Annotated in this window: 54 protein-coding genes (1 of these 54 running past the window's edge); 44 read left to right on the top strand and 10 right to left on the bottom strand. The window is 52.3% G+C overall.

What is annotated here, in order from left to right; all coding sequences use genetic code 11:
• Both OR1_RS05375 and secA read left to right on the top strand, forming a co-directional pair.
• A protein-coding gene (locus tag OR1_RS05375) for a cytochrome c (RefSeq protein ID WP_052440272.1) crosses the window boundary here: on the top strand, window positions 1-232 show its final stretch. The gene continues 680 nt to the left of window position 1, outside the view; only the last 232 of its 912 coding nucleotides appear in the window; its start codon lies beyond the left edge, outside the window; the stop codon is at window positions 230-232.
• Window positions 233-363: 131 nt separating this feature from the next.
• Window positions 364-3069 carry a preprotein translocase subunit SecA gene (gene secA / locus OR1_RS05370; protein WP_041970518.1) on the top strand — a complete coding sequence of 902 codons (2706 nt, stop codon included), beginning with the start codon at window positions 364-366 and terminating at the stop codon, window positions 3067-3069.
• 166 nt (window positions 3070-3235) lie between these two features.
• Here secA and OR1_RS22720 read toward each other — a convergent pair whose 3' ends face one another.
• The gene (locus OR1_RS22720; RefSeq protein ID WP_237754230.1) at window positions 3236-3979 is read right to left on the bottom strand and encodes an HD domain-containing protein; all 744 of its coding nucleotides are present in this window, start codon (window positions 3977-3979) and stop codon (window positions 3236-3238) included.
• Complete coding sequence (locus OR1_RS22715) at window positions 3951-4928, bottom strand: YpsA SLOG family protein (RefSeq protein ID WP_237754229.1); 978 nt, start codon at window positions 4926-4928, stop codon at window positions 3951-3953. The genes OR1_RS22720 and OR1_RS22715 overlap by 29 nt, the downstream gene beginning before the upstream one ends.
• A gap of 98 nt (window positions 4929-5026) precedes the next feature.
• Here OR1_RS22715 and argJ point away from each other — a divergent pair, with 98 nt between their 5' ends.
• From argJ to OR1_RS05330, 7 genes are all read left to right on the top strand, one after another.
• Window positions 5027-6208 (top strand): bifunctional glutamate N-acetyltransferase/amino-acid acetyltransferase ArgJ, encoded by a 1182-nt coding sequence (gene argJ / locus OR1_RS05355; protein ID WP_041970517.1) that lies wholly within the window; start codon window positions 5027-5029, stop codon window positions 6206-6208.
• Window positions 6209-6228: 20 nt separating this feature from the next.
• Window positions 6229-6633, top strand: coding sequence for a DUF2914 domain-containing protein (locus tag OR1_RS05350; RefSeq protein WP_041970516.1), 405 nt, complete (start codon window positions 6229-6231; stop codon window positions 6631-6633).
• Between the two features lie 101 nt (window positions 6634-6734).
• Entirely contained in the window at window positions 6735-7589 is an 855-nt protein-coding gene (locus tag OR1_RS23020; protein ID WP_272946191.1) for a serine hydrolase, read from the top strand.
• Window positions 7573-7911: a serine hydrolase gene (locus OR1_RS23015; protein ID WP_272946190.1), complete on the top strand. Its 339-nt coding sequence runs from the start codon at window positions 7573-7575 to the stop codon at window positions 7909-7911. The genes OR1_RS23020 and OR1_RS23015 overlap by 17 nt, the downstream gene beginning before the upstream one ends.
• A 150-nt stretch (window positions 7912-8061) precedes the next feature.
• The gene (locus OR1_RS23010; protein WP_041970515.1) at window positions 8062-9255 is read left to right on the top strand and encodes a PleD family two-component system response regulator; all 1194 of its coding nucleotides are present in this window, start codon (window positions 8062-8064) and stop codon (window positions 9253-9255) included.
• A gap of 110 nt (window positions 9256-9365) precedes the next feature.
• Entirely contained in the window at window positions 9366-12032 is a 2667-nt protein-coding gene (locus OR1_RS05335; protein ID WP_041970513.1) for a valine--tRNA ligase, read from the top strand.
• A gap of 24 nt (window positions 12033-12056) precedes the next feature.
• Window positions 12057-12362: a hypothetical protein gene (locus OR1_RS05330; RefSeq protein ID WP_041970512.1), complete on the top strand. Its 306-nt coding sequence runs from the start codon at window positions 12057-12059 to the stop codon at window positions 12360-12362.
• A 104-nt stretch (window positions 12363-12466) separates the two neighbouring features.
• Here OR1_RS05330 and OR1_RS05325 read toward each other — a convergent pair whose 3' ends face one another.
• The 3 genes from OR1_RS05325 to OR1_RS05315 all read right to left on the bottom strand — a co-directional run bounded on the left by OR1_RS05325 (window position 12467) and on the right by OR1_RS05315 (window position 16753).
• Window positions 12467-12973, bottom strand: coding sequence for a chemotaxis protein CheW (locus OR1_RS05325; RefSeq protein WP_041970511.1), 507 nt, complete (start codon window positions 12971-12973; stop codon window positions 12467-12469).
• Window positions 12974-13219: 246 nt separating this feature from the next.
• A complete protein-coding gene (locus OR1_RS05320) occupies window positions 13220-15655 on the bottom strand; it encodes a cache domain-containing protein (RefSeq protein ID WP_052440271.1) in 2436 nt (811 codons plus the stop codon).
• 786 nt (window positions 15656-16441) lie between these two features.
• Entirely contained in the window at window positions 16442-16753 is a 312-nt protein-coding gene (locus tag OR1_RS05315) for a hypothetical protein (protein WP_041970509.1), read from the bottom strand.
• 689 nt (window positions 16754-17442) lie between these two features.
• Here OR1_RS05315 and OR1_RS05310 point away from each other — a divergent pair.
• The 18 genes from OR1_RS05310 (at window position 17443) to OR1_RS05220 (ending at window position 35347) form a co-directional block, all read left to right on the top strand.
• Window positions 17443-17940 carry a hypothetical protein gene (locus OR1_RS05310; RefSeq protein ID WP_041970508.1) on the top strand — a complete coding sequence of 166 codons (498 nt, stop codon included), beginning with the start codon at window positions 17443-17445 and terminating at the stop codon, window positions 17938-17940.
• A gap of 410 nt (window positions 17941-18350) precedes the next feature.
• On the top strand, window positions 18351-19016 hold the full coding sequence (locus OR1_RS05305) for a PEP-CTERM sorting domain-containing protein (protein WP_041970506.1): 666 nt from the start codon (window positions 18351-18353) through the stop codon (window positions 19014-19016).
• Window positions 19017-19381: 365 nt separating this feature from the next.
• The gene (locus OR1_RS05300) at window positions 19382-19687 is read left to right on the top strand and encodes a hypothetical protein (protein ID WP_041970505.1); all 306 of its coding nucleotides are present in this window, start codon (window positions 19382-19384) and stop codon (window positions 19685-19687) included.
• 313 nt (window positions 19688-20000) lie between these two features.
• Window positions 20001-20429, top strand: coding sequence for a Fur family transcriptional regulator (locus tag OR1_RS05295; RefSeq protein ID WP_041970504.1), 429 nt, complete (start codon window positions 20001-20003; stop codon window positions 20427-20429).
• A 72-nt stretch (window positions 20430-20501) separates the two neighbouring features.
• Window positions 20502-22484 carry a ferrous iron transport protein B gene (feoB, locus tag OR1_RS05290; RefSeq protein ID WP_082002834.1) on the top strand — a complete coding sequence of 661 codons (1983 nt, stop codon included), beginning with the start codon at window positions 20502-20504 and terminating at the stop codon, window positions 22482-22484.
• A 175-nt stretch (window positions 22485-22659) separates the two neighbouring features.
• Window positions 22660-23304 (top strand): metal-dependent transcriptional regulator, encoded by a 645-nt coding sequence (locus OR1_RS05280; protein ID WP_041970501.1) that lies wholly within the window; start codon window positions 22660-22662, stop codon window positions 23302-23304.
• Window positions 23305-23474: 170 nt separating this feature from the next.
• Complete coding sequence (locus OR1_RS05275; protein WP_041970500.1) at window positions 23475-24152, top strand: heavy metal response regulator transcription factor; 678 nt, start codon at window positions 23475-23477, stop codon at window positions 24150-24152.
• Window positions 24130-25584 (top strand): heavy metal sensor histidine kinase, encoded by a 1455-nt coding sequence (locus OR1_RS05270; RefSeq protein WP_041970499.1) that lies wholly within the window; start codon window positions 24130-24132, stop codon window positions 25582-25584. Before OR1_RS05275 ends, OR1_RS05270 begins: the two co-directional genes overlap by 23 nt.
• A gap of 57 nt (window positions 25585-25641) precedes the next feature.
• Window positions 25642-26118 (top strand): cytochrome P460 family protein, encoded by a 477-nt coding sequence (locus OR1_RS05265; protein WP_041970497.1) that lies wholly within the window; start codon window positions 25642-25644, stop codon window positions 26116-26118.
• Window positions 26119-26423: 305 nt separating this feature from the next.
• Window positions 26424-27287, top strand: a complete 864-nt coding sequence (locus OR1_RS05260) for a protein-glutamate O-methyltransferase CheR (RefSeq protein WP_041970496.1) — start codon at window positions 26424-26426, stop codon at window positions 27285-27287.
• Between the two features lie 9 nt (window positions 27288-27296).
• Complete coding sequence (locus OR1_RS05255; protein ID WP_041970494.1) at window positions 27297-28034, top strand: response regulator; 738 nt, start codon at window positions 27297-27299, stop codon at window positions 28032-28034.
• A gap of 42 nt (window positions 28035-28076) precedes the next feature.
• Entirely contained in the window at window positions 28077-29144 is a 1068-nt protein-coding gene (locus tag OR1_RS05250) for a chemotaxis response regulator protein-glutamate methylesterase (RefSeq protein ID WP_041970493.1), read from the top strand.
• Between the two features lie 32 nt (window positions 29145-29176).
• Entirely contained in the window at window positions 29177-30421 is a 1245-nt protein-coding gene (locus OR1_RS05245; RefSeq protein WP_041970491.1) for an EAL and HDOD domain-containing protein, read from the top strand.
• A 130-nt stretch (window positions 30422-30551) separates the two neighbouring features.
• Window positions 30552-31307 carry a 3-deoxy-manno-octulosonate cytidylyltransferase gene (gene kdsB / locus OR1_RS05240; protein ID WP_041970489.1) on the top strand — a complete coding sequence of 252 codons (756 nt, stop codon included), beginning with the start codon at window positions 30552-30554 and terminating at the stop codon, window positions 31305-31307.
• A 38-nt stretch (window positions 31308-31345) separates the two neighbouring features.
• Entirely contained in the window at window positions 31346-32950 is a 1605-nt protein-coding gene (locus OR1_RS05235) for a CTP synthase (RefSeq protein ID WP_041970488.1), read from the top strand.
• A 70-nt stretch (window positions 32951-33020) separates the two neighbouring features.
• A complete protein-coding gene (gene kdsA / locus OR1_RS05230; RefSeq protein ID WP_041970486.1) occupies window positions 33021-33845 on the top strand; it encodes a 3-deoxy-8-phosphooctulonate synthase in 825 nt (274 codons plus the stop codon).
• A complete protein-coding gene (locus OR1_RS05225; RefSeq protein WP_041970485.1) occupies window positions 33842-34807 on the top strand; it encodes an SIS domain-containing protein in 966 nt (321 codons plus the stop codon). Before kdsA ends, OR1_RS05225 begins: the two co-directional genes overlap by 4 nt.
• 18 nt (window positions 34808-34825) lie before the next feature.
• Window positions 34826-35347, top strand: coding sequence for an HAD family hydrolase (locus OR1_RS05220; protein ID WP_272946189.1), 522 nt, complete (start codon window positions 34826-34828; stop codon window positions 35345-35347).
• Here OR1_RS05220 and OR1_RS05215 read toward each other — a convergent pair.
• Together OR1_RS05215 and OR1_RS05210 are read right to left on the bottom strand one after the other, a co-directional pair.
• The gene (locus OR1_RS05215) at window positions 35338-35754 is read right to left on the bottom strand and encodes a response regulator (RefSeq protein ID WP_041970484.1); all 417 of its coding nucleotides are present in this window, start codon (window positions 35752-35754) and stop codon (window positions 35338-35340) included. The two genes, OR1_RS05220 and OR1_RS05215, sit on opposite strands and share 10 nt — an antisense overlap.
• A gap of 110 nt (window positions 35755-35864) precedes the next feature.
• Window positions 35865-36764 (bottom strand): SDR family oxidoreductase, encoded by a 900-nt coding sequence (locus OR1_RS05210; RefSeq protein ID WP_041970482.1) that lies wholly within the window; start codon window positions 36762-36764, stop codon window positions 35865-35867.
• A gap of 222 nt (window positions 36765-36986) precedes the next feature.
• Between OR1_RS05210 and lptC the strand changes: the two genes are divergently transcribed.
• The 13 genes from lptC (at window position 36987) to metK (ending at window position 47698) form a co-directional block, all read left to right on the top strand.
• Window positions 36987-37568, top strand: a complete 582-nt coding sequence (gene lptC, locus OR1_RS05205) for an LPS export ABC transporter periplasmic protein LptC (RefSeq protein WP_052440270.1) — start codon at window positions 36987-36989, stop codon at window positions 37566-37568.
• Window positions 37565-38080, top strand: a complete 516-nt coding sequence (lptA, locus tag OR1_RS05200) for a lipopolysaccharide transport periplasmic protein LptA (protein ID WP_237754228.1) — start codon at window positions 37565-37567, stop codon at window positions 38078-38080. The genes lptC and lptA overlap by 4 nt, the downstream gene beginning before the upstream one ends.
• Window positions 38061-38801: an LPS export ABC transporter ATP-binding protein gene (lptB, locus tag OR1_RS05195; protein WP_041970481.1), complete on the top strand. Its 741-nt coding sequence runs from the start codon at window positions 38061-38063 to the stop codon at window positions 38799-38801. Before lptA ends, lptB begins: the two co-directional genes overlap by 20 nt.
• Window positions 38802-38812: 11 nt before the next feature.
• Window positions 38813-40330 (top strand): RNA polymerase factor sigma-54, encoded by a 1518-nt coding sequence (rpoN, locus tag OR1_RS05190; protein WP_041970480.1) that lies wholly within the window; start codon window positions 38813-38815, stop codon window positions 40328-40330.
• Window positions 40331-40419: 89 nt separating this feature from the next.
• The gene (gene hpf / locus OR1_RS05185; protein WP_041970479.1) at window positions 40420-40959 is read left to right on the top strand and encodes a ribosome hibernation-promoting factor, HPF/YfiA family; all 540 of its coding nucleotides are present in this window, start codon (window positions 40420-40422) and stop codon (window positions 40957-40959) included.
• A gap of 34 nt (window positions 40960-40993) precedes the next feature.
• Window positions 40994-41455, top strand: coding sequence for a PTS sugar transporter subunit IIA (locus OR1_RS05180; protein ID WP_041970478.1), 462 nt, complete (start codon window positions 40994-40996; stop codon window positions 41453-41455).
• On the top strand, window positions 41452-42411 hold the full coding sequence (gene hprK, locus OR1_RS05175) for an HPr(Ser) kinase/phosphatase (protein WP_041970476.1): 960 nt from the start codon (window positions 41452-41454) through the stop codon (window positions 42409-42411). Before OR1_RS05180 ends, hprK begins: the two co-directional genes overlap by 4 nt.
• 1 nt (window position 42412) lies before the next feature.
• Window positions 42413-43273, top strand: a complete 861-nt coding sequence (gene rapZ, locus OR1_RS05170; RefSeq protein WP_041970475.1) for an RNase adapter RapZ — start codon at window positions 42413-42415, stop codon at window positions 43271-43273.
• A 4-nt stretch (window positions 43274-43277) separates the two neighbouring features.
• Complete coding sequence (locus OR1_RS05165) at window positions 43278-43670, top strand: PTS sugar transporter subunit IIA (protein ID WP_041970474.1); 393 nt, start codon at window positions 43278-43280, stop codon at window positions 43668-43670.
• A 169-nt stretch (window positions 43671-43839) separates the two neighbouring features.
• Window positions 43840-44106: an HPr family phosphocarrier protein gene (locus tag OR1_RS05160; RefSeq protein WP_041970473.1), complete on the top strand. Its 267-nt coding sequence runs from the start codon at window positions 43840-43842 to the stop codon at window positions 44104-44106.
• Window positions 44087-45850 carry a phosphoenolpyruvate--protein phosphotransferase gene (ptsP, locus tag OR1_RS05155; protein WP_041970471.1) on the top strand — a complete coding sequence of 588 codons (1764 nt, stop codon included), beginning with the start codon at window positions 44087-44089 and terminating at the stop codon, window positions 45848-45850. Before OR1_RS05160 ends, ptsP begins: the two co-directional genes overlap by 20 nt.
• 28 nt (window positions 45851-45878) lie before the next feature.
• Window positions 45879-46385: a PolC-type DNA polymerase III gene (locus OR1_RS05150; protein ID WP_041970470.1), complete on the top strand. Its 507-nt coding sequence runs from the start codon at window positions 45879-45881 to the stop codon at window positions 46383-46385.
• A 140-nt stretch (window positions 46386-46525) separates the two neighbouring features.
• Window positions 46526-47698, top strand: a complete 1173-nt coding sequence (gene metK / locus OR1_RS05145) for a methionine adenosyltransferase (protein WP_041970468.1) — start codon at window positions 46526-46528, stop codon at window positions 47696-47698.
• Window positions 47699-47780: 82 nt separating this feature from the next.
• On the opposite strand, the gene OR1_RS05140 is transcribed toward metK, so the two are convergent.
• Together OR1_RS05140 and OR1_RS05135 are read right to left on the bottom strand one after the other, a co-directional pair.
• Complete coding sequence (locus OR1_RS05140) at window positions 47781-48482, bottom strand: response regulator transcription factor (RefSeq protein ID WP_041970467.1); 702 nt, start codon at window positions 48480-48482, stop codon at window positions 47781-47783.
• 15 nt (window positions 48483-48497) lie between these two features.
• The gene (locus tag OR1_RS05135) at window positions 48498-49436 is read right to left on the bottom strand and encodes a sensor histidine kinase KdpD (protein ID WP_041970466.1); all 939 of its coding nucleotides are present in this window, start codon (window positions 49434-49436) and stop codon (window positions 48498-48500) included.
• Window positions 49437-49560: 124 nt separating this feature from the next.
• On the opposite strand from OR1_RS05135, the gene OR1_RS05130 reads away from it, so the two are divergent.
• The 3 genes from OR1_RS05130 to ahcY all read left to right on the top strand — a co-directional run bounded on the left by OR1_RS05130 (window position 49561) and on the right by ahcY (window position 54306).
• Window positions 49561-50649: a nitronate monooxygenase family protein gene (locus tag OR1_RS05130; RefSeq protein WP_152609815.1), complete on the top strand. Its 1089-nt coding sequence runs from the start codon at window positions 49561-49563 to the stop codon at window positions 50647-50649.
• A 147-nt stretch (window positions 50650-50796) separates the two neighbouring features.
• Entirely contained in the window at window positions 50797-52764 is a 1968-nt protein-coding gene (locus OR1_RS05125; protein WP_052440269.1) for a methyl-accepting chemotaxis protein, read from the top strand.
• Window positions 52765-52911: 147 nt separating this feature from the next.
• The gene (gene ahcY, locus OR1_RS05120; protein ID WP_041970464.1) at window positions 52912-54306 is read left to right on the top strand and encodes an adenosylhomocysteinase; all 1395 of its coding nucleotides are present in this window, start codon (window positions 52912-52914) and stop codon (window positions 54304-54306) included.
• 106 nt (window positions 54307-54412) lie between these two features.
• On the opposite strand, the gene OR1_RS05115 is transcribed toward ahcY, so the two are convergent.
• The gene (locus tag OR1_RS05115; RefSeq protein WP_041970463.1) at window positions 54413-55018 is read right to left on the bottom strand and encodes a hypoxanthine-guanine phosphoribosyltransferase; all 606 of its coding nucleotides are present in this window, start codon (window positions 55016-55018) and stop codon (window positions 54413-54415) included.
• Between the two features lie 324 nt (window positions 55019-55342).
• Between OR1_RS05115 and OR1_RS05110 the strand changes: the two genes are divergently transcribed.
• Window positions 55343-57671, top strand: a 2329-nt coding sequence (locus OR1_RS05110) for an MBG domain-containing protein (protein WP_041970461.1), incomplete at its 3' end; no start/stop codon positions are given.

Raw genomic sequence — 57671 nt, 5'->3', positions numbered from 1 at the left:
CGTCACCTGCGGTGCGTGCCATAAGAAGATTTTTGAAAAGTGGCAGAAGACCCCGAGCAAGCATGCCAAGGTCAACTGCGCCCAGTGCCACCACACCAAGCACAAGTACATTCCCAAGTGCACCGAGTGTCATGCCGCACCGCACAACAAGGCGTTCCTGTCACGGTTCCCGAAATGCCTCGATTGCCACCTCGACGTTCATGACCTGCCGGCGAGCGGCAAGAAGAAGTAGCGGCTGAAGGAAAAGTCGGCAACAGGAAAAGGCCTCCGGATCGGGGGCCTTTTCTTATTTTATTGAGCTGAAATTCCCTTTGTGGTACTTATACCTGTTTCCAAATTTGCAAAATCAGGGAGAGCCTGTCGATGTTCGGTGCAATTATAAAGAAGTTGGTCGGGAGCAAGAACGATCGAGAACTGAAGCGGATGTGGCCTGTTGTCGAGAAGATCAATGCCTTGGAGTCGCAGCTTGCAAGCCTCTCCGACGATCAGCTGCAAAACAAGACTGTCGAGTTCAGGGAGCGCCTTGGTCGTGGTGAGTCGCTGGATTCGATTCTTCCCGAGGCCTTTGCCGTCTGCCGCGAGGCCGGCAAGCGGGTGCTCGGGATGCGCCACTTTGACGTCCAGCTGATCGGCGGCATGGTTCTGAACCAGGGCCGGATCGCCGAGATGAAGACCGGCGAGGGTAAAACCCTGGTGGCCACGCTTCCGGCATACCTGAACGGCCTGACCGGCCGCGGGGTGCATGTAGTCACGGTCAACGATTACCTGGCAAAGCGCGACGCGGAATGGATGGGACGGATCTACCGCTTCCTCGGTCTCACCGTCGGCATCATCGTCCATGGCCTCGATGACGAAGAACGCCGTGAATCGTACGCAGCCGACATTACCTACGGCACCAACAATGAGTTCGGCTTCGACTATCTGCGCGACAACATGAAGTTCGACCTGGATGATTACGTGCAGCGCCCCTTCAATTATGCGATCGTCGACGAGGTCGACTCCATCCTGATCGACGAGGCGCGAACCCCGCTGATCATCTCCGGTCCGACCGAGGAGTCGACCGATAAGTACTACATCATCGACCAGATCATCCCGAAGCTCGTCAAGGGAGAGGTCAAGGAGGTCGAGGCCAACACCCTTTCCGGCAAGAGAAAGACATATACCGGCGATTTTACAGTGGACGAGAAAGCGAAATCGGCATCCCTTACGGAAGAAGGGGTGCTGAAGGTCGAGAAGCTGCTGAAGATCGATAACCTGTACGATCCACGCAACATCGAAATCCTGCACCATGTCAACCAGTCGCTCCGCGCCCATGCCCTTTTCAAGCTGGACGTGGATTACGTGGTGAAGGACGGCGAAGTCATGATCGTCGACGAGTTCACCGGACGGCTGATGCCGGGCCGTCGTTGGTCCGACGGCCTTCACCAGGCGATCGAGGCCAAGGAGGGGGTCAAGATCGAGAACGAAAACCAGACCCTGGCCACTATCACCTTTCAGAACTATTTCCGTATGTACGAGAAACTCTCCGGCATGACCGGCACAGCCGATACCGAGGCCGAGGAGTTCCACAAGATCTACAACCTCGACGTTACGGTTATTCCGACCAACCGGCCCCTGCTTCGTCCCGACTTCCCGGATGTGGTCTACAAGACCGAGCGCGAGAAGTTCTCTGCCGTTATCGAGGAGATCAAGGAGCTGCATGCCAAGGGGCAGCCGGTCCTGGTCGGCACCATCTCCATCGAGAAGTCCGAGGTTCTTGCCGAACTCCTGAAACGGCAGGGTATCCCCCATAATGTGCTCAACGCCAAACAGCATGAGCGCGAGGCCGAGATCGTGGCCCAGGCGGGCCGCAAGGGGATGGTGACGATCGCCACCAACATGGCCGGCCGCGGTACTGACATCGTGCTCGGCGGCAACCCAGATGGACTGGCAAAGAACTGGCGGCGTGAAAACCCGGATGCAACCGATGAGCAGTACGAGCAGATGCTGCAAAAAGCCAGAGAGGTCTGCAAGGCTGAGCATGACGAGGTTGTCTCTCTCGGCGGTCTCCATATCCTCGGCACGGAGAGGCATGAATCGCGCCGGATCGATAATCAGCTCCGGGGGCGTTCCGGACGCCAGGGTGACCCTGGTTCGTCACGATTCTATCTCTCGCTTGAGGACGACCTGCTCAGGATTTTCGGTTCCGACCGGGTGGCAAAGATCATGGATCTGCTGAAGATCGAAGAAGGTGAAGCGATCACCCACGGCATGATTTCGAAGGCGATAGAAAACGCCCAGAAAAAGGTCGAAGCGCACAACTTCGAGATCCGGAAGCATCTCATAGACTATGACGACGTCATGAACAAGCAGCGCGAGGTGATCTACACCCAGCGCAAGGAGATCCTGGCCGGCGAGGATATCCGCAATATCTTCCTGGAGATGCTGGACGAGAGTATCGGCGACATCGTTACCGAATTCGCCATCGATAAGGTACCGGGCCAGGAGTGGGACTGGGAGAGCATTGTCGAAACGCTGTACAAGACTTTCGGACTTGAGCTGGACCTGCAGGAAGATACCATCCGGCGGCTCACGCCGGACAACTTCCGCAAGCTGCTGAAGGAAGAGGTCATGGTGATCTTCGACAAAAAGCTGGGGCATTTTGGCGAAGAGAACATGGATTACCTGATCAAGTGGATCATGCTTTCAACCATTGACCAGCAATGGAAAGACCACCTCCTGAACATCGACCACCTGAAGGAGGGGATCGGGCTCCGCGGCTACGGTCAGAAGGACCCGAAGAACGAGTACAAGAAAGAGGCGTTCAACCTCTTCATGGCCATGATCGTGCGGATTCGGGCCGAGGTGGTGGAGAAGATATTCTGGGTGCAGCTGGCCAAGGAAGAGGACCTGGAGGAAGAGGTCGAGCGGCTGGAGGAAGAGCATAAGAAACGACGAAAGATCCAGTACAACATGGGCGGGGAAGAGGCTGCCCATCAGAACCCGGCCAAGAGCGACAAGGCCGCCGGCAGGAACGAGCAGTGTCCGTGCGGGAGTGGTAAGAAGTACAAACGCTGCTGCGGCAAGTAGGTTCGCGATGATAAACGCCCATCTGCGGTGTTGCCTCGTCGCTCCTCACTGCGGCGTACTGATGTATGCCTCGCTCGTCACTTCTCGGCGCCTAGCATCTGGGCATTTCTGATCGCGAACAAATAGTGTTAACAAGGCCTCCGGTGAATGCTACTGGAGGCTTTTTTCATCCCCTTTTCCGGAGGGCCTCGATCCGCTTCTGCAGGATGAACGCGCCCCGGTTTTCCGGTGCCATCATCTCCAGCTGCAGTGGCGGTATGCCAAGTTCTTCAGTGGACATTCGTGCCGCTTTGAGTGCTGTTTCCCATCCCGGCATTGCTGCTGGCCGCGGCCTGTCCGCCGCGGAGACCAGCGCCAGGATCTCCGAAATCCCCCCTTTTATCGCCTGTTCCGCCATCCTGATCCGGGTGCTGTCCCGCAACTCCTCCCATTTGTTGGCGTTGTTGTGCAGCCGGTTGGTCCAGGCAAGGGCTTTCTTCCATGACCCCGGCAGTTTCAGCCGGTCGCAGAAGAGGGCAGCCATGTCGAACCCTGCTTCGTCGTGGCCGTGGTGCTTGGGGTATAATGCCGGGGCGGTGGCAAGCTTGCCGAGATCGTGGAAAAAGGCGCAGAAACGCGCGATGGGGTCGTCGGTTCTGCAGGCGACCCGTTCGAGGACCTGGCAGGAGTGGCTGAACAGGTCTCCCTCGGGGTGATGCTCAAGCGGTCCTGCCGGTATCTTCGGCATGTTGAACAGCTCCGGCAGGTAACATGCCCCGATTCCAGCTTCCAGCATCATGCTGAAGAACCGGACCGGGTTGTATCCTGCGAGCGCTTTCTCCATCTCGCGAGTGAACCGTTCGATCGGAATCAACGCCAGGCGTTCCTCCCAACCCGCCCCGTCAATCAGCAGCCTGGTCTCGCGTGACATGTTCCAGCCATCCGTTGCAAAACGAAATGCCCGGAAGATCCGGATCGGATCGACAACGAACGCCTCTGACGAGCAGGCTTTCAGCCGGCGGTGCAGAAGTTCTTTTTTTACCTTGAATCGGGTCGATCAGCTCCCCCTCAAGGGTCATGGCAATGGCATTACAGGTAAAATCACGGGATGCCAGGTCAATGGCGAGGGCTTCCCTGTCCGCAATAACCGTCACCTCGATCTTGCCGAACTCCTGATCGTAACGGAACATGATCGGTGCCGTGGTTTTGCCTGCAACCGGGCGAAAGCCGCTGAGCTGCAGGTCCTCTTCGGAAACAGCAGCAACAAGGTCAATGTCATGACTGTTTCTGCCGGTCAGGATGTCGCGGACTATCCCGCCGACCAGAAAGACCTGATTGTGGAGACGGGACGGAAAAACAGTGCCTATGAATGCCGTTGTCCTGGCCAGGGTCTCTTTGCCTGAGCGATGGGCGATTATCGCCAACAGGCGCTCCAGGAATGCCACGGATTTGCCGTAGATCCCGGGCCGCTTGCTCTCTCTCGGCCCGGCAATGTTTAGGATTGCTACCCTGTGTGCGCTGAGCCAGTCTGCGGTATCCGCAGCTGAATGACTTTTCCGGTCGAGCTGCACGATCTGGCACGGCTTGTTTCGCTTTGCGGCATATTCTGCCGTCAACCTGGTTCCCCCGTCCAGTTCCCCGAGGTTCAGGATGAGGGTAGCATCCGCTTCCCGCACGTTCATGCGGGTACGGACCGCATAGTCGGGAGAAGAGGTCTCCGTAAGGGGATAGCATTCCGGTATGGTGCCGTCTTCCGCTCTTCTACCGCGGGGACAATGCCCTCCGGCAGGGATACCGTGACGCATGGCTACATCCAGCCCGGCCCGGTCAACGCCGGTCTGGCCGCCGGAGATTAATTTTGCAATGGTTGACTGCGACATATCCAGGATATTATCAGAGGAGTGGCCATAAGGAAACCTTGGCGAAACCTCTTATTCTGTGCTAATAAAGTTTTTGAGCAGATCTTGTACAGGAGAGCGTGATGATCAAAGGATTCAGATTCTCCGCCGTTGAGGCGGCCATCAAGAAGCCGGGCCGGAAGGACCTGGCCATGATATTGTCAGAGGTGCCGGCGGCATGCGCGGCAACCTTCACCAGCAACAAGGTCAAGGCCGCGCCGGTGCTGCTTGGCCAGGAGCGTGTTGCCGGCGGCATTCTCCGGGCGGTTGTCGTGAACAGCGGCAATGCCAATGCCTGCACCGGCAACCCCGGCATGGCGGCGGCCAGGGAAACGGCTGCCTTTGTGGCTAAGGAGCTTGGTGTTGACGAGGCGCTGATTGTTCCTTCTTCAACCGGCGTCATCGGGGTCCAGTTGCCGATGGAGCGTATTAAAACCGCGATCCCAGGTCTGATAAAAGGTTTGGATGGCGGTACGCTTGACGATGTCGCAAAAGCGATCATGACCACGGACACCTTTGCTAAGATGTCCGTGAGGCAGGGTGTTGCCGACGGCAAACCGTATACTGTCGCCGGCGTGGCCAAGGGAGCCGGCATGATCAGGCCCGACATGGCCACTATGCTCTCTTTCATTGTTACCGATGCTGCAGTGGATGCCGATTTTCTCCGTCAGTCGTTCCGCGCCGCCGTTAATGCCTCTTTCAACTGCATCACGGTGGACAACGACATGTCCACAAACGACACTGCGCTTGTGATGGCAAACGGCATGGCCGGGAATGCGCCGATCTCCTCTGCTTCGCCTGATGCCGGGCAGTTTGCCGAACTTCTTTCCGGGGTGGCACTCGATCTGGCAAAGGCCATAGTAAGGGACGGCGAGGGTGCCACCAAGTTTGTGACCATCAATGTCTCCGGTGCGGTCAGTGATGCCGATGCGCGCCTGGCTGCGATGGCGGTAGCCAATTCACCGCTGGTAAAGACCGCATTCTTCGGTCAGGACGCCAACTGGGGCAGAATTCTGGCGGCGGTCGGCTATTCGGGCGCGGCAGTGGACCAAACGCAGGTTTCATTACGCTTCGATGATGTCCTGATGGTGTCGGGAGGGGTGTTTGTCGGTGGCGATGCGGAAAAAAAGGGGTCAGAGGTGTTGAAAAAGCCGGAATTCAAGGTTAATATTGACCTGGCGCTCGGAACAGGCCGGTCAACTGTTTACACCAGTGACTTTTCATATGATTATGTTAAGATAAACGCTGATTATCGGACTTGACTCTAACCAACCGAGTTAGCATGAAAAAAATTACTATACTGACATTCGTACTGATGATAGGCCTGACTCTGCTTTTTAGTTCGAGTCCTGAAGCGGCTTCCCTGAAGATAACCGAGATGGCGGTGACCACCAAGGTCGTACGGGGCAATCCGATTGATTCGGTTCACAGGATTTCGTCCTCATCGGTACGGGAACTTTACTGCTTCACCCGCCTGGTTTCCGATGAAGAAGGGGAAACCACCGTAAAGCATATCTGGTATCGAGGCAACGAGAAGATGGGGGAGTCGGAACTCCCGGTAAAAGGCAAAAAATGGCGCACTTACAGCAGCAGGGTCGTGGGAAAGGGCATGGCCGGCGACTGGAGAGTCGATGCCTTGGACAGTGAGGGAAAGCTGCTCAGGTCTGTTAAATTCAGGATGAATTGACAAGGGGGAACTACCCCCGTTTTTTTATGGCTGAATTATCCCGGCGCAGCTTTCTCAATGCGCCTTGCTCGCGGCTGATCGATTTTAAAGAATCTTATTATATGAAAAAATACTGTGCCATTCTCATACTGCTTATCATTCTGGTACCCGGAGCATGCTGCGGGAATGCCCTGACCATTCAGCCTTTTCGGTCAGAGCAGGTTGACCGGTTGATGGAAGAGGCGATCTCCGGCGGGCTGATCGCCGGCGGGGTGGTTCTGGTGGGAACTGCGAAAGGGATTGTTTTCGAAAAGCCTTACGGTCGTGTCGCTGCAGACCCCTTGTCTCGTCCGATCACCCTCGATACGGTTTTTGACATCGCCTCGCTTACCAAGGTGGTTGCCACGGCCCCTGCTATTCTCAAACTTGCCGAAGAAAGACGAATTTCTCTGGTTGATCCGGTAAAAAAATGGCTGCCGGAGTTTTCACAGCGAGACGACCTGTTGATCTGGCATCTCCTGACGCACACTTCCGGGCTCGACGATTTTACCCTGTCAGCCGCCAACCCGATGCCGAGCGCTTTGGCCGGTGCTGCGGCCCAAAAGCCCAAAGGGGTTGTGGGTAACAGATTCCGCTATGCCGATATCAACTTCATTCTTCTCGGGGAGATCGTCAGCCGGGCCGGTGCTTTGCCGCTTGACCAGTTTGCCGCTGCGAATATATTTGCTCCCAGCGATATGCGCGATACCTGTTTCAATCCCGGCAAGGAACGTGCGGAACGTTGTGCGCCGACCGCTGTCGGTGAACATGCCGTGCTTCCCGGAGAGGTTCAGGACTCTCTCGCCCGGCAGCTTGGCGGAGTTGCCGGTCATGCCGGCGTATTTTCCACTGCCGGCGACCTCGGCCGCTTTTGCATGATGATTCTGAATCGCGGCGAAGGCAGGGGGGGTAACGGTCCTTTTGCCCCGAACCATTGAACAGATGACGGCTCCGTATTATGCCCGGGGAGGTGGCGTGGTCCGCGGTCTGGGCTGGGATATTGCTTCTGCCTATTCGGCACCGCGCGGTAACGGTTTCTCGGAACTCTCCTTCGGCCATACCGGATACTCCGGCTCTTCTCTCTGGCTTGACCCAAACGCTGACGTATTTGTCGTTCTGCTGACGTCACGGCTTGATTACCGACATACCAAGGGGTTTAGCCGATTGAGAAGCAACCTTTCGACGATTGTCGCCGCGCAATTCTCTCCGCAACGTCCTCTTGCCGATCTTCTTCAGGCAGTGGCTACGGAGCGTTTATAGCAGGTAATCAACTTGACACCCTGTGCCTTGTGTGTTAGCTTTTCTCCGATTATTGCCAGTATTTACGTGCTTTAGGTTCTTTTCGGAGATGCGTTTGCAAGGATCTCACCGCAGCTGTGATGCTGCATTGTATTAACACCGGAGGGATGGATGGGCACAAAATTACTCCTCGCTGATGACAGTATTACCATACAAAAAGTGGTAGGGATCATCTTTGCCAATGAGGATTATGAGCTTACCGTGGTGGACAATGGCGTGCAGGCCCTGGAGAAGGCCCGTGAGATCATGCCTTCGGTCATGCTGGTAGATGCCCTGATGCCCGGCAGAAACGGCTATGAGGTCTGCCAGGAAGTGCGCAATGATCCAACTCTCAATACAATACCTCTATTGTTGATGACCGGCGCTTTCGAGCCGTTTGACGAGAACAAGGCCCGTCAATGCGGAGCAGACGACTTTATCTCAAAGCCTTTCGAATCACAGCAGTTAGTGGAAAAAGTGAAGATGTTGCTGGAGATCGGCAGGCAGCGCGCAGTGGCAACTCCTTCGCCTGTTGCGGCGGAACCGGTTGTTCCGGAAACGGAACAGGCTTTTGCACCGCCATTGGCAGGACCGTGGGACGAGCCGGTTCAGGATTTCGAGAGTTCATTTGAACCGATCCCGGAGATGTTCGATCTCAACCTCTCTCCCGAGCCAGCTCAGTTTGAGGAAGCAACGGTTCCCGATGAGGAGGTTCCTTCAGAACTCGCTGTCGAAATAGTCGAGGCTGCGCCGGGAGATGATCCCTGGGGTGTTTTTGACCTTGTCGACTTGGAAGCTACTGCCGCATCTCCTGTTGAGACCTTGGAACTGCCGGCAGAAGAGGTCGAGGAACCGCCAATCACTGATCCTTTTGCTGGTGAACAAGTTGCCGAAGAAGCTTCGGAGCCCGCGGTATTTCAACCTGAAGCAGAAGATGCATTTGAAGCCAAATGGGAGCCTCTGGAAGAAGAGGTATTCACCTATCAGCATGAAGAGCCGACCCCTCCGGGAGAAACTTTTGCCGTTGGCATGGGCGGGCCTCTGGCTGATCTTGCCAATATTCCTGAGCAGTTTACAGACGAAATCGTGTTTGGGACAACGGCACAGCAGGACGAGCCGGCTCCGCAGGTCATCACTTCAGAAGTTGCTCCGGAACCGGCAGTTACTCCGGCAGCGGCGCCGATCGACGAGGATCAGTTGCGGGCTATGTTAAGCCAGATCTCCCGGGAAACGATAGAAAAAATCGTGTGGGAGATTGTGCCTGACCTGGCAGAAAATCTGATCCGGGAAGAGATCAGGAAGATTAAGCAAGGGTTCGGCTCATAGACTCAAGGGCAGGGGTGGTGGCTCAGCGCCCCTGTTAACCGAAAATTTTGCTTGAACACGGGGATGCAAATCCCCTTTTTTATTATCGTGCAGCTTTACGAGGTAACGGTATGACAGAAAAAGAACTGGCGAAGATTTACGAACCCCAGGCAGTTGAGGCGAATTGGTACCGGCATTGGGAGAGGAGCGGATATTTTGCCGCTGCCGAGACTTCCGGGAAGAGGCCGTACAGCATCGTCATCCCTCCGCCCAACGTGACCGGCGCATTGCACATGGGGCATGCGTTGAATAATACACTGCAGGATATCCTCTGCCGCTGGAAGCGGATGCAGGGGTATAACGTCCTCTGGATGCCGGGTACAGACCACGCCGGGATAGCCACGCAGAACGTCGTGGAAAGGCAGCTTGCCGCCGAGGGGAAAGACCGCCACGATCTCGGGCGCGAAGAGTTCATCGAGAGGGTCTGGAAGTGGAAGGCCGAGTCGGGCGGCCAGATCATCGGCCAGCTGAAGAGGCTGGGGGCGTCATGCGACTGGGAACGCGAGCGGTTCACCATGGACGAGGGGTTGTCCAAGGCGGTACGCACCGTTTTTGTCCGCCTTTATGAAGACGGCCTGATCTATCGGGACAACCGGCTGATCAACTGGTGCCCCAGGTGTCATACCGCGCTTTCCGACATCGAGGTCGAGCATGAGGAGAAAAAGGGGCATCTCTGGCATATCCGGTACCCGGTTGCCGGGGAAACGGGGAAATATGTGGTCGTGGCTACAACCCGCCCGGAGACCATGCTCGGTGATACTGCCGTGGCCGTGCATCCCGATGACGAGCGATACCGTACGCTGATCGGGAAAAAGGTCGTACTGCCGCTGGTAAACCGGGAGATCCCGGTGATTGCGGACGACTATGTGGATCTGGAGTTCGGCACCGGAGTGGTCAAGATCACGCCGGCCCATGATTTCAACGATTTCGAAGTTGGGCTTCGCCACGGCCTGGACAAGATAAACATCTTCGATGAATCGGGGATTATCAACTCCGCCGGCAGGCAGTACGAGGGTATGGATCGGTTCGAGGCCCGCAAGCGGATCGTTGCCGAGCTGGAAGAGTCCGGTCTCCTGGAAAAGGTTGATGACCATGCCATGGCTGTTGGCGGCTGTTACCGGTGTAAAACAGTGGTAGAGCCTTATCTGTCCCTGCAGTGGTATGTAAAGGTCGGTCCGCTGGCCGAGCGTGCACACCAGGCGGTAAAGGACGGGAAGACCCGCATTGTGCCGAAGCAGTGGGAAAACACCTATTACGAATGGATGGAAAACATCCGCGACTGGTGCATCTCCCGGCAGATCTGGTGGGGGCATCGGATCCCGGCATGGTTCTGCGACCACTGCGGTGAAGTGACTGTGGCCATGGATGACCCTGCAAAGTGCTGCAAGTGCGGCAGCGATGAGATCCGCCAGGAGACGGATGTGCTCGACACCTGGTTTTCTTCCGCACTCTGGCCGTTTTCCACCATGGGATGGCCGGAAAAGACGCCGCTGCTCTCCACCTTTTACCCGACTTCCTGCTTGGTCACCGGATTCGACATCCTCTTCTTCTGGGTTGCCAGGATGATGATGATGGGGCTGCATTTCATGGACGAGGTGCCGTTCGGCGATGTCTATATCCATGCACTCGTGCGGGATGCCCAGGGGCAGAAGATGAGCAAATCCAAGGGGAATGTCATTGATCCCCTTACCATCATCGACCAGTACGGCACTGACGCCTTCCGGTTCACTCTGGCGGCCTTTGCCGCTCAGGGCCGCGATATCAAGCTGGCCGAGGAACGCATCGCCGGTTACCGCAATTTCTGCAACAAGGTCTGGAACGCGGCCCGCTTTACCCTGATGAATCTGAACGGCTTTGCCCCGGATTCCGTGGCTGTTGAAAGCCTGCACCTTTCTGAAGCGGACCAGTGGATTCTCCACCGGCTCAACGAGACGGCCAGGGACACCGGCGCTGCCCTGGCAGAGTATCGTTTCAACGAGGCAGCCATGGGGCTGTACCAGTTCACTTGGAGCGAATTCTGCGACTGGTATCTGGAGCTTTCCAAGCAGGACCTTTACGGTGAAGACTTGGAGAGAAAGGCTGTGGTTCAGTATGTGCTTTGGAGCACTCTGGAGCAGTTGCTCAGGCTGCTCCATCCGTTCATGCCCTTCATTACCGAGGAGATCTGGCAGGCGCTCCCCGGTGACAAGAGCGTTCCCAGCATCATGCTGGCCTCGTACCCGGAATATTCACCTAAGATAGATTTTTCGGCTGCTGCTGCAAATATGGAAAAGGTTATGGCCGTTATCGGCGGGATCAGGAATATCCGCGGCGAGATGGAGGTCCCACCATCCAGGGAGATTAGCGTCATTCTCTCCTGCAGCTCCGATGAATCCGTGCAGCTCATGAAGCATAACGAAGGGGCCATTGTCTCTCTTGGCCGTATTGCCGACCTGGCGATCGGCATCGATATTGAAAAACCTGAGGATGCTTCCATCCAGGTGGCCGGCGATGTCCGAATTTTCGTGCCGCTCAAGGGTTTGGTGAATGTGGAAGAAGAGGAAAAACGGCTTTTGAAGGAAATTGCCAAAGTGAGCAAAGATATCGAGGTCATTTCCGGGAAGCTTGAAAACCCGAGTTTCGTGGATCGCGCCCCTGCGGATATCGTAACCAAGGAACGCGAAAAACTGGCAGAAGTGACCGCTAAAAAAGAGGTACTGGCCGAGAGCCTGGAGAAGATCAGGCGGCTTGGGACGTAGCGTGTCGCTTTCGGTGACAACTTGATGGGAAAATATATTCTCCAGATATTCCTGGCCAATGCCACACTGGTTATTGTCGATGCCACACTCGGCTATTTCATGGCTCCGTTGCTGGTCAGAAAAATCTCGGTTGAGCAGCCGGGTTCGGATGTCTGGACAACAAACTCCATCCGTAAGCTGCTTTCAGCTGTCGTGGCATTGTACATGTTTTTCGACTGCCTGGCGTATTTCGGCGACAACAGTATGCTTTTGCTGATCGTCACCATTGTAGTAATCCTGGATATCATGCTACAGGTATTTGTCCGGTGGAAGCTGGGCCGGCTGACGTGAACCGATAGCTGCAAAATCCGGCCAAGACGTTCAATTGCTCAAAAATACAAGAGGCCGCACCTTTCCAGGTGCGGCCTCTTCATCTTTGTTTTGATCAGAATGCTTCAGGCTGCCTGCGGCAAGGTTTCCATATCTTCCTGCCGGAACATCTTGTCAAGATCAAGCAGCACGATCAGCTTTTCGTTTACCCGGCCGATACCCATCAGGCATTCGCTGTCATACCCTTTTATTACTTCCGGAGTTGAGGTGATATGGTCCGGAGAAATCTTCATGACTTGCGACACTTTGTCAACAATCAGTCCTACAAGAGTTTTGCCGAATGAGACCACCACAATCCGGCGCTCCTGTTCATTAAGCGCGGTGCCTCCCGAAAAGTGCATCTTCTTGCGGAAGTCAATTACCGGAATCACCTTGTTACGGAGGTTGATAATCCCCTCGACATATTCCGGCGCATTGGGCATATGGGTGATTTTCACCATCCTTATGATCTCCTGAACCTTGAGGATATCGACGCAGAACTCCTCGTCCCCAACGGTAAAACTTACCATTTGCAGTGTGGTCAGACCCAATTTTTGCTCTGCCGGATTTTGTACTGTTCCCGTGATTTCCATTTATCTTTCTCCTTTCAATTGCAAGGTGAATGTTCCTTTTGTCACAGGTATGCATAACAAATCTCATGCCATCTCGTAGATATCGCGATCACAGTGATATCAGATGGTTGAGTGTTTAAGCTGCAGGTTTGTAGCGGTTGGTGATGTCAGAAATGGGACATCTGTGCAAGAATTGACTAGGGCTGGGATATCAATTGGAGGAGGGACCGGGCTTCTGCATCAGGCCTAACCCCGGCATCATCGGGTTTAGGACGCTATGTCATGATTGTCACGCAAGTAAGACGGGATATGATGGAGGAGGGCGATCATTTCCTCGTCAATCGCCGAAGCCAAATCGGAAGCCGCGGCACGGTCATGGGAACTAAGCGCCTGTTCGAGCTTTTTGGCGATTTCACTCAGGCGTTGCGCTCCGATATTTGCTGCACATCCTTTTAATGTATGCGCCTGCAACGAGGCGAGGGTTTGGTTCCCATCCAGAAGAGCCTTATGAAGAATAGCCAATTGATGCGGCCCATCAAGCAGAAATGCATCGAGTATGATTCTCAGAATTCTTCTGTCGTTTTCAAAACGAGCCAGAACCTCTTGGTAGTCGATCGGGTTCCCTGGGTCTGATTCGTTAACATTAGCAGAGCCGACGCTTGTTACCAGGGAGTGCCTGTTTAGCACCGCAGCCAGATCTGCCCTGCGGATTGGTTTGATAATGAAGTCGTTCATGCCGGCAGTAAGGCAATTGACACTGTATTCCTTATAGGCATGGGCAGTCATTGCGATAATTGGAATGTTGGCCAGACCTGCTCCTAACTCCCCATTTCTGATAATTCTGGTAGTCTCAATTCCGTCGAGTTCAGGCATTTCAATATCCATCAGGATCAGATCATACATCGCATTCCGCAATGACGAGAGCACTTCCTTCCCATTGGGGGCAACAACCACTGTGTGTCCCATCTTCTCCAGCATGAGAGTCGCCACTTTTTGGTTGACGGCGTTGTCCTCAGCCAAAAGAATCCGCAAAGAGCCGGTCTCTTGAGCCCGTGGTGCGGCAATAGCTGTATTATGACTATGCAAATCAGTTTGTTCGTTGGTGGCTATTTGACCTTGATAGCGATCTGAGCTGACCCGACTCGGGGATACGTCCAATTCCTGCGAAGGATCCACACCCAACCGGGCAATTACGTTGAAGGTGCTTCCGCCACCTGGGTTGTTTTCAGCCCAGATACTGCCATCCATCATGGTGACGAGACTCCGGCAGATTGATAGCCCGAGTCCGGTACCGCCAAAGCGGCGGGTTGTCGAATCCTCAGCCTGGGTAAATGAATTGAAAATTGTGCTCAGTTTGTCTTTGGGGATACCGATTCCGGTATCAGATACCCTGATATGGAGCCCAATTAAACCTGCATTGTTTCCGGTTTCCTTCCGCGTTTCCTTTGCGATCCCCACTACCACTTCCCCTTGGGTGGTGAATTTGACAGCGTTACTGATCAGATTGCAGAGTACCTGCCTGAGACGTGTTGGGTCGCCAACCAAGATCTTCGGGACATCGGGTTCTATCTGGACGATCAACTCGATTCCTTTGTTATGAGCCAGGACCGTCAACGTATCGGCACTCTCAGAAACTATTGAGTGCAGATTAAAGCGGGTCTTTTCCAGTTCAATCTTGCCCGCCTCGATCTTCGAGATATCCAGAATATCGTTGATCAGAGCCAACAGTCCCTCGGATGAGTTGACAACCGTTTCCAGGTAGCCTCGGACATCGGTGGGAAGCGGGGTCTGGAGTGCCAGCTCTGTCATGCCTATGATGGCGTTCATCGGGGTCCGGATTTCGTGGCTCATATTGGCAAGGAACCGGCTTTTGCAGCTATTGGCCGACTCTGCTGCTTCCTTGGCCTGTTTGAGTTCGGCAACCATCTGGGTTATGACGTGGAGCAACTGGTGAGTTTCGTCGCTGCATCCCTTCAATGCGATATCAGAGTCGCCTTTTGCCGCATCGGCTGCATGGATCAGCGCCTGTTTGAGTGGTCGGTTGATCCTCCTGGCCGCGTATACCGAGAAGATCAGAATAGCCGCGAAAAGGATGGTTGCCCCGAACAGAATATTGTGTCTAAGTGTGCTCATTTCCTGGGCGACATCGTCGACGTAAACCCCGCTGCCTACAACCCATTGCCATGGCTCATAAAGGGAAATGTAAGATATCTTTGCAACCGGCTCGTTACTCCCGGGCCTTGGCCAGAAATATCCGTAGAAACTTCGGCCTTCGCTTCTCACCAGCCGGTTCATATCCATAAAGATCCGATTACCGGCAGAATCTTTAAAGTTGCTCAGGTCTTTATGCTCCAAAAGGGGCGCCATGGGATGCAATACCATGGTATTGTCGAGATTGTGGACCCAAACATAGTCGTTGTTGCCGTAGCGAATTGCGCGAATATTGGCTATTGCCTGCTGCTGGGCCGAGGCGTCGTCGAGTTTTCCCTCCTGGACCATTTCCGCGTAATATACGACTGTTGAGGTTGCTGTTTCGACGATATGTTGCAGCGCCTTTTTCCGTTCTGAAAGGAGCTTGCCTTCGATGAGAGGGAGCAGATAGATGAACAGCGTAAAGGTAACCACGCCTACACTCAACGCGGAAATACCGACAATCTTGAAGAAAACCCCCCAATTCCTCAGCAGCATGAATCTATCGATCACGATATGTCCCCACTTTTTCGATGAGTCGCCGATCTTTTATTCTGCGGCAGCGCGACGGCCCGAAGCTTTGCGTTCTTTTGGGGCTGGGCTCAATTATTTATTCGGATTAATGTTGATCAATCTTAAGGAAGAAGGGCGACTTTTCCGGCTATGTAAGTTTTTCTGAGAATTTGTTTTGATTATCCTGTAAATTCCAGAAGTGGATGCAAATGGATTTCTTAAGATTTGAAGTGATTGTGAAATTTATTAGAATCTATATATTCTAGTAGTGGACGCGAATGATTTGCAGGATTCAAGAGTCGATGCGAATAATTAACTCTAAACCGGACCTGGCAATTTCTAATGATCAATTAAGTACTGTAAGTTGACCTAATGCGTTAATCCACGGGATGCCTCCTTAGCGCGAGCACTTGCTATAAAAAACATGTCCAAAAAACAACAAAAGATGGACACGTTTCAAGAATAGGTCCATGCTGTGGACATATTCTTTTGAATTTCTGACGAGGAGGCGTAAGCTTCCCCTGAAATAGTCTGGCTTTAAAGCTCCAGAGATTCGAAGATAGCTCTATTCTTGATCTGTCTTTCCTTAGGAAAGCTTACGAACAAACCACCCCACTACTTTCTGGCAGCCGCATCCACCATGCCACCGTCAGTCTCAGGCAGGGCCGCGCTAACTAGCACAGGCACCCATCATTTCCATCCGCGTCATATCCATAAACAATGTATGTAAATGTCTTACCCCTAGCTAATCTAAATCAATTTAACAGTGATGTTTAAAAATATTCATCACTCCTCCGATTCCCCATCATTATTCAAATCCCACATTTCACGGTAAGCGTGAGCATAATAAGCGGCGGCCACTGGATTGATGTCATAATAATTGCGACACAACCTGCGGTAGTGCTCTAAGGCCGGAGCATATCCACAAAAATCCAGTAACCCATCAAGAATATGCTCTATGTGGGACACGTCCCGGCATTTGGAATTAAGAATTTGCTCGACAATCTGACCGTATTCCTTTGCTGCCCGCTGATTCAGCCTGAGCAGACTCTGTGCTAGATCATTTATAGATCCCGATGGCTGGCCTGAGTTGTTCATGTCTTGCTTCCACTCCACTAGTCAAGTAACTTCTTAGTAAATGTGACTTATCTTGGGCGGGTCAACCTTGGGGCGCCGATGGTGGGTCAGACTTGGAGTCTGATTCACAATATCGAAGATAGATCTATTGAGTTCCTGATGATTGCAAGAAAGTAACCCGCAATTTGATTAAATTTTGACACCTATGCCAGTTTCCACGGCCCTTGTGGAAAACTACGCATTACCTGTGGAAACAGCCCAAGAATGTAACGAATACAATAGGACTTTAACTCATTGCCCAGAGAATAGGCTGCACTTGTAACTACCCGTTATTGCGTGTCAATACTTAATCAGAACTGTATACAATTGCGTCAAAAAACTAACAGAATGCAACGACTGTAACATATTGAAAGAAGTGGATAACTAAAAAGTTAATCGAGATATTACCCAAAAGGCAGGTAATCCGATCTGACTTTATTATTTCAAGGAGGAAACCCGTAAGCTTCCCCAAAGACAGACAAGTTTTGACTACAGTGCTCATCTAGCTCTATTTCCAACCTGTCCCAATCGGGGAAGCTTTCGCAAACACCAATTGAAGGGACGACGCTTGTTTACGGAACATAACAATGCGGGTCGTAAGGGTTAACAAATTTTTCTTGTTGGCAATTGTTGAGACAAGAAGAGTAATATAAAAGAATAGTGAGACAGGCATGGAAGGGGAAAACCATGAATTATATCAAACCGGTAATAAATGCGGCTTGCAAACTGGCTCAATCGAAGCGATTAGACAGTCAATCCAAGACCTCCAAGATTACCTTGAAGCGGGCGATCGACCAGACAAGGTTTATTCTGGAGAATTCAGAAAGCAGCAGGACCGAAAAGCCCTTGAGTGGGCGACGCAAAACGATAAGCAAGTAATCCCTGAAACGGATTTTTTAGCACTTTGGCGACATAGTGGCAAAATCCGCGGTGGAGAAAACCTAGTCTACTTCATGCAGGATGCTGATGGTCTGACCTGGGCCATCAAGATGAATGAATTAACCTACCATCACGGCGACATGGCAGCATTAGCCGAACGCCTAATCAAATCTTCTGAATACTTTCCAGATACAACTCTCGAAATAATCGGCATGGTTGCAACGCCCCGTGGCGTAAAACCTCTTCTTCGACAGGAATTTGTTGTCACCAATCCGCGACAGAGTCCTTAAAGATGCATACGGCGCAGCACAGCCAAATATCAGCCCCAAACAGATTGAAGAGATTGAGGTTCCATATTTCTCTTTAAATGAGCAGCAACAAATCGTTGCCGAAATCGAAAAACAATTCTCCCGTTTGGATGAGGCTGTGGCCTCGCTCAAGCGGATATGGATATGTTGTCAGACAATAATGTAAAAAATTCCGACACTACACATATTCACAACTCGCAAGATAAACCCATTTCTTTAAAAATGTTATAATGTTAAATAAAATAATCCGTTATAATATCGTCGGAATACTTTACAATTCCGCTTCAAGGTAGACATTGACAGCAAAAAATGTGAGTAATTAAAGGCTGATAGCTCTTTGGAATGATATTTGCTATTTAAGTAAGAATTTTTTTTAAATAAAGGAGGTCGCTATGAAGCGGATATTATTGGGGGCAATATTACTTTTTTCTATGAACGTTTCTAGCGCCTTTGCCTTGCCTATGACACAAACATTTGCTCAACTGTCGGTTGAGCCATTCAACTTCGTTGAGGGCTTCATACTCAGCGGACAGCGGTTCTCGGCAGCATCGCCATCAGACGGCATCAACTACAGCGGAATCGGCAATTTCACTAACCCCAACTGGCATGGTGACATGCCGAACAATAGCTATGTTCGTGCCTGGGGGCCGAGTGAAAATTTCCTCTTCTGGGATGCAGTCCTTGATGGCAGTACCTACAACGGCCTTCCCATGAGCACGACAATTCTGTGGTTTTTCTATAACACCCCGACCCTTGCAGCACCACCACAGGGACAGCTTAATCTGCTGACGTTCCAGACCAACTACAACCCGTATGCACCAGAAGGATTGAAATGGACTATGGCCTCAAGCATTTATCAGAACAACTTCGGGCCGATTCCCAACATGTATTCAGATGAAATGGCTGGGTTGTCGTCAGATATTCTGGCGCCTTTACGTGGGGAATGGACCGTACCTGTCGATCCGTCGGCACCTGTGCCCGAACCGAGCACGGTTGTCTTGTTGGCTGCCGGGATCGGGCTGGTGGCTGTTATGCGGCGGCAGCGTCTTTTCTCTTAGAATTAATCGTTATTCCATAACTTCGGATATCATGAGAGCTGGCACTATGCCAGCTCTTTTTATTTCTGCGATTAGAGAAATTAAACGATAAATAGACTTTACTTTTACGGTATGTCAACCAAGCTGTTCTTTCTGGCAAAGCCGAAAGAACATATATCGCACACTATGATTTCAAGCACGCTTAGCCATATTACTTCGAGCGAAGCGAGCGGAGGGGTATATTTGGTATTCTGGTGTGGATAACTCGGGGGAATCTTATATTTTCAGTATAGCATACGACTTTATATTGTTAATGAGAACGAAATGTCCTAAGCTTCGTTAGTTTTTTTTATTATTTTTTCCAACACAAAAAGGAGGAAGGGACTATGAATAAATTAGCATCAGCATATCTATTTATATTTCTAATGGTATGTACCTCAAGCTCTTCGATTGCAGCAGCAAAAGGTGACACTCCTCCCATCGACGCCATTAATGCACACGTCTCCAAATATGCGTCAGGGCTACGAAGAGATATTAAGGTAGTCGGTCTTCACAAACAAAGAGAAGGAGCTTATTTGGTTATAACTAACTGGAGTGCAGGTGATTGGGGCGGGCCGTATGAGATATTAAAATTGGAATCTGGACAATGGGTTATTAAAACAGGTGATAAATTTGAATTTGTGAGCAAATAACCAAATTCCCCCTGAGAAAATCTAGCGAAAGAATGCCGGGGAAACCTACCTTTTAACGAGAAATAGGGGTAATTCTGTCCACAGGATTACCCCTATTTTTTCGAATAGTTGACCTTACCCCCTTTAGCCAGCCATTCTCATCCTCTTCTGAAATTTCTAATCGTCTTCTGAAACCACCACCCTCCTGCAAACTATTCGCAATGGCTTCTGGATATTCGCATCCACTTCTGGAATTTACAATTTACACGAAAAATAATTTGACATCACAGTGAATGAAATGTATTGTGAAAATCACTTTCAAAAAGGTGGCGATGTGAAACACGCAAAGAAAAACAAGTTTCGCTTGTTTATTGCCCAGAAAGGCCTGAAATCGACTCGCCAGCGGGATATTATTCTCGACTGTTTTCTCTCTTCAAGCAGGCATATCAGTATTGAAGAGCTGTATCTGAAGCTTCGCAGCAAAAATCCCAACATCGGTTATGCAACCGTTTACCGGACCCTGAAGCTTTTTGCCGAATCCGGGATTGCTCGCGAGATCCAGTTCGGCGACGGTCAGACCAGGTATGAACATGCCAATGAAGGGGAGCATCACGATCATCTGGTATGCACCCGCTGCGGCACGATCATTGAGTTCGAGAATCAGGATATCGAGCAGTTGCAGCAGGAGGTTGCCGGCGCACATGGTTTCCAGATCGAGAACCACAAGCTGGAGCTTTACGGGATTTGCGCCAAATGCAGGTGATGATTTGCTTTGTCTTATAAATGAAAGTGATTTTCAAAAGCAAAATGTTTGAGAGGAATTGCCCTGATGTCAATGTTGTCCGGTAACAATGAATCCGAAGAAGTCTCAGGAGTCAAATCATCGCGCAAGAGAGTTGCGCTTGTGGGGAATCCGAATGTCGGCAAGAGTGCCCTGTTCAATGCCCTTACCGGAGCCTATGTTACAGTATCAAATTACCCCGGGACTTCAGTGGAGGTTTCACGGGGCTCGGCGCAGATAAACGGCGCCAATTTCGAGATCATAGATACCCCCGGTATGTACGCCCTGCTGCCGATCACCGAAGAGGAGCGGGTGGCACGGGAGATCCTGCTTACGGAGCGACCCGATGTGGTGTTGCATGTCGTGGATGGCCGCAATCTGGAGCGGATGCTGCCTATGACCCTACAGCTTATCGATGCGGGATTGCCTGTGGTGTTGGTTGTGAACATAATGGATGAGGCCGAACGGCTTGGCCTGTCGATTGATTTTCATCTCCTTTCGCAAAAGCTCGGGGTGCGGGCAATCAGCGCCGCAACCGCAAGAAAGCGTGGTTTGGACGAGATCCGGAATGCGATATCCGCTGGCGGTGAGACCGGGCGCTCGGCAATAACATACAGTCAAACGCTGGAGCGGGATATGGAGCGGGTTGCGGGGATGCTTCACGGCGATTACCCCCTGTCGAAGCGATCACTGGCTTTGCTGATGCTGCAAAGGGACGATGAAGTCGCCGCTTTGGTGAGGCTAAAGGAGGGGGATGCCTATCCGGCCATCGAAGAGGTGGTCAGGGAGATCTCTTTTGCCCGTCGTGAAACCTTCAACCTGGATCTTTCCCTTGAGTGGAAAGGAATGGTGAAAGGGATTATTCACGGCGTGTTGCAACTGCCGGATAAGCGCAGGGTCACCAATGGTGAAAGGCTGTCTATGCTGGCCGTCAGACCCATAACCGGCATACCGCTGCTTCTGGTAGTTCTGTACTTCGGGCTTTACAAGTTTGTCGGTGATTTTGGTGCCGGCACGCTGGTTGATCTTCTGGAAGGGAAACTGTTCGAAGGGCTGTTCAACCCCTGGATCATTGGCGTGGTTAAGGGGCTGGTCCCATGGTGGCCGATACAGGAGCTTCTGGTGGGCGAATATGGCATTATCACCCTTGGGCTCCGGTATGCCGTTGGCATAATTTTGCCGATTGTAGCCACCTTCTTCCTGTTTTTCTCACTGCTTGAGGACAGTGGCTATTTCCCCCGCCTGGCCCTTCTGGTTGACCGAATCTTCAAGAAAATCGGGCTTACCGGCCGGGCAGTAATACCGATGGTGCTCGGTTTCGGGTGCGACACTATGGCAACGATGGTTACCCGGACTCTGGAAACAGTCAGGGAGCGGGTGATTGCCACCCTGCTGCTGGCATTGGCTATCCCGTGCTCGGCACAACTAGGGGTAATTTTGTCCATTCTGTCGAAAAACCCGGCAACCCTTCTGGTCTGGAGCGGCTGTCTGATCCTCATTTTTCTGCTGATCGGCTTCCTCGCGGCCAGGCTCATGCCTGGTGAAACCCCGATGTTCTATATGGAACTCCCGCCAATGAGGATGCCGCAGCTCTCTAACATCCTCACCAAGACCTATACTCGTATGCAGTGGTATTTTTTGGAGATTTTACCACTGTTCGTGCTGGCTTCGATCCTGCTCTGGCTCGGCAAAATCACGAATTTCTTTGCCAAGTTGGTTGACTGGCTCACTCCGCTCATGAACCAGCTCGGTTTGCCTAAGGAAGTTACGGTAGCGTTCATTTTCGGGTTCTTTCGCAGGGATTACGGCGCAGCCGGCCTTTACGACCTGCAGACCAAGGGTATACTTGATGCGAGGCAGCTTACCGTGGCGGCAGTAACACTGACGCTGTTCATCCCCTGCGTGGCGCAGTTCCTGATCATGAAGAAGGAACGCGGCTGGGCCGTTTCTCTGGGGATCGGGGCTTTTGTGACCTTCATGGCCTTTGGCTCCGGGTATCTCTTGAATCAGTTCCTTGTGGCAACGAGACTGTTATGATCCGCTGCGGATACTGCGGACATGAATTCGAGGAGTCGGAAGATATCCGGGGGTGCGGTAAATGCGGCAAACCGGGCGGATGCCGCATGGTGAGATGCCCTCGTTGTTACTACGAAAATCCTGAAGAACCCAAAATCATAAAAAAGATAAAAGGTATAATTACAGGAGCAAAGAAATGAAATTAACGGAAAAATCTGAAGAAATACTGGAATCAATGTGGATAGCCATCGAAGAGGAGGGGAAGGGGTTTGCGGAGCTGGAGTTACTGAAAGTAGCCGTTGATGATCCCGCAGTCAGGGAACTAACTTCCCTGGCACTTGTCGAGCTTAAAGAGGGGCGACTTTATTTTCGTCCTGAGGGGAAGGAAGAGGGGCGTACAACCATAAGGCGCCATCGACTGGCTGAACGATTGATGATGGACGTTCTCAATATTCGTGGTGAAAATGCGGAAGACAAGGCGTGCCAGTTCGAGCACCTGCTGAACGAAGGGGTAGACACCAAGATCTGCACCATGCTTAATCACCCCACGACCTGTCCTCATGGCAAGATGATACCGGCAGGCGACTGCTGCGAAGCAGCGCGTAACAGCGGCGATCTCGGCGTGGTACCTCTTACGGAGCTGAAATCGGGCGAGGAGGGTGAAATCGCCTATCTTCAGAGCGGTGACGACAAGAAGATGCAGAAGCTTATGGCTCTGGGGGTTTTGCCGGGAAACAGGATTACCCTGTTACAGACCTTCCCTTCATATATTTTCCGGGTAGGGTTCTCTGAATTTGCCATTGACACCGCCATGGCTCGGGAGATAATAGTGAGAAAATAAATTTGAGACATCTTGTGCCCCATTTAACTGAGTCACCGGCCGGGGGGATTTTCTAGAAAGAAATAACTGAATAGCGACGATGTGTTACTTTGGAGTGATCTTACCAATCACTCAATCGTATGGTATATTGGGAATCAAGCTGTTACAGAAACGGACGCCGGGAGACCTCCATGAAAGTTCTTGTTGTCGAAGACGAGTTCAAAACTGCTGATTTTATTAAAAAAGGATTGTTGGAAAATGGGTTTCGCGTCGACGTGGCCCACTATGGCACAGATGCTTTAAAGCTTGCTACTTCATCCGATTATGACATCATTATCCTTGATGTCATGCTTCCGGGGATGGATGGCAGAGAAGTCATAAAAATACTCCGGGAAAAGAACAACCTGACGCCAGTTATATTCCTCACGGCGCTTGACGGTCTGGACGACCGGTTGCAAGGGCTCAAATTGGGGGCCGACGATTATATCGTCAAGCCGTTCGCTTTTGCCGAGCTCTTGGCAAGAATCCATACCGTGATACGGCGTGGTCAACCAAGAGCCACGGAACTCAAATATTCCCTGGATGATCTGGAACTGGATCTTGCGGCCCACCGGGTGACTCGTCAAGGGACCCGGATCGACCTGACGCCGAAAGAATTCACTCTGTTGTCACTTCTCCTGAAGAATAAGGGGGAGGCCTTGTCCAGAACCAGGATAGCGGAGCGAATCTGGAATCTCGATGATTTCCACGAAACCAATGTGGTTGATGTGCATATGCGCCGTTTACGGGCAAAAATAGATGACCCCTTTGAAAAAAAGCTGATACATACCGTGAGAGGGGTCGGATATGTCTTGGAAGATCGTGGCTGATCCGGAGAACAATCCCTCTGCAGGAAAATCAAAATTTTCGATTGCCAACCAGCTAATAGCTCATTTTCTATTATCTGCGTTCATAATCCTTATTATCTGCATGTCGATGCTTTACTGGGGCTTAACTCAGAGTCTCAGGGGGCACACGATTGCATATATGAGGGACGAAATCGCCTTGATCGTTTTGTTGCTTAACACCGGAGATTTTGAGGGGCTCTCCAGGAAAATTGTCAGTTCAGGAGAAAAAGAATATGCCAAACTATATGTCCGGTTGTTGGATGGCAACAATGTACCGGTCATTGAAACCCCTTCGATGGGGCATCTGATTCCAGCTACGGCATTCCATCCCCCGGTTGCTTACGATTTGCCTAAATTACATGATTACGAGACGATAAAGGTCAAGGGGAAAACCTTTATTGTCGAGACCTTTGCGGTGAATCTGAAGAACGGGGAGACCAGGCACGTACAGTTTGCCCTTGATATCTCAAATCTTGAGCATATTCGGAGAGATTATGCCTTAAAGATCCTCGCGGCGCTTATGCTGGGAGTCTCTCTGGCCGGTCTGACCGGCAGGTACATTACTGTTCGAGGGTTGCGCCCGCTCGCTGCCATAGCCGACAAAACGAGGCAGATTACTGCGAACAAGCTCGGCGAACGTTTTTCTGCGCAGCTATGGCCGCTTGAATTATCGACACTTGCCAATTCTCTTGATCTGATGCTGGACAGGCTGCAGGAGTCGTTCGAGCGAATGCGGAGTTATGCGGCTAATCTTGCTCATGAAATTCGCACCCCGCTTGGCATTCTCAGGGGTGAGGCCGAGATTGCCCTCAGTAGGAAGCGGAGCAGCGAGGAGTATGAGAGAGTTATCGAGTCAAGCCTTGAAGAGTACCAACGGTTGACGAAAATTGTCGAAAGCCTGCTTTTCCTGGCAATGGCCGATTCCAGAGAGGTTGAGCTGAAATTCGAGGAGATCAGGGTAAAGGATGAAATCCACAATCTTCAGGATTATTATTCCGAATATGCCCAGGGCAAGGCTTTCATGGTGTTGTGTGACCCAGGATTGATAGTCTGGGCTGACGCAACCCTTCTTAGAAGAGCTATCAGTAATTTGATCTCAAATGCGATCAAATACGCTCCTAGTGGGGCTGTAATTACCTTGGAAGCTACAAATAGAGGGCAGTCTGTCGACATCTCGGTGTTGGATCAGGGGTATGGTATTGAAAAGGAGCACCTTGGTCGGCTTTTTGACCGGTTTTACCGGGTATTAGGCGGTGGAACTGCCAATATCAAGGGATCTGGGCTTGGGCTCTCGATTGTCAGATCAATTATGATATTGCATGGCGGGACTGTTTCAATAGAAAGCGAAGTCGGTCAGGGCACCAAGGTTACCCTTTCTTTTCCGGTACCCCTCCGGCAAGGGGTCGTGGCTTAGCGCCATGCCCCTAGTTTTTATTCGTCTGATAAAAAATGTGTTGGAGGATTATTTTATATGCGTATCTTGATCGTTGGTGCTGTGGTGTTTGTTCTGGTTGCTGCTTCGTATAACCGGGCTTCGGCAGCGGGGATTGCCCTGCCGAAGGGGTATGAAAAATGGGATAAGAGCAGAGAAAAGATTGTATCCGACAAGAGTTCCCTGTTTTACGGCATCCATCATCTCTATGTGGACAAAAAGGCGATGTCGGCTTACCGGAGTGGTGGGAAGTATCCGGAGGGGAGTCAGTTTGTCGTAGATTTCTACAATATTAAGGTCGAGGGTGGCAAACAGGTCAAGGGTAAGAAGAACATGGTGGTGCTGATGAAAAAGGACAAGAGTCAGAAGGCTACCGGCGGATGGCTCTTTGCCGGGTTCACGCCTGACGGCAAGTTGAATAAATCCCTTGATCCGGTCAAAAACTGTTTTGAATGCCATGCTAAAGATGCCGCAGCAGCTGATTATGTTATTTCAAAGTATTCGGATTTTCGATAGGATCATCCTCGGATATACTGTGAGTGAGTCGGCCTGACTTATTCGCAATAATTGTAATTTTCAGTAGTTTCAGCATATTGATAGTTTTCCCCTTTGCCGGGCGTCACGACAACGTGGCGCTTTTTTTATGTCGTGGGAGAACTTTTCTGAAGGATCTTTCATATCTGTCGATAAGAAAAATTGACGTTGAACAATGCTGACCCCAAGTATGAAGCATGGCACTAAACTCGGAAATATTAGGATTAGCTGGCATCTTGCTGCGATTGAATAGATTCCTGTATTATCGATAAGGGAAGGAAAAAGATATGATTGTTGATCCCTGTCTTTCGGATCGAGCCTCGGGGTTAACCAGCTCTGACTTCAGCAGGCTAAGCCAATTTATATATAAACAATGCGGTATAAAAATGCCCATTGCCAAAAAGACGATGCTGGAAGCGAGGCTTCAGAAACGACTCCGGATTCTTCAGATTACATCCTTTACCGAGTATTGCGATTACCTTTTCAGTAAAGCGGGTATGGAAGAAGAACTGATAAAGATGATTGATCTGGTTACTACCAACAAGACCGATTTTTTCCGGGAACCGGATCATTTCGATTATCTGGTACGGCAGGCGGTGCCAGAATTGGAAAGCAGGCAACAACTAGGTGTATCAAGACGTCTACTTGTATGGAGTGCCGGGTGTTCCACCGGAGAGGAGCCATACACCCTTTCGATGGTGTTGAGCGATTATGCGGAAGCTCACGCAGGATTCTCGTATAATATCCTCGCAACCGACATATCGACAAGGGTTTTGGACAAGGCCCGGACTGCTGTTTATGAAGAGGAAAGAATTGAACCTGTACCACTTTCCATGAAGAAGAAGTATCTGCTTAGAAGCAAGGACCGTGAAAATCCCATGGTTCGTATCACTCCCGAGTTGAGGGAAAAAGTGCATTTCAAAAGACTTAATTTCATGGATAATGATTTTGGCATAAGGGAACACGTTCAGATTATTTTTTGTCGCAATGTGATCATCTATTTTGACCGTAATACCCAAGAGTGCCTGATTAATAAGTTTTGCCGGGTGCTGGCCCCTGGCGGGTATCTCTTCATGGGGCATTCCGAGACACTGAACGGGCTCAACGTGCCTTTGACGCCCGTGTTTCCGACTGTTTACCGCAAGTTGTGAGGTCAATTAATGCGGCTCCTTGTTTATGGTTTTGGTGAAAACCTGCCAACTCTGTTAGAAAAATATTTTGGCGGTTCCGTCGAATTCTATCTGAGTCCTGACGGTTTGACGGAAGCGCTGGCTGCGTTGGAACGCTTCAGCTTTGATGGTATAGTTATCGATAACGATAATCCGGATATCGATGGGATAGATTTGGTCGCTCTGGTGCGGAATGTCAGGTTTGCCGGTACTGGTAGTAATGTCCCGGTAATTGTAGCCACCTCGGATCAGGATGAATCTGCTCTGCACGAATATCGCCAGTCCGGGGTGGACAAATTTGTTACTGCGCCTTTTGATGAAACGGCAATGACGGATATTCTAAATTATTTTCGATCCGGAAATGGGGCAGAGGCAGCTACTGTCAACAACCACCATGTTGACCCGGAAGCAGTGAAGGCAAGATTGGAATGTGATGACGACTTCCTGGTCGATCTGTGGGAAACGTTCCTGGAAGAGGCACCGCTTCTTCGTGAAGGTCTTGCCATGGCAATTGCCGTAGCGGATCAGTCCGGTGCGGAGCGCCGAGCCCATTCAATCAAAGGTATTGCCGGTAACGTCGGGGCTGATGGTCTTCGAGCTATTTCGTTCGAGATTGAAAAGTCTGCCAGAGAGGGGGATATGAAACGGGTTGCCGAGTTATTCCCGGAGTTGGAACTGTCACTGGATTATGTGATTGAAGAGATCATGGCATTGATTGCGTCCCGATGATCTTGAATTTGAACTGAAAGCATCTGCCGGAGGTGGCTGTTGATGAAGAAATTGATCAAGGTCCTGGTTGTTGATGATTCTGCGGTTGTCCGTCAGACCCTTACCGATATTTTGAACTCTGATCCGCAGATTCAGGTAATGGCAACCGCGTCCGACCCGTTTGTTGCCGCTGATCGCATTAAGGATGCTGTCCCTGATGTAATAACTCTCGACGTTGAGATGCCAAGGATGGACGGCATTACCTTTTTGCAAAAAATAATGAGTCAGCATCCGATACCGGTGGTGATGTGCTCAAGCCTCACGGAACAGGGTTCTGAGACCGCTCTCAAGGCCTTGGAGTATGGAGCGGTGGAGATCATAACCAAACCGCGGCTGGGAACCAAACAGTTTCTCGAAGAGTCGAGAATCAGAATCTGCGATGCCGTAAAGGCTGCTGCCGAGGCACGGCTTGGGAGAATCTCCACCAGGGCTCACGAGATTCAACCAAAACTTACTGCAGATGTTATCATCGAAAAGCCTACTTCCAGGGCCATGATCAAAACAACTGAAAAGGTTGTGGTAGTTGGGGCATCAACAGGTGGGACAGAGGCGCTCAAGGTTTTTCTGGAAGCCCTTCCTGCTGACGCTCCGGGAATAGTGATCGTTCAGCACATGCCGGAAGGGTTTACCCGTGCCTTTTCTCAGCGCCTGAACGGGATTTGCCGCATTACCGTTAAAGAAGCCGAAGACAATGATACCGTAGTCCGCGGTTGTGCCCTGATCGCTCCCGGTAACCGGCATATGTTGCTGAAAAGCAGTGGGGCACGGTATTATGTCGAGATCAAGGATGGCCCTCTGGTGTCGAGGCACAGGCCATCGGTAGATGTCCTGTTCCGCTCTGCGGCGCGCTATGCCGGGAAGAATGCCGTTGGCGTAATTATGACCGGCATGGGGGATGATGGTGCCAAGGGGATGCTGGAGATGAAGGAGGCTGGAGCCGTAAATATTGCCCAGGATGAAGCAACCTCTGTAGTGTTCGGCATGCCGAACGAGGCGATAAAGCTGGGGGGGGTCGATCATGTCAAACCCCTTGAGATGATTGCTCGCGAAGTGCTGAAACTTACAACGTGATTTCAGTTTGATACTAAATTCAGGGCTGGCGCATGGCAGAGGAAAAATTCTTTCTTGGGCGGCAACCGATATTGAATCGGGACCAACAGATCGTGGCCTTCGAACTGTTGTTCCGTTCAGCCGATAAACAATATGCGGATTTTACCGACCAGACTCAGGCAAGTGCCAGTGTCATCCTCAATGCCATGACCGATTTCGGGATTGACAATGTAGTGGGACGCCATCAGGCGTTTTTCAACGTCAATACCAACGTTTTGATGAGCGATACCCTGGAACTTCTGCCGAAAGACCATGTTGTTATCGAACTTCTCGAAAATATCGAAATTACCGATCAGGTCATAGAGCGGTGCGGGGAACTCAAAGAAAAGGGGTTTATCCTGGCAGCTGACGACCATACCTATTCTCCCGCATACGAGCCGCTCTACAAGATGATTGACGTGATCAAATTCGATATCCTGCTAACTCCTGTTGAGAGTTTGCCGGAGATTATCAAGCAGCTGGACCGCTGGCGGTTCAGGTTCCTTGCCGAAAAGGTGGAGACACGCGAGCAATATGACGCTTGTCATGCCCTGGGTTTCGAGCTCTTCCAGGGGTATTACTTTTCCCGGCCGATTGTACTGAAACAGAAAAGGATCGATACGGCCAGGGCGACCCTTTTGAAACTGCTCAACCAGCTTCAATTGGACTCAGATCTTGCCGAGATCGAGAACTCTTTCCGCCAGAATCCAAATCTCATATATGGTTTACTCAGGCTGGTCAATTCGGTTGCCTTTGGGCTTAGGGAAAAAGTCAGATCACTGAAGCATGCGATCATGGTGCTTGGCCGCCAGCAACTCCGGCGCTGGGTTGTGCTGGCGCTCTATGCCGGCCAGGGAGCAGGGGCCGGAACTACTGCCAGCCCTCTCCTGGAGCTGGCTTCGGTTCGCGGCCGATTGATGGAACTGCTCGCCATGCAGGTGCCAAATGTTTCCATCCAGGACAAGGAGTGGGGGGAGCGGGCATTCATGACCGGTGTCCTCTCTCTGGTTGATGTCCTGCTTTCTACAACTGTGGATGATGTTGTGGCTTCGTTGAATCTGACCGACGATATCCGGAGTGCTCTCCTCTACAGGGAAGGGCGGCTCGGGACACTGCTGCAGATAGCGGAAGAGATGGAAAAGGCCGACTTCAATGCGGCCGAGGAGCTGCTTGCTCAGGTCCAACTTACTGCGGATCAGCTTGCCTCTGCCCAGTTGGAAACAATTGCCTGGTCAAAGGGGCTCGCCGAATACTCTTAGCGGTTTTCCCTCCTTGACACTATTCCACCATTTAGTGTAGCTTAGTTTGTCCCACCCCAGGAAGGGACGGTTCCACGGAAGCATAGATATCGCTTTTGTGCAGCTATTCCACCGCAAGGCGTAGATACCCATGAAGATCACAGCGGTTATTCCCGCCAGATATGCTTCCACCAGGTTCGAAGGCAAGGCGCTTGCCGACATATGTGGCAAACCGATGGTTCAGCATGTATATGAGCAGACTGCCAAAGCGTCTCATGTTTCGGAAGTACTGGTCGCCACCGATGATGAGAGGATTGCCGCAGCGGTAAGGGCTTTCGGAGGGCGTGCCGAGATGACCTCCCGGGACCATGAAACCGGTACCGACCGTCTGGCTGAGGTTGCGGCCCGTCTGGAAAGCGACATAATCGTCAACGTCCAGGGGGATGAGCCTCTTATCGACCCTGATATGATTGACGCGGCTATCGCCCCGCTTATTGAGGACGCCTCGATTGTCATGGGTACACTTAAGACCCGGATCTGCAACCTGCACGATTTCCTCTCTCCCAACGTCGTGAAAGTTGTTACCGATGCCACAGGATTTGCCCTGTATTTTTCCCGGTCTCCCTTGCCGAACTTTCGTGACAAATGGAACGATCTCAAGGACGAAGCCTTTGTTTCGGGAAAGCTCTTATGCTACAAACATGTCGGTCTTTATGTGTACCGGCGTGATTTTCTGCTAAGGTTCGCGCAGCTCGCCCCAACCTTTCTGGAAAAAGCTGAGATGCTAGAACAGCTGCGAGCCTTGGAAAACGGATATCGGATTAAGGTGGTTGAAACTTCCCATGAGTCAATAGGGGTAGATACTCCGGCTGACCTGGAAAAGGTTCTGGCGCGCTTGAAAAAGTAATGAAATGTGAAAGGTGAGAGAGTTTCTCCGGAGTTGATATGAAAACCAAATTTATTTTTGTAACTGGAGGGGTTGTCTCCTCAATCGGTAAAGGTCTGGCGGCCGCTTCTTTGGGGGCGCTTCTGGAATCTCGCGGATTACGTGTAACCCTGCAGAAGCTCGATCCCTACATAAACGTCGATCCCGGTACAATGTCCCCTTTTCAGCACGGCGAAGTATTTGTTACTGATGACGGCGCTGAAACAGATCTGGACCTCGGCCACTATGAGCGTTATACCACGGCCAAACTGTCCAAGAAGAGCAATTTCACTACCGGTCAGGTCTACTATTCGGTGATCGAGAAGGAGCGGCGCGGAGATTATCTCGGCGGGACCGTCCAGGTAATTCCGCACATTACCGACGAGATCAAGCACAAGATCCTGGAAAATGCCAAAGGGAACGATGTGGCGATTGTGGAGGTCGGCGGCACGGTCGGCGATATCGAATCGCTCCCTTTTCTTGAGGCGATCCGCCAGTTTCGCCACGACAGGGGGGCTGGCAATGCCCTGTATCTCCATGTAACCCTCGTTCCCTACATCAAGACTGCCGGCGAACTGAAATCTAAGCCGACTCAGCATTCAGTCAAGGAACTCCAGGAGATCGGTATTCAGCCGGATATTCTTATCTGTCGCTGCGAACAGGACCTGCCCAAGGAACTCAAGGCAAAGATCGCTCTGTTCTGCAATGTGGACGAGAAGGCTGTAATTACCTCCGCCGATGCCGACTCGATATACGCCGTCCCTCTTAACCTGCATCGGGAGGGTATGGATGAACAGGTTGTGGAGAAATTGAATATCTGGACCAAATCGCCTGACCTCGCCCCATGGCAGGAGATGGTGGAAAGGTTGAGGAAACCGGCCCATGGCGAGGTTAAAATTGCCATAGTCGGCAAGTACGTGAATCTGGCCGATTCGTACAAATCGCTCAATGAGGCGCTGGTACATGGCGGGATTGCCAATGACTGCAGGGTAAAGCTCTCATTCGTGGATTCGGAAAAGATCGAGAAGGACGGCGTCGATGGGCTGTTGGACAATGTGGATGGGATACTCGTTCCCGGAGGGTTTGGCGAACGGGGAACCGAGGGGAAGATCAGGGCTATCGAACATGCTCGCATGCACAAGATCCCCTTCTTCGGGATCTGTCTCGGGATGCAGATGGCGGTTGTGGAGTTCGCCCGGAACGTTTGCGGACTCCCGGATGCCTTTTCCAGTGAGTTCAAGCCTGATTGCCAAAACCCGGTCATCCATCTGATGGAGGAGCAGAAGGGTGTGTCCAAAAAGGGAGGCACCATGCGGCTTGGCGCCTATCCGTGCAGCCTGGTCAAGGGGACATTTGCCCAGAAGTCCTATGGATCGACCGATATTTACGAACGTCATCGCCACCGTTACGAGTTCAACAACAGTTATCGGGAAATGCTCAAAGCCAACGGCCTGGTGCTCTCAGGCATTTATCCGGAAGTTGATCTGGTAGAGGTTGTAGAGATTGCGGATCACCCATGGTTTCTCGGTTGCCAGTTCCATCCCGAGTTCAAATCAAAGCCGTTAAATCCGCATCCTCTCTTCAGGGCATTTATTGCCGCAGCCCTCAACAATAGAAAGGGGTGAATAAGGCGGACGGTAACGGAACGACCGGTTCAGTTATTGTCATGCGCTGTTCACTGTTGCAGGTATATCAGTGGTTAGTGAAATTTCCATAAGAGATGTTAAAATTGGCGGCAACCGGCCTCTGGTACTGATTGCCGGTCCGTGTGTCATCGAAAACGAACTGGCAACGCTTCGCGCAGCAGAGCGGCTGATGACGATCTGCAATGCTGTGGGTATGCCACTTGTATTCAAGGCATCTTACGACAAGGCAAACCGGACGGCAGTGACATCTTTTCGCGGTGTCGGGGTTAAGGAAGGGCTGAGGATATTGGGGAAAGTGAGGGAGTCGCTGGAAATCCCTGTTCTTTCCGATGTCCATTCCATTGAACAGGTGCAACCGGCGGCCGAGGTTCTTGATGTTATGCAGATCCCGGCGTTTCTCTGCCGCCAGACCGACCTTGTAGTGGCCGTGGCAAAGACCGGCAAGGTTGTCAATGTCAAGAAGGGGCAGTTCCTGGCACCCTGGGATATGGAAAATGCCGTGGGCAAGGCGGTGTCGACGGGCAATGAGCGCATCATTCTGACCGAACGTGGGGCCTCTTTCGGTTATAACAACCTGGTCGTGGACATGCGCAGCTTCCCGATCATGCGTCGTACCGGTTTCCCTGTGGTCTTCGATGCGACGCACAGTGTTCAGCTCCCTGGCGGCCTTGGCGGCGCTTCGGGCGGGCAGAGAGAATTCGTTGAATATCTGGCGCGGGCCGCAGTCGCTACCTGTATCGATGGCGTCTTCATGGAAGTACACGAAAATCCCGACAAGGCGTTATGCGACGGTCCGAATTCGATCAAGCTCGATGACCTTGCCGACCTCCTCAAGCAACTCAAATCAATTGATGCGATCGTGAAAAGAATATGATTCTGGAAGATGCCAGACGGGTGATAAGGGTTGAGGCCGAGGCCCTTCTGACTTTGGCTGAACGTATTGACGGCGAATTCGAGCGGGCGGTTGACCTGATCCTTGCCTCAAAAGGTCGGGTTGTGGTTACCGGTATGGGGAAATCCGGCCTTATTGGCCTTAAGATCGCTTCCACCATGGCATCCACCGGCACTCCGGCATTTTTCCTCCATCCTGCCGAGGGGATTCACGGTGATCTCGGCATGATAATGAAGGGAGACGTGGTTATCGCCGTGTCGAATAGCGGTGAGACCGAAGAGCTTATACGGATACTGCCGGTAATAAAACGTCTGGGCGCGACACTCGTCTCCATGACCGGCAACATGGCTTCTACCCTGGCCGGGGCCGGAGATGTCGTTCTCGATATATCCGTTAAGGAGGAAGCCTGTCCACTTGGACTTGCACCAACCGCCTCAACGACTGCAACCCTTGCCATGGGTGACGCGCTGGCAGTGGCGTTGCTGCAGAAGCGCGGGTTCAGTGCGGAAGATTTTGCTCTTTTCCATCCCGGTGGCGCACTCGGGAAAAAACTCCTGCTGACGGTCAACGATCTGATGCATGCCGGTGATGCCACGCCGCTGGTGTCTGAAACTACCTTGATGCGCGAGGCCCTCTTTGAAATAACCTCAAAAAAACTTGGGATTACCGGTGTGGTTGATGCTACGGGCGGTTTGGTCGGTGTTATCACCGACGGTGACCTTCGCCGGGCGCTGGAGCAGGGGATCGACATCATGAATCAGTCTGCCGGTGCGTTGATGTCGAAAAATCCCAAGCGGATCAAGAGTTCCGAGCTTGCTGCAAGGGCTTTGCAGCAGATGGAGCAGTACGCCATAACATCATTGTTTGTATTCGAGGACGATACGAAACTGACTCCGGTCGGGGTTGTTCATCTTCATGATCTGCTGAAGGCCGGGATAGCTTGAAATTTTGGATGGTGAATCGTGACGCATGAGTGCTTGAAAAATATCCGATTGCTGCTTCTCGATGTTGACGGGGTAATGACCGACGGTCGAATTGTCTACGACGCCAATGGGGTTGAAACCAAGTTCTTTAACGTCAAGGATGGGCATGGCATAAAGATGCTCCAGCGTGTCGGCGTAGAAGTGGGGATAATCTCGGGGAGGGAGTCGCAGGTGGTAACCAACCGTGCCGCAGAGCTCGGGATATCGCTTGTTTACCAGAAGGCTCTCGACAAACTCACCCCTTATCTGGAAATTCTGACGAAAAGAGGGCTTAAGGACGAGGAAGTCGCTTTCATGGGAGATGATATAATCGATATCCCGGTAATGCGGCGGGTCGGTTTTGCTGCTGCACCTCTTGATGCTATAGACTATGTTTCAGAGCATGCCGATTATGTCGCAAAGAATCGAGGTGGCTGGGGCGCGGTCCGTGAGGTCTGCGACCTTATTATCAAAGGCAAAGGGGTGTGGGATGAGGTCACCGCAAGGTATTATCAAGGGTGATTTGGGCAATAATCGACGATGGCTCGTCCAATTTCGATGCTGTCAAGAGGCTTGTTCAGAAAAGCCTTTGCCCCGAGTTCAATACAGCGGTTGACCTCTTTTTCCTGTTTTGACGAACTTATTACGATCACCGGAATTTCATGAGTCTTTAGGTTTGCGTGCGCAGCTTCCAGGAATTCGATTCCGTTAATAAGGGGCATCCTCATGTCTAAGAGGATGACATCCGGTTTTTTGATCGGAATGGCAGTTGAGTAGTTGTGCGTCTCTTCTCCAAACAGGTATTCCAGGGCTTCCCCCCCCTGGTGGACCACATCGATGGCTGAGTATCCCAGTTTGCATAGAATCCGCGTGGTCAGAAATTCATCGTCAGGGTTGTCTTCTACCAGAAGAATCTTTACACTTTTCATTATTGCCTCGTTCTCAGTGTATGTAACCCGGAAAAACCTGCTCTAATGAATTTTATTCTACTGAAGAAAAAATTCAAGATCCGGCCCTGGTTTATCCTCGTAATAATTCATTAATCCGCCAAGGGCCAAGGATCGGGTTTGCACGATGCCAGCCCATCTGCAAGGGTCGGGAACTGTAATTTAATACCGAGCTTTTTTAACATCAGCGAGTTGTCGATCCTGCGCATTTCCGAAAAATATGAGAACAGCAGCGGAGGCATGCTTTCGGCTGCCTGCTCGCGGTTTATCTGGCGGGGGCGTTTCATCCCAAGGAGATCTGCAACGGCATTGAAATATTGGGTCAAGGTGCCGTGTTCCCCGTCGCTGACGTTAAATATGTCACCGTCTTCACCTCTTTCCGCTGCGGCAATGCAGACCATTGCCAGGTCTTCGGCATGAATCCTGTTAGTAACCGGTGCTTCTTGCTCAGACAGCAGCGGCACTCCGCTCATCAGGTGCTGCAGGGGGAGCCTTCCCGGTCCGTATATGCCGGTTACGCGGAGAATCACGACTGGAACGTCTCGATTGCTCCCCCACTCGGCAATTGTCTTTTCTGCATCCAGCCGGCGTTTAGCCCTGGTGGTTTGGGGATTTGGCGGTTGTTCTTCCGTAACTACGATGTCGCCACAATCGCCATATACACCGCTAGTGCTTAAGTATATGATTTTTTTAGGCCTTATGCCCGGGGGGATGGCGTTGCAGAAGTTTCTGACTCGCGAATCAACTACACCCCCGCCGGGTGGTGGCGCAAAATAAAAGATCGTTGTGCCCGCAATAGGCAAGGAGTGCAGCGTGGACGGGTCATCCAGATTGGCCGTGATAGTGGAGTTGATAATATGTTTCATCCCGTCCAGTTTCTCTGCGGAACGGAGCAGGGCGGTTATCTGCCACCCGTTTGCATGGGCACATATCGCAACTCTTCTGCCGATATCTCCGCAACCGACGATGAAGGCCGTTTCGTGTTTGTTCATATAACCTCCTGTTAGTTGGATCGGGATATTGTAGCCAATACCGTTCGCCATGAATAGAGAAAACCGTTTGGTTCATTCAACTCTTATCGGGGGGTAACAGACATAAGCATGGCTAATTACACGGTTAGGAAGTCTCTTGTTCAATCTTTATGCCAAAGTCAACTTTTCCTGCCATAATGGACTTTACACACCCTTTGACCGATGTTATACTTTGGGCGAATTATGCTGACCGCTGGTAAAATCAGGCTGCTTCTGGCATTGGCAATTGTTGCTGCAATTGCCTGGCTTATGGTTGTATCCATGAATAAGTTTTCTTCTCATGGCCAATCATCATCTCGGGCGATCTCCGATGGAGAGCGGCAGGCAGATCTGACTTTACGTGGAATGCGCGTCCATGAAATCTCAAACGGCAGTTCGAGGTGGACGCTTATTGCGGAAAAGGCGGAATATGACACCAAGAGTTCCCGGGTCAAACTCGCCGATGTCAGGCTATCGGTGGCTCCTGTGGACAAGTCTCTGGGGGAACTGGTGCTGAACTCTCCCACTGCGACTTACCACACCGGAACAAAGGACGTTTATCTGGCCGGAGGGGTGAAGGCAAAAAGCAGCAGAGGCATGGAGTTTGCCGCCAGTTCGGTGCATTTTGTCGGTAAACGGGGAGTTGTGACTACATCTGATCCTGTCAGGTTTACAGATGATGAACTTATGTTAGAAGGAAAAGGAATGGAGTACATTGTGGCAACTTCCGCTTTCAAGGTAATGCGCGATGTGACTGCCACATATAAAGCTGGTAAGCTACCGTGAGATATTTTTCGGCCTTGCTTGCCTCATTACTCTTGACCGTTGTTATCGTTCCTTCAGTGTTAAGTACACCGGTACCACCAGGGGTAAGAAGCGATCAACCGATACAGATCAAGTCGAATGAGCTTTCATCTGATGGTAACGGCAAGGTTGCTGTTTTCAGTGGTTCGGTCGTAGCGCGCCAGGGGGATGTGACAATTTACTGCGATCTGTTGAGGGTTCATTACGGGGCAAAAGAGCGGGACATCGCCAAAGTCGAAGCGGTTGGGAATGTCAGAATTGTTCAGGGTAACCGCCAAGGCCTTGCCGGCCGGGCGCTATTTGACAATCAGGCGGGTACTATCATCCTTGAGGAAAATCCAAGGGTCAGCCAGGGAAATGATACCATTACCGGGAAAGTGATCACGTTCTATCTCAATGAGCAGAAAAGCGTGGTAACCGGTGGCGCCGGCCAAAGGGTGGAAGCGGTGATAAGCCCCAAAGGTACAGGGATTAATGTCGGCAGCAAACCCTGACCATTGTCTGAAAGCCCAAGGTCTCCGGAAGAGTTACGGAGGAAGGGAAGTGGTTAGGGGGGTGGACCTGGAGGTCTCCTCCGGCCGGGTAATAGGGCTTCTTGGTCCAAACGGCGCCGGCAAGACCACCACCTTTTACATGGTTGTCGGGCTCTGTCGGCCTGACAGCGGGAATGTACTTCTTGACAATGATGACTTGACGAATTTGCCGATGCACAAAAGGGCCAGGAGGGGGATAAGCTATCTCCCCCAGGAACCTTCGGTCTTCCGCAAGATGACGGTCAGGCAGAACCTCCTGGCAGTACTGGAGATGATGGATATCCCGCGAACCAGCCGCCGAGAGCGGGCTGAAGAACTGCTGAATGACCTGGGTATCGAGCATGTTGCGTCAAGCCCCGGTTTTGCCCTGTCAGGCGGGGAGCGGCGGAGAGTCGAGATCGCAAGGGCACTGGCCACTAATCCGTCTTTCATACTGCTGGATGAGCCGTTTGCCGGAATCGATCCGATTGCGGTTGCCGATATCCAGGGGATTATCGGCGGACTCAGCCGCAGAGGGATCGGAATCCTGATCTCGGATCATAATGTCAGGGAAACTCTGGGTGTCTGTGACGCCGCCTACATTGTTAACTCGGGCGAAGTTCTCGAGTATGGCGATCCTCGGCAGATAGCGGAAAGCAAAAAAGCAAGAGAGATTTATCTCGGCGACTCTTTCAGGTTGTAAAATGAGGTTTCATGGCTATTGAGATGCGTCAACAGATGAAGATGGTCCAGCAGTTGGTGATGACCCCCCAGCTGCAGCAGGCCATCAAGCTTCTTCAGCTATCCAGAATCGAGCTTCAGGATGTAGTTCGGCAGGAGCTTGAAGAAAACCCTGTCCTTGACGAATCGCTGGAGCAGGAAGAGATTCGCGACGTTGACCAGTTCGAGTTGCAGGAGAAGGAGGAGCTGCCACCCGCCGACACCGGGGATTTCAAAGAGGTGGCAGCCGGTGAGGAGACCCGCACCGATCTTGATTGGGAATCCTATCTTGAGGGTTACAACTACAGCGCTGGGGAACAGTATTACGACGATGATGATGAACGTCCTTCTTACGAGAATATCCTCACAAAGAAGGGGACCCTCTTTGACCACCTGGTATGGCAGTTGAATCTGAACCGGTTCACTGACCGGGAGAGGACGATTGGCGCAGAGATCATCGGGAACATCGATGAAGACGGATACCTGCGAACGACTGCGTCTGACATCGCCCTGGTTTGCCAGGCTGAGGAACAGGAAGTTGAGGCGGTGATTGGGCGGATTCAGGATTTCGATCCTGCCGGAGTCGGCGCCAGGGACCTCAGGGAGTGTCTGCTCCTGCAGGTTCGCAGCCTCAACATGTGTGGAACGATTGTTGAAGGGATACTTCTTCACCACCTGAAAGATCTCGAACAGAGAAAATATAAACCTATTGCAAAAGCGCTCGGCTGCGACGTGAACGACATCCTTCTGTCCGCCCGGCTCATTGCTTCTCTGGATCCTAAACCAGGCCGCATCTATGGCCAGGAAGATATCCAGTATATCTCCCCCGATATATTTGTTTATAAAGTCGGCGAGGAGTATGTGGTAACACTGAACGAGGAAGGTCTTCCCAACCTGAGGATCAATCCTCTTTACGCCCCGGAGCCAAAAACGGAGAAGTCTGAAAAGTCTGAAAAGTCTGAAAAGTCTGAAAAGTCTGAAAAGTCTGAAAAGTCTGAAAAGGATAACGGCGGCGCAAAGGTTGACGAATACCTGAATGACAAGATGAGATCGGCCATGTGGCTCATCAAGAGCATTCACCAGCGGCAAAGAACGATTTACAAGACTTCGAAGAGCATCGTGAAATTTCAGCGGGAGTTCTTCGACAAAGGGATTGAGTATCTCAAACCTCTGGTTTTGCGGGACGTTGCCGAAGATATCGGCATGCACGAGTCCACAATCAGCCGGGTTACGACCAACAAGTACATGCAGACCCCGCAAGGCCTGTTTGAGTTGAAGTATTTTTTCAACAGCGGGATTTCCACTTCAGATGGCGATTTTATCGCCTCGGAAAGCGTTAAGAACAAGATCAAGGAGATCCTGGAGAACGAAGATCCCAGAAAACCTTACAGCGACCAAAAGCTTGCCGAGCTATTGTCGGCGAACCAGATTAACATTGCCCGCCGCACCGTCACCAAATACCGTGAGATGCTCCGCATCGGCTCATCATCGGAGCGTAAAAGGCTTTTCTGATCCTAGCAGCACCTGGCACCAAACGATTGCGGGGAGCAAGCCGCGAAACGTGCCGTTATCATATGAACACCGACACAGGAGGAGTAACCATGCAAATTTCTACTACGTTCAGGCACATGGAACCGAGTGACGCCCTGAAAAGCTACGCCGAGGAAAAACTTGAAAGGATCAGGAAATATATTGATGAACCTGTAGTGGCACAGGTCTACCTGACTGTGGAAAAAATCCGCCATATCGTTGAAATCTCCATCAATGCCAAGGGTGTCAGCACCAAGGCATCGGAAGCCACCAACGACATGTATGCTGCGATCGATGCCGTTATTGACAAAATCGAGCGTCAATTGAGGCGGTACAAGGAGCGGCTTAAGGGTCACAAGCCTGCCGAGGCTCCGGAGCGTCAGGTTCAGAAAAAGATCATCGCCGCAGAAGATATTGAACAGAGCAAGGAGCCGGTTGTAATCAAGACCAAAACTGTTTCCATCAAACCGATGTCCGTTGACGAGGCGGTCATGCAGATGGATCTCCTCCACAAGGATTTCCTTGTATTTACTGATGCTGGTTCCGATAGCATTAATGTAATTTATCGTCGGCGCGACGGCAATTTTGGCCTTATAGAAACCGCCAAGTGATAAAGTTCCGACTTTATCCTTAGCGACCTTGAACATGAAGGATTTATTCCGGTTTGACACAGAAGACGTGATCCTGAATCTGTCAGCTTCGTCCAAGGACGGCGTGCTGTCAGAATTTGCCGCCAAGGTGGCGGAAAGATGTTCCCTGCCTTCAGGCAAAGAAATTCTTCAGTTGCTGTATGAAAGAGAGAGACTGGGGAGTACCGGGATCGGAGACGGAATAGCAATTCCGCACTGCAAATCACCGGCGCTTGATGCGCCGGTGATTCTGTTTGGTCGGAGCGATTCCGGGATAGATTTCAGAGCGGTCGACGACAAACCGGTCAGGCTTTTTTTCCTGCTGATCACCCCTGAAGGCGCTGCGGGGACGCATCTTAAACTGCTGTCGCGCATCTCACGTGTTCTGAAAGGAGCGGACTTGCGGAACCGGCTCCTGGATGCTACGACTGCAGAAGAGATAGTTGATATTGTGAGGGGGCAGGAGAGCATCAGATGACCGCTATCAGCCTTTCAATCGAAGATCTTCTCAAAGATGACGAGTATGGGCTGGACCTTAGGCTGTATTCCGGCGAACAGGGGCTGGCGCACCGTCTGTACAGCTCCCGGATTCAGAAGCCGGGGCTGGCGTTGACCGGTTATACCGAGCATCTCCACCCCGACCGTCTGCAGGTGCTCGGCAATACCGAAATATCCTACATGCTCCAGATCCCGGAGCAGCAAGCGGAAACAAGCCTCAGAAAACTCTGCTCTTTTCCGATCTCCTGCTTTATCGTCACCAAGGGTCTTGATCCACCCCCCATGCTCAGGCGGGTAACGGAAAAATCAGGGATTCCCCTTCTGGTCACCTCCCTGCAATCATCCACATTTATCTCACTCATAACCAAATTTCTGGAAGAACGTCTTCTCCCGACTACCCATATTCATGGGGTGCTGGTTGATGTACTGGGAGTGGGGGTTCTGTTGCTCGGCAAGAGCGGCATCGGTAAAAGCGAGTGCGCACTGGACCTGGTCATAAGGGGACACCGCCTGGTTGCGGACGATGTTGTATTCATAAAGAAAAAGATGCCGGCAGCCCTGGTGGGGCAGACTGCGGAGACTATTCAGTATCATATGGAGATCCGGGGGCTTGGAATCATTAATATCAAGGATCTTTTCGGTGTTTCTTCCATCAGAGAGAAGAAGATAATTGACATGGTCCTGGAACTTGTCGAATGGAATCCCCAGCAGGAGTACGATCGCCTCGGCATTGACGAACAAGTCCATACGATCCTCGGGATCGATCTTCCGCACCTTATAATCCCTGTACGGCCTGGGCGGAACCTGACTTCGATTATCGAGGTTGCGGCCCGAAACTATCTCCTCAAAGGGATGGGTTATCATTCGGCCAAGGAGTTTCATGAGAAGCTCATGGCCAGGATGGAAATACGCCCCATTGGTGCCGAGGTGGAGTGACATGAGGATCGTCGTAATAACCGGGCTGTCGGGCTCGGGAAAATCCACGGCAGTAAAGGCCCTTGAAGACGAAGGTTTTTTTTGCATCGATAACCTTCCGGTAACATTGATTCCGACCTTCATCGAGTTGGTCGAGCGCTCCAAGGACCAGGTACGCGATGTTGCTCTGGTAATGGATATTAGGGGGAGGGATTTCCTCAAGGGGTGGGAAGAGATCCTTCTTGGGCTTAGAAATCTTGGCCACAACCTCGACATTCTTTTCTTCGACACTACCGACGAAGTTCTAATCAGGCGCTTTTCCGAGACGCGGCGGCGTCATCCGGCTTTGCCCGGGGCATCGGTGCCGGATGCCATTCGATTCGAGAGGGAGTCACTGGCCGGTCTGCACCGGATCGCCACAAGGGTTTTCGATACTTCGGAAATGAATGTTCATCAGTTGAAGGAGACCGTACTCGCCTATATTCGCGGGGAGGAGGGCACGGCAAAACGTCTTGCCGTCCATATTCAATCGTTCGGGTTCAGGTACGGGATTCCGCTCGATTCCGACCTGGTTATAGATGTCCGGTTTCTGCCAAACCCATATTTCGTCGAGGCATTGAAAAAATTCAGCGGCCAGGACCGAAAGGTCAAGGGGTTTGTTCTCGAACAGGCGATTACCCGGGAGTTCCTGGTTCGGTACCGTGGCCTCCTGGATCTCCTTCTCCCCGGATATCAGCGGGAAGGGAAAACACACCTGACCCTGTCAGTTGGATGTACCGGCGGTCGGCACAGGTCAGTGGTCATAGCTGAAGAGTTGGCAGGGTATTTTACCGACAAGAACGTGGAGCTTAAGGTTTCGCACCGCGATATAGAAAAGGGATGATCAGATGATTGGAGTTGTTATTGTGACCCACGCAGGACTTGCACGGGAATTGCTTGCCGCTGCAGAGATGATCGTTGGTCCGATCGAGAAGGCTGAAGCTGTTGGCATCAATCCCGGCGACCCGGTGGAAGAAATCCGCGCTGCCATAGAAAAAGCGATGGTAAACGTCAACACTCCTGAGGTGCTCCTGATGACGGACATGTTTGGCGGTACTCCTTCAAACATGAGCCTCTCGTTTCTCGAAGAAAACCGGGTCGAAGTTCTGACCGGCGTAAATCTACCTATGCTGATCAAATTTTTCAGCGATCGCAATAGATGCGGCATCTCCGAACTTGCTGCACAGTTAAAAGGGTGCGGTCGGGAGAGCATTTCAGTTGCCGGAGACTACCTCCGCTAGTTGAATGATTGTTGCTGTCCGGCCTGCACTGCCGCTCGCTCCAAAGCGCAGTGTGCTCGTGTTACTTGATTGCGCGTCTTTGCCAGGACGCTCCGCTTGGAAACTTTTCATGCTTATCAGTTTCAGGCGTTGTCGATAATTAAACCAATAAGGGAACTATTTGCGATATATGCTCGAACAGGAATTCACCATAGTAAACAAACTCGGACTTCATGCGCGCGCTTCGGCCCTTTTTGTGAAAACGGCCATGCCTTTTGCCTCCGAGGTAAAAGTGGCCCGGGAGGATGTAGAGGTTAACGGCAAAAGCATCATGGGGATCATGATGCTGGCAGCTGCCAAGGGGAGCACCATAAGGCTGAGGGTCGAAGGGGGCGACGAGGCAGAGGCCATGGCGGCACTGGGGGAACTGATCAGAAATGGGTTTGGCGAAGAATAGCAAACGACAAATTCAGGGTGTCGGCGCTTCACCCGGTATAGCGATCGGACAGGTTAAAATCACCGATCGCAGCCGCGTCGCCATTCATGAGGAGTATCTGTCGGCTAGCGAAGTGCCGGGAGAAGTCCTGCGCCTTATCGAAGCCCTGGAGCAGGCCAAGGATGAATTTGTAGCGGTCAGGGAACAACTTGCCGAAGAACATGGGCCGGAGCACCTGTACGTTATCGATACCCACCTGATGATGCTTCAGGACAGTATGTTCAAGCGCGAGGCGCTCGCTCTGATAGAGTCCGATGCTATTAATGCTGAATGGGCACTCAAAAGGACAATCCTGAAGTTTCGCGATTTTTTCGCCGCCATAGAGGATGATTACCTTCGCGAGCGGGTCGGTGACATCGAAATCGTCGGGGAACGGGTTCTGCGGAAACTGGTGGGAAAGCAGCACGAATCACTCAACAATGTTCACTCCCTCTCTCTTGTAGTTGCGCATGACCTCTCGCCTGCTGACATTCTCCAGATAGACCGGCAAAAGATCATCGGATTTGTTACGGACCTGGGGGGCAAGACCTCTCATTCGGCTATTCTTGCCCGGTCGCTGGAGATTCCGGCCGTAGTTGGCCTGGAACGGATCACCTCGGAAGCGAATGATGGGGAGATCATGATCATTGACGGTTCTGCCGGCATTGTGATCATCAACCCGGACGAAGAAACGTTCCGCGAATACCTCAAACGTAAACAGCATTATGAATACATCGATCGGGAGCTTGCCAAACTGCGTGACCTCCCGGCAGTTACCTCGGACGGCTATAGGATCAGTCTCAAGGGGAATGTTGAGTTCATCGAAGAGATCCCATCCCTCAAGGAGCACGGTGGTGAGGGGATCGGCCTTTACCGTACTGAAATGCTCTTTTTCAACCGGGAAGAACTTCCCGGAGAAGAAGAGCAGTTTGCGCACTATGCGGCAATAGTAAGGGAAATGGCGCCAAAGCCGGTCACTATACGCACCTTGGATGTCGGTGGCGACAAATTCGTCCCGGATCTCAACCTGGACGACGAACTAAACCCGGCTCTGGGGCTGCGCGCTATCCGGCTTTCGCTGCGAAAACCCGAGACGTTCAAACCGCAACTCAGGGCCATACTGCGTGCCAGCGCCCTTGGGAAGGTCAGGATTTTCTTTCCGATGATCTCGGGTGTTGTCGAGATCCGGGCAGTAAAGAAACTGCTTGAAGAAGCAAAGCTGGAACTCCAATCAGAGGGGGTGCCGTACGACCGGAATATCGAGATCGGCATTATGATCGAGATCCCCTCTGCGGTAATAATTGCCGATCTCCTCGCCCAGGAGGTCGATTTCTTCAGCGTTGGCACAAACGACCTGATTCAGTATTCCCTGGCAATCGACCGCACCAACGAACATCTTGCCAACCTTTACGAACCGTTGCATCCTGCGGTGCTCCGTTCACTGAAGATGGTCGTCGATGCTGCGCATGCAGCCGGAATAGACGCCTGCATGTGCGGAGAGATGGCTGGAGAGTCCCAATATCTACCCATCCTCCTTGGTCTCGGCTTTGACGAACTCTCCATGAACTCCATCTCGATCCCCAGGGTCAAGGAGATCCTGCGCCGCTGCTCTCTGGCAGAAGCGGAACAGCTGGTTACAAAGGCGCTCACCTTTCGCACTGCCGAAGAGATCGACGGCTTCCTCAAGTCCGAGATCACGGCCCGCTATGCCGGCAGCTTTGATTGAGCCGGGACCATCTGCCGGTCAACCCCTTATGAAACGTCATGTCATAGTGGATGTCGAGACAACCGGCATGTCGACGAAAAACGGTGGCCGGGTGATCGAGATTGGTGCCGTTGCCGTAGAGGGGGGAGAAATCGTTGCCGAACTTACCTCCCTCGTCAACACCGAAACCCCGATCCATTGGGGTGCCCAGAGGGTGCACGGCATCTCGGCCGCCATGCTGCGCGGCAAACCAGCCCCTGAAGATGTATGGCCATCTTTTATCGAATTCTTTGCAGACTCTCCCATGGTTGCCCACAACGCCCCATTCGACAGCGGTTTCGTCCGCCATGAACTCTCTCTTATCGGACTGTTCCTCCCCAATACTTGGCACTGCACCGTGCGCCTGGCCCGTAAACGCCTGCCACATCTCCCCAACCACAGGCTCGAAACCGTTGCCCGCCATCTTCTGGGCGACATACCCGCCGATTGCCGCCTCCACCGCGCCCTTGACGACGCCAGGATCACTGCGCAGGTCTGGTTGGCACTGGCAACATAGAGTCGTTACTGAGGGAGATGGAGCTGTTAGTGTTGGCATGGCTATGGAGTTTTCCCACTTGACTTCCTTATGGATGAAAGCTATAAATTACAGTCTTTTCAGAATATTGCGGGTCAACAGATATCAAGGAGGAGCACACCATGCAGGAGATGGACGATTTCATCTTTACATCCGAGTCGGTATCAGAGGGGCATCCGGACAAGGTTGCGGACCAGATCTCTGATGCTATTCTCGATGCAATTCTCGCTCAGGACCCCACATCAAGGGTTGCCTGCGAGACCATGGTCACAACCGGGATGGCGGTCATTGCCGGCGAGATTACCACCAACGCCATAGTCGATTATCCGAAGATCGTGCGCGAGACCATCAGGGAGATCGGCTACAACGATTCGGCCATGGGGTTCGATTGGGAGACCTGTGCGGTTCTCACCTCAATAGACAAGCAGTCCCCGGACATTTCTCAGGGTGTGACCGAGGGTGAGGGGCTGTATAAAGAGCAGGGCGCCGGTGACCAGGGGCTGATGTTCGGTTATGCCTGTACCGAGACCAAAGAGCTGATGCCGATGACCATCCAGTTTTCGCACCAGCTGGTGAAGAAGCTCGCCGACGTCCGCAAGTCGGGGCTACTCAATTTTCTCCGGCCTGATTCAAAATCCCAGGTTTCCATCCAGTACATCAACGGTAAACCGGCGTATGTCGATACCGTGGTCATCTCTTCCCAGCATACCCCTGACGTAACCCATGACACCATCAAAGAGGGGATTATCGAAGAGGTCGTGAAAAGGGTCATTCCTGCAAATATGATCAACGACAAGACCCGTTACCTGATCAACCCGACCGGACGCTTTGTCATTGGTGGTCCGATGGGAGATTGCGGCCTGACCGGGCGCAAGATCATTGTTGACAGCTACGGCGGTCACGGGGCTCACGGCGGCGGCGCCTTCTCTGGCAAGGATCCCTCCAAGGTCGATCGCTCGGCAGCCTACATGGGGCGCTATGTGGCGAAGAACCTGGTGGCTTCCGGGGTGTGCGATAAGTGTGAAGTGCAGGTTTCCTATGCCATTGGCGTGGCGGAACCGGTTTCGGTTCTGGTTGATACCGCCGGTACCGGCAAGATCCCATCCAAGAGGATTGCCGAAATCGTCCGCGAAGTGTTCGACATGAGGCCGCGGGCCATCATCCATCAGCTCGACCTGCTCCGGCCGATCTACAAAAAGACCGCGGCATACGGGCACTTTGGCCGTGAACTGCCGGAATTCACCTGGGAGCGGACCGACAAAGCGGCGATCATCAAAGAAAAAGCGGGTATCTGAAAGCCTTTATCGTAACCCGCAACAAACACAATGGCCGGGGGAGCAATCCTCCGGCCTTTTTTGCTGAATTTATCCTTCTCCCCTAGCGCCGCGAGAACCGGTACCCCACACCTCTTACGGTCTGGAAATAGACCGGGTTTGCCGGGTCTGGCTCGAAGTATTTCCGGAGCCGGACGATGAAATTGTCAAGTGTCCTGGTCTCGGCGTCGGTAGCATACCCCCAGACTCGCTCCAACAGCTCTTTTCTCGGTACTGCCTCCCCCTCCTTCTGGAAGAAGAGTGCGAGCATTCTCACCTCCAGATCGGTCAGGTCTACCTCTCCCTGCGCGGTGCGGGCATGGTAGGAGAGGAGGAACACCTCGTTATCCCCGAAGCGGTAGGCCTCCTCCACCGGATCCGGGCGATACCAGGAGGAACGCCTGAGCATTCCCTTGACCCGAAGCAGGAATTCGTTGAGACTGAACGGTTTGGTCAGGTAGTCGTCGGCGCCGCTTTCGAGCCCGGTAATCCGGTCCCCCTCGTCGGAACGGGCTGTGAGGATGAGGACCGGCACTTTTGTGTCTGTTTTGCGGATCTCGCGGCAGACCGCAAAGCCATCCATGCCGGGAAGCATCACATCAAGGATAACCAGCGAGAAGCGGTCCACCCGCAGCCGTTCTAGCGCCTCTTCACCGCTCTCGACGTGACTGACGCGATACTCTTCCATCTCCAGGTTGAAGCAGATCCCGCGTGCGAGGTTTATCTCGTCCTCCACCAGCAGGACGTGAGGCTTGTCATCGGCCATAGGAATGAGCCCCTTTCACTCGGACAGCGGCAGGGTGATGACAAACCTGCACCCCTTGCCGATCCCTTCGCTGAATGCCTCCACCTTCCCATCATGCTCGGTCACCACCTGCTTTACGATATACAGCCCCAGACCGGTTCCCCTGATGTTCTCTCCCGGTAGCCGCACCCTGAAAAACTTCCGGAAGATCTTTTTCAGGTATTTCGGCTCAATCCCCATGCCGTTGTCCTGGAAGGTCAGAGTGCAGCTGCTGGCAGTCCGCTTCAGCGTTACCTTGATCTCGGGCGAGACCGGCGAATAGAGGAGGGCATTCTCGAACAGGTTTCTCAGCACGGATTCCATCCCCTCCGAGTCAACGGCAACGTGGATATCCTCCTCGATGTCAAGTGAAAGGCTTCCCCCTTCCGGCAGCGCCGGCCGCTTGCGGTCAAGGTACTGGCTGACGAATTCCGAGAAATTGATCTGGTGCAGTGATGTGGCGCGGCGACGGTCCTCGAGCCTTGCGGCCATGAGAAGATTGTTGATGAGGGTATGAAGCCTGTCGGTGTCGGCAAGCATGGTGTCGAGAAACCGCTCCAATTTTTCCGGCGAAGGGTTGCGCAGGCGTATCGTTTCGAGATGGAGCTGAATGGAGGCAAGAGGAGACTTCAACTCATGGGTGACCTGCGAGATATAGCTTTTCTGCTGCGTGTAGAGATTCGACTGACGCCTCCAGAGCAGGAACAGCACATACACTCCGACCAGGATCACGATGAGAAGGAGCAACCCCTCTACCAGGACGATCCAGTCCATCCCCCTCATGGCAATATCGGGACGGTAGCGCTCTGCAATGGCCCTGAACTCTTTGTGCCGTCCGACGAACCAGTAAATCCAGAACACGACGACCAGCACCCACACAAGTTGAATGCCGATGAAGGTAATAATCGGGCTGAAAAGTTTCCTGTACCAGCGCATGGTCTCTGTGTACCACCATAGGCGGCAATCCGCAAGCCGAGCTTTTACATTTCTATTACATACCATCCCCCGGCATTCTGGTACTGTTAACATACGGAACCGAACTGAGAGGGGGATGGATGGGATGGTGAAGCCGCTGAAGATAGGGAAATATGAGGTGCGTTATCCGTTGATCCAGGGGGGGATGGGGGTACGGATCTCCGGTGGATCATTGGCCGGCCATGTTGCCCGTTGCGGCGGGGTCGGAATTGTTGCCGCGGCAGGCATTGCCCTTGGCAGTGAACGGTTTAACGGGAATAATTACCTCAAGGCCGATCTCCAGGCATTGCGTGATGAGGTCGAGAAGGCCTGCCGTATAGCCCCTGACGGGGTTGTTGGTGTGAACGTCATGGTGGCGCTTTCCGATTACGAGGATCTGGTAAAGGCTGCCATTGAAGGTGGCGCCAAGGTGATCATCTGTGGCGCCGGTTTGCCGCTTAGTCTTCCCGGGCTCACCGCCCATGCCCCTGATGTGGCGCTGGTTCCGATCGTTTCATCGGTAAAGGCCGCGCAGCTGATAGCAAAAAAATGGGACAAGGGGTTCAGCCGTCTTCCGGATGCCGTTGTTGTCGAGGATCCCGATACTGCCGGAGGCCACCTCGGCGAGAAGATGGAAAACATCGGTAACGGGACTTATGACCAGTATGCCACGGTTCGTGGCGTAAAAGAGTTCTTTATTGCGGAATACGGCGTACATGTGCCGGTGATAGCAGCGGGTGGAGTGTGGGATCGGGCGGATCTGCTGCATGCTCTTGAGCAGGGTGCCGACGGGGTTCAGATGGCCAGCCGTTTCGTGCCGACTGTCGAGTGCGACGCTGCCCCGGAGTTCAAGCAGGCATACCTGGACTGCCGCCAGGAGGATATCGGGCTGATTATGAGTCCTGCCGGTCTCCCTGGTCGGGCAATCCTTAAGAACCAGGATGATATCGTCATTTATGACCAGCTCCAGCATACAGTCTGCGACAACGGCTGCCTCAAGAAGTGTTCCTTCAAGGAGTCAGGCGAAAGGTTTTGCATCGTGAAGTCCCTGGATCGTGCCCAGAAGGGGGATGTCGGGAGCGGGTTGGTCTTCTGCGGCACCAATGCCTGGAAGGCCGACCGGATCACCACGGTTCAGGAGATATTCGACGAACTGTTCGGAGTGGAAGCAGCTGAGGAGGCTGTGGCCGCCTGATATTTAAAAATCAATTTGCATGTTTGAGGCATGGGCATGGAAGCCGGGGGGATACCTCCGGTTTTTTTTGTGCCGACGGGAAATAATACAAATTGTTGGTATAATGTACCAAAGTTTTAGTGTGTATTGACATAAGGGGGGAGCTTTATGGGGACCATCAAGTCGAAGTTGCTTCTGAATGCGGTTATTTCCCTGTTAATCATCGCAACGATTATTGCCGTGAACTATGCAGACCTGAGAAGGATTATCGGGTTGCAGGAAGAGGTTGCCAAGTGTGCCGAAGACACTCTGACAATTTCGACGGCGGCAAGATCCGGCCTCTCTTTCTATTGGGGCACAGCCCAGATAATCATTACCAGGGATTTTAATAAGCTGGAAAAGGAATGGCCGGATTTCAAGGAGCGTAACCTGAAGCGGCTCGACGAGATGGACAAGGCGGTAAAGTCAGCTGAGGAGAAGGCCTTGGCCCAGGAGACGCGCACCAGCGTCAAGGAGATAATTGCCACATTTGATTCCAAAGTTGTCCCGGTGCTCAAGAGTTCCAATGCCGTAACTCCCGAAGTGGCGGCACTTGAGAGGGATATGAATAGGCACGTGACCATAATACGGGAATCGACCTTCAAGATGCTGGAGCTATTGAAAAAAAGGGAGAAGCAGATCGAGCAAGATCTGAATAGTTTGATACGGAGTACGATCACAAAATCTCTTGTCATTGGATTTTTCGGTATTCTGATACAGTTCGGCATGGCGGGGTTCATCTATCGCTCCATCATTATACCGGTGAGTGCGATGGTTGCCATAGTGAAAGAGATGGCGCAGGGTGAAGGTGATCTCACGAAAAAGGTTGGGTATGAAGGGAAGGACGAACTCGGTGCGCTTGGTGGATATATCGACCAGTTTGTGGAGAAACTGCATGATATTGTCAGGAATGTTATCAAAGACAGTATCAAGGTTGTCATAAGCTCCAACAAGGTTCATATCCTTGCCGAGGCGATCACAAAGGAGTCCGATGCCCTTGCCGCCCAGGCAGCGACTGTTGCGACTGCCAGCGAAGAGATGTCAGCCACTTCCAACGACATTGCCCAAAACTGTATGCAGGCCGCTGAAGGGGGATCTGTTGCCACAAAGGTTGCGGCGGAAGGTTCGTTGATTGTTCAGGAGACTGTTGCCGGGATGAATCGCATTGCCGGAATGGTACGCAATGCCGCTACGACCGTTGACAGTCTCGGAGCGCGTTCGGACCAAATCGGCGCAATTGTCGGGACTATCCAGGATATTGCTGATCAGACCAACCTGCTTGCTCTGAATGCGGCAATTGAAGCGGCCAGAGCCGGTGAGCAGGGGCGAGGCTTTGCCGTTGTTGCCGACGAGGTGAGGGCTTTGGCCGAACGTACTACCAAAGCGACGAACGAGATAAGCGTAATGATAAAAAGTATTCAGAGCGAAACTAAAAGTGCGGTGGAATCGATGGAGCAGGGGGTGCATGAGGTTGAAAAAGGCTCTTCTGACGCCGTCCGTTCCGGTGAAGCCCTCCAGGGGATTCTCGACCAGATCAACTCGGTAAACCTTCAGATCAGCCAGATTGCCACTGCGGCCGAGGAACAGACGGCTACCACTTCGGAAATATCCGGCAACATCCTTGATATCACCGAGATTGCCCGCAAGACCTCATCCGGATCGCATGAAGCTGCCAGGTCGTCTAATGAGCTGCTTGCCCTGTCCGAGGAACTTATGGCCATACTGGCAAAATTCAGGGTCGATGAAGACCTGTCCATGGTCCTTAATCGGGCCAAGAGCGCACATATGCTCTTTGTCGGAAAGATCAAGGCTCATCTTGACGGTTTCAGGAAGGTTGACCCCAATGCCCTCCCCACCCACCTGACCTGTGCATTCGGCAAGTGGTGCCAGACAAAGGGGCAGGAGACCTGCGGGTCTTCTCCTGCTTACAGGGAGATTGATGCTCCCCATGCCAAGGTCCACGAACTGGGCAAACAGGCGGTGATTGCATATAATTCCGGCGATAGGGTGCGTGCCTCAGACCTCTGCGGCGAAATGACCGACACTTCCTTGAAGCTAATCGCCATACTCGACCGGCTGGAGGGTCATAAGGGGTAATTCTCACCAATCTTTAACCCTTCACGGGGGGAGTTCTCCGGAACTTCCCCTTTTTTGTTCACTCTTATCGAACAACTTGCAAATAAAGCTGCCTCGTAGTACATATTCAAGCTGCAATTTGCAGATTTCTTTCATAGGAGAAGATAAATGTCACAGGATTTCATCATAGCAGGTCTCTCACTGGCAGAGTGGGGGAGAAAAGAGATCAGGATCGCCGAGACCGAGATGCCCGGTTTGATGGCCATTCGCGAGGAGTTTGCCGCGACGCAGCCGCTGAAGGGGGCGCGGATCACCGGCTCGCTGCACATGACCATCCAGACCGCAGTACTCATCGAAACCCTGACTGCCTTGGGGGCAGAGGTCCGCTGGGCGTCGTGCAACATATTCTCTACCCAGGATCACGCCGCGGCTGCAATTGCACAGGCCGGCGTGCCAGTTTTCGCGGTAAAGGGCGAAACCCTGGTCGATTATTGGGACTATACTCACAAGATTTTCGAATGGCCCGACGGCGGCTTTTCCAACATGATCCTGGACGACGGCGGCGATGCCACCCTGCTCCTCCATCTGGGCACCAGGGCGGAAAAAGATAGTTCAGTGCTAGCCAATCCCGGCTCAGAAGAGGAGACTATTCTCTTTGCCGCAATCAGGAAAAAGCTTGCAACCGATCCGACCTGGTATTCTACGCGCATCGCCCGGATTAAAGGGGTGACTGAGGAGACCACCACCGGCGTGCACCGCCTCTACCAGATGCATGAGCGTGGAGAACTTCGGTTCCCGGCCATCAATGTCAACGACTCTGTGACCAAATCAAAGTTCGACAACCTGTATGGCTGCCGTGAATCGCTGGTGGACGGAATCAAGCGGGCTACCGATGTTATGGTGGCTGGTAAGGTTGCCGTGGTCTGCGGTTACGGCGACGTGGGCAAAGGGTCGGCACAGGCGCTGCGGGCGCTGTCGGCCCAGGTCTGGGTAACAGAGATCGACCCGATCTGTGCCCTGCAGGCTGCCATGGAAGGGTACCGGGTAGTGACCATGGAGTATGCAGCGGACAAGGCCGACATCTTCGTTACCTGTACCGGCAACTTCCATGTCATCACCCATGAGCACCTGATCAGGATGAAGGATCAGGCCATTGTCTGCAACATCGGCCACTTTGATAATGAAATTGATGTGGCGAGCATAGAGAAGTACCAGTGGGAAGAGATCAAGCCCCAGGTGGATCACATTATCCTCCCTTCCGGCAATCGGATCATCCTGCTGGCCAAGGGAAGGCTGGTGAACCTGGGGTGCGCAACCGGACATCCCAGCTACGTTATGTCCTCCTCCTTTGCCAACCAGACCATCGCTCAGATCGAGATCTTCTGCAATCCGGGCAGATACCCGGTGGGGGTCTACACCCTGCCGAAGCATCTGGACGAGAAGGTGGCCCGGCTGCAGCTCCGAAAACTGAACGTGCAGCTCTCCACACTGACGCCGCAGCAGGCAGACTACATCGGAGTCCCTGTTGAGGGGCCCTACAAGGCGGAGCATTACCGCTATTAGTCCGCATGGAGTCCAAAGTTAATGAGGGCGGTGTCGCAAGATACCGCCCGTTTTCGTTTTCCGGATGATGGACTGCGGGTGCAGAGTGATTGTCTCGACCGCTAGGTCATCCGGGCAAACATGGGTGATCTATCTGGATATTCTCCTGAAGTCCGGCAGTTTCTACCCCTCTTACAGCGTAAATCCCCGGTGCATTTCGCCAATACCCTTGGAAATCAAGTCCATAACCGAATAGGAAGCGGTCTTCCGTTTCAAGGCCAGTGAAGTCGGCTCGGAAACCGGGCGAAACCTTGCGGTCGTGTCGTTTATAAACCAGGACAGCGAGCATCACATCGGCTGCCCCCTGTTCACGGCACCACTCCGCAATTGCCGCCAGAGTCACCCCCTCGTCCAGGATATCGTCCAGCAGGAGGACTGTGCGGTCGCGCAGGTCCTGTGCGGGTCGAGACACCCAGTTGAGGCTGGAACCTCTGGTTGCAGCACCGTATCGTGTGGCATGAACGTAGGTAAGCTCAAGCGGGAAGACCAGCCTGGTCAGAAGCTGCCCGGCAAAGATGAGCCCGCCGTTCATGACGCAGATGACCAAAGGGAGGGCATCTTTCAGGCAAGATGTGATCTCTATTGCCATCCTGTCGATGGCGGCAGATACTTCGCGCTCGCCGACCAGGAGGTCGGCATCCTGCAGCACCTTGTTCGCTTCTTCAATTGTCATTTCCCACTCCAAGTTTTTACTGATCGACAGCATAATCCAAATTGGCGGCGACTCCAATATAAAACCTTTATAATTTCATTAAACTTGGTTCTGTTTTTGCTTAATTAATTTGAGCATGTTTGTGCGATAAATCGATAGGTTAACAGCTCGATTTATGTGGCAATTGTTCGCCCAATGATATTAATCTGTTACTGGTCCTATTTAATGAGTTGATGATGGTTTGTTTGGGGGCATAGTGTTAATAGAAACGAAACGAGCTGTTCAATTACTGATCAGCTGATCTTTTTGATTCCGCGTTTTCCCCATATTTAACAGGAGATGACCATGAGAAGGTTTCAATATGTGAAGTACATCACCGGGCTGCGCAAGTTATTTTGGTTTAGCTCGGTGTTCCTGATAATCAGTGCCGTCACCTCGGTTAGCGAGGCGCGAACGCTGTCAGGAAGGATCAATAATCCGAATTTGACCCCTTTGCAAGGTGGAACTGTCTCCGTTGTGGTGCCGGACCTCACACCCAGCGCTCCGCAGGAAATCTATTATACGACCACGAACACGGATGTTTCAGGGAGTTTCTCGGTCTCCGGGATTCCTACAGATATTCGTTTTGCTGCCAAGGTAGGGGGAGAGAGCTGTGCCGGTTGTCTTAGTTCGTACAGCGCTTTGATCGACAGCGGAACTGCTGCGGCCACAATAGCTATGGATATGGTTAACTTGAATGCCCTTCAAGGTTGGGTTGCACTTACGCAGGATAATCGCTTTCTGGATGGGGTGATCAGAGGGCGCGTCTTGAACCCATTGGGGAATCCTTTGGGTGGTGCTACGATATCGGTTGCTACTCTTAATCAACAGGGCTCACCTCCGAGTGTTTATTATGGAAGCTTACAGAGTGGTGAACCATCAACTCTACTCACGAGCACGTCGGGCAGCGGGGTTTTTTATGTAGTCGGCGTAGACGATTTCAATGTCATAACCGTGTCGCTCAAAGATGGCGACTCGTCTATTCCGGTCAGTTATCTGGTGAGGACCGGGGCCGTCAGCCAGGGGGACGTTACCGGCCAGCATGTTCCGGTGATCAACTGGGCCACTCCTGCCGATATCACCTACGGCACCACCTTGGGTGGCGCTCAGCTCAATGCCACCTTGTCCCATGATAATTCGCCTCTTCCGGGAAACTGTATCTATTCGCAACCTTTGGGCGCTATCCTCGGGGTCGGCTCCCAAGACCTGTCGGTAACTTGTACGCCGACAGACAGCGTTAATTATGAAACGGTATCGAAGACCGTCATAATCAAGGTGAACAAGGCACCACTCACGGTTTCCGCCGAACCTGCCAGCAGGGCATACGGCGATACCAATCCGGTATTTGTCCCCGCATACACCGGGTTCGTAGCCGGGGAGGATGCATCGGTCCTGACTGGTGCCCCTCTGCTGACTACAGTTGCAACCGCGACGAGCCTGGTCGGAAATTACACCATAAATGCAGCTCTTGGCACATTGGTATCGGACAGGTACCAGTTTCAATTTACCCCTGGAACTCTGACCGTAAACAAGGCATTGATAGCCGTGAGAGCGGATGACAAGTCCAGGCCTTACGGACAGCTGAATCCTGCTCTCACCTTTACGTATGCCGGTTTCAAAAACGGTCAGATCGCTACGGTCATTACCGGCACCCCGGCCATGAGCACGACAGCTGAAATATCAAGCGCTCCCGGTGATTACGATATCATCCCGTCAGTCGGAGGGCTCCAGTCCGTTAACTACGCATTTACCCCGGTAAACGGAACTCTGACCATTCTCCCTTATTCGTCTGGCGTCACAGTCACGAGCAGCAAGCTATCGGCCGCATACGGCAGTGCCGTCACCTTCACGGCCAAAGTAGTGCCGGCGTTAGCGACCGGGACGATCCAGTTCAAGGTCAACGGTGCAAATGAAGGTGCACCGGTAGACCTGGTGAATGGGGTAGCCACCAGTGCTTCTGTGGTCAAGGTGGTAGGCAGTTATGCCATAACGGCAGTGTACAGCGGCGATGCGAATGTTGGGAACAAGACTTCTGCAGCGATAACCCAGGCAGTGACTAAGGCGGTACTGACAGTAACTGCGGACAACAAGAGCAAGGTATACGGGACGGTCAATCCTGCACTCACGGCGACCATCACCGGTTACGTGAATGGAGATGACAGCAGTGTTCTCACTGGGATCTTGGGGACCACCACGACCGCGGCGACTGCGTCTAGCGCTGTGGGGAGTTATGCCATCACCCCCGTACTGGGGACAATTGGGGCAGCCAATTACAGCTTTAAGACGGTCGCTGGCAGTTTAGCAGTAACCAAGGCAGCGACAAGCGTTGCCGTGGCATCAAATCTCAATCCGTCGGTCTATGGTCAGAGTTTGACGCTGACTGCCACGGTAACGCCGTCGACAGCCAGTGGTACGGTTCAGTTCAAGGTAGGCGGTGTCAACTTTGGTGCGCCAGTGGCTGTCAACACAACAACCGGGAAAGCGGTTCTTGCCACAACGACCCTGCCGGCCGGGAGCTCGAATATCACGGCAACGTACAGCGGCAGCACGAACTATACGGCCTCCATGTCGGACCCGTTGGTGCAGACGGTTGATAAGAAAGACCTTACTGGTTTGGTGCTCACCAAGAGCACGG

The sequence above is a fragment of the Geobacter sp. OR-1 genome (assembly GCF_000813145.1).
Lineage (GTDB): Bacteria > Desulfobacterota > Desulfuromonadia > Geobacterales > DSM-12255 > Geoanaerobacter.
This window is presented reverse-complemented; position numbering and strand designations above follow the sequence as displayed.

Excerpts from the sequence above, each read along its gene's own strand:
- secA (WP_041970518.1), top strand. The coding sequence starts at position 364 with ATGTTCGGTGCAATTATAAAGAAGTTGGTCGGGAGCAAGAACGATCGA.
- OR1_RS22720 (WP_237754230.1), bottom strand. The coding sequence starts at position 3,979 with ATGTCACGCGAGACCAGGCTGCTGATTGACGGGGCGGGTTGGGAGGAA.
- OR1_RS22715 (WP_237754229.1), bottom strand. The coding sequence starts at position 4,928 with ATGTCGCAGTCAACCATTGCAAAATTAATCTCCGGCGGCCAGACCGGC.
- OR1_RS05350 (WP_041970516.1), top strand. The coding sequence starts at position 6,229 with ATGAAAAAAATTACTATACTGACATTCGTACTGATGATAGGCCTGACT.
- OR1_RS23020 (WP_272946191.1), top strand. The coding sequence starts at position 6,735 with ATGAAAAAATACTGTGCCATTCTCATACTGCTTATCATTCTGGTACCC.
- OR1_RS23010 (WP_041970515.1), top strand. The coding sequence starts at position 8,062 with ATGGGCACAAAATTACTCCTCGCTGATGACAGTATTACCATACAAAAA.
- OR1_RS05335 (WP_041970513.1), top strand. The coding sequence starts at position 9,366 with ATGACAGAAAAAGAACTGGCGAAGATTTACGAACCCCAGGCAGTTGAG.
- OR1_RS05330 (WP_041970512.1), top strand. The coding sequence starts at position 12,057 with ATGGGAAAATATATTCTCCAGATATTCCTGGCCAATGCCACACTGGTT.
- OR1_RS05325 (WP_041970511.1), bottom strand. The coding sequence starts at position 12,973 with ATGGAAATCACGGGAACAGTACAAAATCCGGCAGAGCAAAAATTGGGT.
- OR1_RS05315 (WP_041970509.1), bottom strand. The coding sequence starts at position 16,753 with ATGAACAACTCAGGCCAGCCATCGGGATCTATAAATGATCTAGCACAG.
- OR1_RS05310 (WP_041970508.1), top strand. The coding sequence starts at position 17,443 with ATGGAAGGGGAAAACCATGAATTATATCAAACCGGTAATAAATGCGGC.
- OR1_RS05305 (WP_041970506.1), top strand. The coding sequence starts at position 18,351 with ATGAAGCGGATATTATTGGGGGCAATATTACTTTTTTCTATGAACGTT.
- OR1_RS05300 (WP_041970505.1), top strand. The coding sequence starts at position 19,382 with ATGAATAAATTAGCATCAGCATATCTATTTATATTTCTAATGGTATGT.
- feoB (WP_082002834.1), top strand. The coding sequence starts at position 20,502 with ATGTTGTCCGGTAACAATGAATCCGAAGAAGTCTCAGGAGTCAAATCA.
- OR1_RS05280 (WP_041970501.1), top strand. The coding sequence starts at position 22,660 with ATGAAATTAACGGAAAAATCTGAAGAAATACTGGAATCAATGTGGATA.
- OR1_RS05275 (WP_041970500.1), top strand. The coding sequence starts at position 23,475 with ATGAAAGTTCTTGTTGTCGAAGACGAGTTCAAAACTGCTGATTTTATT.
- OR1_RS05270 (WP_041970499.1), top strand. The coding sequence starts at position 24,130 with ATGTCTTGGAAGATCGTGGCTGATCCGGAGAACAATCCCTCTGCAGGA.
- OR1_RS05265 (WP_041970497.1), top strand. The coding sequence starts at position 25,642 with ATGCGTATCTTGATCGTTGGTGCTGTGGTGTTTGTTCTGGTTGCTGCT.
- OR1_RS05260 (WP_041970496.1), top strand. The coding sequence starts at position 26,424 with ATGATTGTTGATCCCTGTCTTTCGGATCGAGCCTCGGGGTTAACCAGC.
- OR1_RS05255 (WP_041970494.1), top strand. The coding sequence starts at position 27,297 with ATGCGGCTCCTTGTTTATGGTTTTGGTGAAAACCTGCCAACTCTGTTA.
- OR1_RS05250 (WP_041970493.1), top strand. The coding sequence starts at position 28,077 with ATGAAGAAATTGATCAAGGTCCTGGTTGTTGATGATTCTGCGGTTGTC.
- OR1_RS05245 (WP_041970491.1), top strand. The coding sequence starts at position 29,177 with ATGGCAGAGGAAAAATTCTTTCTTGGGCGGCAACCGATATTGAATCGG.
- kdsB (WP_041970489.1), top strand. The coding sequence starts at position 30,552 with ATGAAGATCACAGCGGTTATTCCCGCCAGATATGCTTCCACCAGGTTC.
- OR1_RS05235 (WP_041970488.1), top strand. The coding sequence starts at position 31,346 with ATGAAAACCAAATTTATTTTTGTAACTGGAGGGGTTGTCTCCTCAATC.
- OR1_RS05225 (WP_041970485.1), top strand. The coding sequence starts at position 33,842 with ATGATTCTGGAAGATGCCAGACGGGTGATAAGGGTTGAGGCCGAGGCC.
- OR1_RS05215 (WP_041970484.1), bottom strand. The coding sequence starts at position 35,754 with ATGAAAAGTGTAAAGATTCTTCTGGTAGAAGACAACCCTGACGATGAA.
- OR1_RS05210 (WP_041970482.1), bottom strand. The coding sequence starts at position 36,764 with ATGAACAAACACGAAACGGCCTTCATCGTCGGTTGCGGAGATATCGGC.
- lptC (WP_052440270.1), top strand. The coding sequence starts at position 36,987 with ATGCTGACCGCTGGTAAAATCAGGCTGCTTCTGGCATTGGCAATTGTT.
- lptB (WP_041970481.1), top strand. The coding sequence starts at position 38,061 with ATGTCGGCAGCAAACCCTGACCATTGTCTGAAAGCCCAAGGTCTCCGG.
- rpoN (WP_041970480.1), top strand. The coding sequence starts at position 38,813 with ATGGCTATTGAGATGCGTCAACAGATGAAGATGGTCCAGCAGTTGGTG.
- hpf (WP_041970479.1), top strand. The coding sequence starts at position 40,420 with ATGCAAATTTCTACTACGTTCAGGCACATGGAACCGAGTGACGCCCTG.
- OR1_RS05180 (WP_041970478.1), top strand. The coding sequence starts at position 40,994 with ATGAAGGATTTATTCCGGTTTGACACAGAAGACGTGATCCTGAATCTG.
- hprK (WP_041970476.1), top strand. The coding sequence starts at position 41,452 with ATGACCGCTATCAGCCTTTCAATCGAAGATCTTCTCAAAGATGACGAG.
- rapZ (WP_041970475.1), top strand. The coding sequence starts at position 42,413 with ATGAGGATCGTCGTAATAACCGGGCTGTCGGGCTCGGGAAAATCCACG.
- OR1_RS05165 (WP_041970474.1), top strand. The coding sequence starts at position 43,278 with ATGATTGGAGTTGTTATTGTGACCCACGCAGGACTTGCACGGGAATTG.
- OR1_RS05160 (WP_041970473.1), top strand. The coding sequence starts at position 43,840 with ATGCTCGAACAGGAATTCACCATAGTAAACAAACTCGGACTTCATGCG.
- ptsP (WP_041970471.1), top strand. The coding sequence starts at position 44,087 with ATGGGTTTGGCGAAGAATAGCAAACGACAAATTCAGGGTGTCGGCGCT.
- OR1_RS05150 (WP_041970470.1), top strand. The coding sequence starts at position 45,879 with ATGAAACGTCATGTCATAGTGGATGTCGAGACAACCGGCATGTCGACG.
- metK (WP_041970468.1), top strand. The coding sequence starts at position 46,526 with ATGCAGGAGATGGACGATTTCATCTTTACATCCGAGTCGGTATCAGAG.
- OR1_RS05140 (WP_041970467.1), bottom strand. The coding sequence starts at position 48,482 with ATGGCCGATGACAAGCCTCACGTCCTGCTGGTGGAGGACGAGATAAAC.
- OR1_RS05135 (WP_041970466.1), bottom strand. The coding sequence starts at position 49,436 with ATGCGCTGGTACAGGAAACTTTTCAGCCCGATTATTACCTTCATCGGC.
- OR1_RS05130 (WP_152609815.1), top strand. The coding sequence starts at position 49,561 with ATGGTGAAGCCGCTGAAGATAGGGAAATATGAGGTGCGTTATCCGTTG.
- OR1_RS05125 (WP_052440269.1), top strand. The coding sequence starts at position 50,797 with ATGGGGACCATCAAGTCGAAGTTGCTTCTGAATGCGGTTATTTCCCTG.
- ahcY (WP_041970464.1), top strand. The coding sequence starts at position 52,912 with ATGTCACAGGATTTCATCATAGCAGGTCTCTCACTGGCAGAGTGGGGG.
- OR1_RS05115 (WP_041970463.1), bottom strand. The coding sequence starts at position 55,018 with ATGACAATTGAAGAAGCGAACAAGGTGCTGCAGGATGCCGACCTCCTG.